The organism is Acinetobacter lactucae, assembly GCF_001605885.1.
In the GTDB taxonomy this organism is placed as follows: Bacteria; Pseudomonadota; Gammaproteobacteria; order Pseudomonadales; family Moraxellaceae; genus Acinetobacter; species Acinetobacter lactucae.
Map to the genome: position 1 here is coordinate 1 of NZ_LRPE01000021.1, position 57,671 is coordinate 57,671.

Below are 57,671 nucleotides of genomic sequence, written 5' to 3' on the forward strand. Positions count from 1 at the left end.
TCAACTTTAGATTTATACGTCAACCAGCAAAAGATTTATTCAGGGCTAGTGCCTTCAGGTCCTTTTGATATTACGCAACTGCCGTTTATTTCCGGAAATGAAGTTACGCTGGTGACCACCGATGCAACAGGCCAGCAGAGCATTACCAAAAAGCCTTACTATTTTTCTTCCAAGATTCTGGCAAAAGGCATTAATGAGTTTTCAGTAGACGTGGGGGTGCCACGCTATAACTATGGACTCTATTCCAACGATTATGACGATGCCACCTTTGCATCAGGTGCGATCCGATACGGCTACAGCAACTCACTGACTTTAAGCGGTGGAGCAGAAGCATCAACAGATGGCCTGTCGAATCTCGGCACAGGCTTTGCCAAGAATCTGTTTGGTATTGGAGTGATTAATGCCGATATTGCAGCAAGCCAGTATAAAGATGAAAACGGCTATTCTGCCTTGCTGGGTTTAGAAGGACGCATCAGTAAGAATATTTCATTCAACACCAGTTACCGCAAAGTCTTTGATAACTATTTTGACCTTGCCCGGGTATCTCAAGTCAGATATTTAAAAGATAACCAGACCGATGCCGAGCCACACAACTATCTGAGCTACAGTGCACTGGCAGATGAGATTTTTAGGGCAGGGATTAACTACAACTTTTACGCAGGCTACGGGGCTTATCTGGGCTATAACCAAATCAAATATAGCGATAACTCCTATAAATTACTGTCTGCTAACTTAAGTGGAAGTCTTAACAAGAATTGGGGATTTTATACCTCAGCCTATAAAGATTATGAAAATAACAAGGATTATGGTCTTTACTTTGCCCTGCGTTACACACCGTCCAGCAAGCTTAATGCCATTACGAGTGTTTCTAGTGACAGTGGCAGGCTGAGTTACCGTGAGGAAATCTTCGGCTTATCAGAACCAAAAATCGGATCATTTGGCTGGGGTGGTTATGTTGAGCGAGATCAGGATGCGAATGAAAACAATGCTTCGATTTATGCTTCTTATCGAGCGCGAGCTGCTTACCTGACAGGACGCTATAACCGATTTGGAGACAACGATCAGGTTGCACTATCAGCGACGGGTTCCTTGGTTGCAGCCGCAGGGCGAATCTTTGCGGCCAATGAAATTGGAGAGGGTTATGCGGTTGTCACCAATGCTGGACCGAAAAGCCAAATTATAAATGGCGGGGTAAATCTAGGAGAAACTGATAAGTCTGGAAGATTTTTAATTCCAAGCCTCATGCCATATCAAGAGAACCATATTTATTTGGATCCGTCTTATCTGCCCCTTAACTGGAGCGTTAAAGCGACTGAACAAAAAACAGTGGTCGGTTATCGCCAAGGAACCTTAATTGATTTTGGTGCCCATCAAGTCATTTCAGGATTAGTAAAAGTTGTTGATGCGAACAACTCACCGTTATTGCCGGGTTATACGGTTCGGATTAATGGACAGCAAGAGGGTGTAGTTGGTTATGACGGCGAAGTATTTATTCAAAACTTATTAAAGCAAAACAAACTTGAAGTCGATCTTACGGATCGTGGTTCCTGCCAAGTTAACTTCAGCTATAACAGTAATCAGTACTCAACTAAAAAATTGGGACCTTATATATGTCATTAAATATTATGAATAAGGCTCAAATACAGAGCTATAAATTTTTCTCTTTGTCTTTAAAATACTTTATAGGCATTTGCTTATTTTATCTTGTTTATGCATTTTTTAGTCCAGCACAAGCTGCTTGTACCGTAAGCGGTACCACAAATAATACTTTTACATATACGGCAGCAAATATTAATAGTGATGCAACTGTAAACCTTTCAGGAACCATTACTTGCACGACTTTAGGAATTCCCCAGATTTCTGCTTATATGTGTATGAAAACCGTCTTTACGGGAACTACAAATGCAATTAACAGTGTTTCATTGCCTTATACGGTCACTGGAACTGTAGGTGGAGCAGGGTCTTCTACCACAAACCATACCTCGAATGTCTGGTACGGCCCAGTAAGAACCGTTGCCTCAAATAATATTATTAACTACTCGGTAAATGTAAAAGTACCTGCCCGAACGGGATCACTTATTGCTTATCCTAAAGGGACGTATACGGCTTCGGTTCGGTTATATTGGGACATGGATACGTTGGGTTTAGCATGCGGTGATTTAATTGGTGGTTGGGATTCGGGTGATACATTACTAACAGCAAACTTTGTGGTACCAAGTCTGTGCCAACTAAACTCAACATCAAATGTTGATTTTGGAAACATTAATGATATCAGTATTACAAAACGAGACTACACAACTCAAGGCGCTGTGAATACGACTTGTAACTTTGGAACACCCTACAGTATTTATTTAGGAGACGGTAATAACCGTATAAGTGGTGGATTCAGGCGTATGGTGAATAGTAATAATGAATTTATTCCCTATCAACTCTATAAAGACTCTAACTATAGTACGGTATGGGATGCTACAGGTGGCGTAACCAGTGTCGGGGGAACAGGAGGAGTCTCAAAAACAGGCACAGGTAGCGCGCAAAGTACACCTGTGTATGGAAAAATTCCGCAAGGCACTTCCATCGCAAGTAGACCGGGGACTTATTCTGATAGTGTTGTTGTGACAGTGACCTATTAATTTTTAAAATTTACGCGCGGATCTTTTTTAGCTGAATGGTTCCGCGTATTCCCCATGATTTTGTCTAAAATGGTTCAGATATAAAAAATAAAATTTAAATATTTTTAATCCTTGAAACTTGATCGTCATTAAAAACAGTTTGACTTGGAAATACATACTGTATATTTATTGATTGGTTCCAAAAAAGAACTAGATAGTAAAATAGGCAACTAAAATAAAGGTGAACAAATGTCGGATATCATTTTACATCAATGGGAAATTTCTCCCTTTTGTCAAAAAATTTCAAGGGCACTGAAATTTAAAGGAATTGCATTTGAAACAATCAATTATAACGGCCTTCTAGGGGCCAAAGTTCCTTTACTGAGTAAAGTAGGTAAGGTGCCTGTCATTGACCATAACGGTCAGCGGATTCAAGACAGTACTCGAATTGCTCGCTATCTAGACGACACCTATCCAGATACACCTCGACTTTATCCAGAAGACCCCAACCAAAGAGCTCTTGCCGAGCTTTGGGAAGATTGGGCAGATGAATCTCTTTATTTTTTTGAAGTTTATTTACGAGTCAATGACCCTGAAGCTTTAAAAGAAGCCATCCGTATTAGTAGCGTTGGCCGCCCAGCCTATGAAAAGCCTATGGTAAAAGGTTTTATTTTGGCCGAATTGAAGACACAGCTTTTCTTTCAAGGACTTGGTCGAATGAAAGCTGAACATGTTGAAGAAGAGTTTATAAGGCATCTAGATCGTGTTGAGCAGGTTTTATCACAAAATGAATGGTTGGTTGGAGACAGCCAAACCATTGCAGACATTGCTGTAGTTGCTCAACTCGGCGAAGTGGTCCGTACCAGTAAAAAATTTAGTAAAGAAATTTTGAATCGTCCGTTTATTGCATTATGGTATAAAAAACAAACAGGGTGAAATGTCTATGACATCAGCAACACTAGATAAAACACAAGATTGTGCAGTTGTTATTGGGGTCGGGGCATCACAGGGGATTGGTGCAGCTGTGTGCCGTCTTTTCGCCAAAGAAGGCTTAAAAGTTTATGTTGCTGGACGTACTTTCCAAAAAATTGAAGCAGTCGCTTCTGAAATCCATGCCAATGGTGGCAATGCTGTAGCGTTCCGTTTGGATGCAGAAGATATAAAACAAGTACAGGCCTTGTTTGACACTATTACTAGTCAAAATGAGCGGATTACTGCTGTTATTCATAATGTTGGAGGGAATATTCCTTCCATCTTTTTACGTAGTCCATTGTCGTTTTTTACTCAAATGTGGCAATCCACTTTTTTATCGGCTTATTTGGTTTCTCAAAACTGTCTAAAAATCTTTAAAGACCAAAACCACGGTACGCTTATTTTTACGGGGGCGAGTGCTTCTTTGCGCGGCAAACCTTTTTTTGCAGCTTTTACCATGGGTAAATCCGCTTTAAGAGCGTATGCCTTAAATTTAGCTCAAATTTATAAATCACAAGGCATCCATATTGCTCATGTGATTATTGATGGAATGGTCGATGGCGATAGAGTGAATAAAGCATTATTTGGTTTGGGGCGTTTAGCTCGTCTTACGCGGGGTACAGGGGGACTTAATATTGATGCAATTGCAGAAAACTATTGGATGCTTTATCAACAAACTCCTCAGCTTTGGACACATGAGCTGGATTTACGCCCTTATCAAGAAAAATTTTGAGAGACTAAAATGCTAAAAAAAATATTTCAAAGGTTTAAAAAGAAGCAGGGCTGTGTTGTGGTCGCAGGTCATGACCTACAATTGATCGAGCGTGATTTTGTCATTCTAGATAAAAATGCGCACTTTCCATTACATCTTTATCAAGTTGTACATGATTCAGCCGCACAAAAAATGAAAACTCATTCTATAAATGATGGCGTGACAGCAGTTTATTTAAATTTAGTGAATGCAAATCATTTAAAATGTTTGGTTCGTTATATTTCTAGCCATGGACACACGATTGAGCTCTGTGTATTTCAGCCAAGTTTCTCATCTTCACCAAATATCCAAGCTTTATCTCTAGAAGAAATTGAACACAATTGGCAGGCCACAGGTTTAAGTGCTGTGAGTGTAGCGCAAGCTGTGATTAAACCGATGTTGAAACAGCAGCGGGGCACCGTTATTTTTCTTGGCGCGTCTTCTAATCATTCGACTCAGTACGATGTGTTAAGCCAAAGCATGTTTGCGGGTGTTCGTGCTTTATCTCAGTCATTAGCAAGAGAGTTCCAACCTAAAGGCATTCATGTCGCCTATTGCATGGTTGAAAAATGGGAAGGGCATAACCAGCACTTTACCTCATCTCTTAAGCAAGTCTGCCAGCATATCTATCACCAGCCTGATTCGGCATGGAGCCAAGAACTTAGCCTATCTTAAAATTTTACTTTCGTATGTTCTTGAAATACAGTACTGATCTGGAATGAGGATAGAACAATAATTTCGATAGGTTTTAAATGAAAAAAATTAAAAGTGCTCAGCCAGCAGTTAAAGTGGTTTGTACGTTAGCAGCTATTGTATGTGTTTCTTCAATAGCGCAAGCTGCACAATACACTCAAACTGCCCGTTTAGTTAACGAGCGTTTATCTTATATGAAAGATGTCGCGGGTTATAAAGCAGAACAGCATTTACCGATTGAAGATTTAACTCAAGAAAAGAAAGTTCTGGATCAATCACTTTTGGAAGCCGAATCTTTTGGCTTAAATAGTGAAACAGTGAAGCCATTTATTGTGACGCAAATGAATGTTGCCAAAGCCATTCAGTATCGCTATCGTGCAGATTGGCTGTCGAGTCCGGAAACCAATTGGAAACCGCAAGATTTAACCAAAATACGTTTAAAAATTAGTACGCTAAATACGGAACTTCTAAAAAATATTGCCTATGAACTCAAGAAAAATAATAACAAAGCACCTTATGGCTGTAGCTATATGCGAACAGTTCAACACCCTCAACTTAAAGAACCCGATAAAAAAGCCTTATGTATGACATTAAATAAAATTAAGTTAAGAGAATGAAAAACAATAATTATTTAACTGTTTTCTAGCCAATATCACATTGACACCCAAAACCGCTCCGATTATCCTTTGCCTGCTGGCCACATTGCCAGTCGGTTTTAGCAGACCGTTTTCATCTAGGACATCAAAGAAGCAATTTTTTGGTGTCGAACTCGTTCGTCTCCCTTCGTAGCGGTAGGACGGAGGAGGGACGCCCTCGGGCGTGCCGGTTCCTAGATGACTGGTCTGCTAACCCTTCTTCGTTCTGCCACCATAATCATTTAGCAGTGATTTGGCAGAACTTCTATTTCATCTAGGAGTTCGTTTATGCGCACTAATTCTTTTTCTTTATTGGCCTTTGCCAAAGTCTCTTTAGTCATACCATCCAACAGAACTTTAAAAAGGTTTAATCGACTATAGGTTTTAATCTCTAGATCAATTACGACTAAAAATCATAGCGACAATAAACTTGAGATAGGCGAGCACACCTTTTTCGTGCGGCTTTTGCATGCCTGTTTTTAGCACTCATGTTAAGAGTGATGGCATTTTTATCTCTTTTTATAAACAACAAAAAATTATTTTAAACGGTATATATATGCCAAATTTAGAATCTTCATTTAGAGCATTACGCGTGCTCCACGCGGCAAAAGATTTATTTAATCAACATGGGTTTTACATCGGGGTTGACCGAATTGTTGAGGAAGCCAAAATTCCTAAAGCCACTTTTTATAACTATTTTCACTCCAAGGAAAGGCTCATTCAGATGAGCTTAACTTTTCAAACAGATGCATTAAAACATGAGGTGTTTTCGATTATTCATTCATACCGTGAACTCATGGCTTTCGATAAACTCAAGAAAATTTACTTTTTACATGCAAACTTAGAGGGCTTTTATCGGCTACCATTTAAAGCCATTTTTGAAATTGAAAAGCTTTATCCAACGGCCTATAAACTCGTGATTGACTATCGGAACTGGTTTATTAAAGAAATTTATAAGCTGCTTTTAACCGTAAAAGCGACCGCTACAGTTGAAGATGCTTACATGTTTTTGTTTGTGATTGATGGGGCGATGGTTCAACTTTTAAGTGCAAATAAGATCGATGAAAGAGATAAGTTGTTAGAATATTTTATGTCGACGCTTGTATAGATCGATCAATATTCTAGTGTTGAATGCCTATAGAAAAGCCCTCCGAAGAGGGCTTCTTTAACTTAATTGAGCTTTAAAAGTCAAAAGAGGTTTGTAGATAGAAAGTACGTGGCAGTCCTACATATTTACCGCCAGTAGAGTCTGTTGAGCGAGTAAAGTATTGCTTATCAAAGACGTTTTTGATTCCGCCAGCAATTTTTAAACCTTTAACTTGTGAACTTAAGTCATAAGACGTACGTAGTGCAAAAGTGGTGTAACCCGGAATATCTCCGTATTTACCATCAGCAGTTTCTTCTGTTTGATAAACATTACTATCAGGAAGGTCCGGTGAATGCTGCTTAGACTGCGCAAACATATCGGCATTTAAAGACCATTTGTCCACGGTATAACCTAACCCAACATTACCGACATGACGTGAGTAAAACGGTAGGTCTTTATCTTTAAATTGACCAGCTTCTGCGACTGCTTTGGTGAAAGTATAGTTTCCATATACTTTTAAGCCTTCTAACGCATCTGTTAATTGACCGAAATCATAGCTAATACCCGTTTCGATACCTTTATGACTGGTTGCCCCTAAGTCTGTCCAGATTCCGTTATTACCTGCATCACGTACCAATGAAAGCTCTTTATCAAAGTCTAGGTAGAACACCGTAAATTCGGCATTCAGGCCATTACCTAGATATTTGGTTCCAATTTCATAGTTATTCGATTTTTCAGGATGTAAGCCGTCGGTTGTAGCCGTCGCGGTGGTTCCTTCAAGACGTGCCAATTGGCTGTATTGCTGTGGACCAAACGATACACCAGCATTTGCAAATATATTCCAGTTTTCATTTGCCGAGTACATCACAGATAAACTTGGCAAAAATTCGTCTGAATCAATTTTTGGATAAACTGTATTAGCTTGTCCTTTGTTATAACCCGTGAAGTTATTATGGGTTTCAATTGATTCGAAACGAACACCCGGTGTGATGGTCCAACGGCCGAGTTCCATACGGTTATCAATATATACCGCATGTGCTTTTGTACCGCCTTCGCTGCTACTACGTGGCGCAAAATCTGGCACTGATGAACCAGCTGCATAAGATGCTGTACGTCCAGCAAATTCAGAACTTTCTTCTTTTAAGTAGCGATAGCCCACGGTTACTTCATTTTGAGTATTACCAAGTTGATAAATACGAGAGTAACGCGGTTCAATTGCATAGACTTTATAATCGCGTGGCGCAGAATCGAGGCGTTTTTGCCCATTCGCTAGTGTAGTTTCAAGATTACTTGTACGGAAAGAGTCGATGTAGTAACTTAAAACTTCGAAGTTATTTTTTTCATCTTTATGGTTATAACGTAAAGAGACATCTGTACGTCGACCTGCAAAATAGTTTTTTTCACCAGAAGATTGATAAGGGTTTTCAGCATATTGTGCTTGAGTTAAACCCTCTGGCATTTCACCTCGACCTTCATAGTGATGCAGATTTAAAGCGACCGAGTCTTTATCATTAAATTGATAAGCAGACTTTAACATTACATCATCGATGTCAATCTTGTTATTTGCTTCACGATAACCATTCCCTTTAGTCCCTGAATACAAGAGGGCAAGGCCTAAGCCATTATCTAAAGTTCCACCTACAAATAGATTAGGGCTGAGCTTTACTTGGTCAGTACCAGATGCATATTCTGAAGTTAGGCTAACAGTTCCACTAAAATCTTGAGGAATTGATAGAGTGGCAAAGTTAATAATTCCGCCTACGTTTTGAGGTCCAAAACGAACGGATCCAGCACCACGTACAACGTCAACTGATTCAATATTACCAATTGAAACAGGAGCTAAAGATAGCTGTGGCTGACCATAAGGTGCAAATGAAAGCGGAACACCGTCTACTAAAACTGTTGAACGAGGTGACAGGCGAGAGGCTAACCCACGGACCCCAATATTGAGTGAAACATCACTACCACCCGTGCCGCTACTATCTTGAGCTTGAACTCCGGGAATTTGTTTTAATGCTTCTCGAATTGAAGTTGCAGCTGTTTCATCCAAACGTTTGCGGTCAACAATAGTTCGAGCACCAGCATGTTGGTGAACAGTTTCAGCATTTGCTTCTTCTAACCAGTTACCTTGTGCCTTAATAGTAATGGTTGGTAATGCACTAGCAGCTGTATCTTCGGCATGTGCAGGAACTGCTAAATAAGTACAAGCGAGTCCAATTGCATAGCTAAGTGTAGAAACTTTGAACTTAAAATTTGGGAGTGAAAGAGAAGATAAGCGGTCCATGTTGATGTATCGAAGTCCTAAACGATAATTATAATCATTATAGCGAAAAAGTAACAAAATTTTATAAATGTAATTTAATTTTTTTTTAGAAAAACTAAACATAGCTTTTATTTAATCATTTTCCCAGAACAGCCCTCTAGAGAGGGCTTTAAATCTATTTAAAAGTAGGTTGATTTAAGATTTTATAGACCTTTTCTTTATATACATCATTAGAAATAACACCTTTATCCCGCTGTTGTTTGAGCGATCTAAACTGCTGGCCGCGAATCTCTCTTTGAATCCCCATATGATCCTGATGTCTAATGTAGTAAAGACTACGTTCATGATCACTCATATTTACTGTCTCATCGGTAAACGAAGAAGGCTTTGCTTCGTTTCCTTGATATTGTTTTGCAATTTCAAAAAAATCTACATTTTGATGAGTAGAACTAAAAGAATCTTGTTGTTCATTAAATTTAAGGTCTTGAGAGTTTGCGCTTAATTCAAGCATACTTTTATGCTGATTAGATTTAGGGTGGTTATATTCTTGTTTCGTTTGAAATGTGTTTGCCTCAGCAAATGTGGAAGAAGAAAAAAGCCCAATATTTAAAAATAAAAAAGTTAATAAAAATCTATTCATTTCTTTTGAGGTCCAATTGAAATTGAGTAAATCACTGTATTATAACACTAAAGTTAATTTTTTTGGAGGTTTGGATTTAACAGTACTTAATCAACTGGTAAATAATAAGGTAACGTATAGAGCTGTGCGTGAAGGTCTATTGATAGCTTCAGATAATTATTAAAATTAAAACTAAAACTTTTAATTCAAAGTATCTGATTATTATTTAATTTAATATTTATCTATCAATAATTTATTGTTTTTTAAAACTTCTAAGTAGTTAATTGTTAAGTAAGTCTAAACTATTCTGGTGTGACAAAGGTTTTCTAATTTGTTAGATTGTTTGGTTTTTATAAAAGCGGGCGGAATTTATGAAGACATTTTTAATTATTTCTTTAATAGGTTTTGGGCTAATTGGTTGTGCCTCATCTACATATAATTCTCAAGAAAATTATTTAAATAAACCTCCAATTGTACCAGTGAATAAAGCTTTCAATAGTTTTAAAACACCAGAGCATGGACTTTTTACCGATCAAGACACCTATAATATGCCAGAAAATTCTAATATGAATTTCCGTTATGAAATCCCTTTTTAAAGAAAATAGATTATTAAGTTAAGAAAAGGATCAGTAAAGGTGGCTTAACAGCTTTGCTGATTCAAGATAATAAATAATGGACATCACCTTTAGGTAGTTTTTTGAATTTTAAACTGTTAAATTTTAATGATTGAAAAAAGGTACTTTATATGAAAAATTTTACTATTATTGCTTCTTTATTTTTATTAGCAGGGTGTGCTACTAGCCATAAACAGACTACTTCTGTTCAAGTGTCTGATAATAAAATTATCTCAGAGGCTGAGAAATATAAAAAACAATATCAAAAGAAAATTTATAAAATATGGGATATCCCTAAATCTTCTACAGGCATGAGTGCAAGTGTAAAAGTTTTTTTAACGGATAGTGGCGAAATTGAACAAATTATCTTTTTAGATAAAGAAGAGCAGAAATTTAAAACCAGTATAGAAAAAGCGATATGGCGTGCGAGTCCATTTGTTTTACCTTCTCATCCTGAAGCAAGAAAGCAAGCTAGAAGATTCAATATGAAATTTCAAGTAAAGTAAATTAGTTCTCCTTAAACATGAAGAGCAGATTTATAATTATTGATAGAAATTAAATTTGCTCTTTAAGTCCTTATAGTCTTGATGTGGTAGGTTTCAGCTGAATATAAAATATCTTTATTAAATAAATTTAGCTTTAAAAGAAATGAGCTAACATTTCAGTTTAAATAGAAAATAAGACATTTTATTTATAAATTAAAAAAATATAAAAATTAGCTACATTACTATCAAAAGGCAACATAAACAAAACTTTAAAAAAAGTAAGAAATTGTTATAAAAAATAAATACATCTACAAGAGTGTAAAGAACAAATATGAGTGAATTAATGAAGCCTCATAATGAAAGTAAGTCTACAAAAGTTGTAGCTTGGTGTGTAATTTTATTTGGAATTGTTTTGGGAATAGCCTTTATTTTGTCATATGGGCAAGTCGAAACAAGAAATGATAATTTAGACATTATTCAAGTATGGTCTACAGAAATGATTACAATTGGTCTGTTTATTATATTTAATGGGCTGTTGTTTGGTTATTTGCTTTTAAAAATTAGTAGTATTTTAAGTCATTTAGAAAATAATAAAAATTCTAGTGAATAAAATTTAAAAGATTAGCCTTTACTTATTAGAATGAGAATCGTAACTCTTATTTAGGCTATAACGAAATTGTTAAAATAGATTGAAAGCAAATTTTTCAAAAATCTCATTTTACAAGTAAATTAATGTGAGATGGTTTGCATTTTCATATGTTTTTGTGATGAGTTTTGATGGTGGCTTTCAGATGACTTATACTTTTTACATTTGGTTTATGAGTTTTACCCTATATTACATAAAAAAATAATATTTTAAAAAGTGTATGAATATATTCATTCATAAGAAAATAGGAGGCTATGATGCCAAAATATCTAGCTATAGCAGAGAAGGTTTATAAAAAAATTAAAAATGACAACTTGTTTTCTGATGATGTGATTGAAAATCTAAATTGTTTGATTGGCCTTATTCGTAATGCGATAAAAGGTACTGAATTTAAATTAAAGTATAACTTTATCAATTTTGAAGATTGTCTAACCAAACCTAGTGAACAATGCTCGGTAAAAATTGATTTTAGCCTTATACCTAAGTTTGAAAATGAAGGTGAATTTATTTTATGGCTTGCTGGATTTGTTGAAAGAGTTACCGAAGGCGGAAAACCTAAATTCCCTCCAATTTCACAATTGATTCCTCAAGGTTTTAGTATGGGGAATGAAAGTATCCCAGTAACTACTTTACCTGTAAAAGAAGAAAATGCAGAAATGATTGTTAATTATTTTAAATCAGATGATTACCTTAAAAATAATAAATTACCTACTTAAAATATTTAAAAAGAAATAATATTGTTTGATTTCTCCATAACAAGATTTTATTAACCGCCTTTTGGGGCGGTTTTTTATATAAATGTATCTTAAAGTGTCTGTTACACAAATGATGATTGTTTAGGGTTGAATGTATCTCGTAATTAATTAAGCATGGAATAACACAAGTTAAGTCAAGGATAACTCTCATGATAGATGAAGAAAAACCCTTAAATTTTGACGATGATGAAGAACCTCTTGATTTTGCAGATGAAGAATTTATCGATGATAAAAAAGAGGATGAGTTATATAACAGCATTACCAAAGATGGCTCTAGTGTCGACCCAGCTGACGATGGTGAGCGTCATATTCGTCCTGAAGATGGTGATCCGATTGAAGTCGAAGAATAAAGCATAGCCCAATTCAACATTGGGCATTTTAAATTTTTGAGTGATATTTTTAGGTTTAACTAGCCCGAATGGTGGTTAAATCATTCTCCCTCAATGACTTAGAAATAAACAATTAGTCTTGATATATATGGTTATATATTTATACAAGAAGTAAGACAACAGGGCTTTAAATGCAAAAAATATTGGATTATTTCCTTAAGATTTTTACTGCTAGGTCTAGACCAAATGATGTTTCAAATCGCCATATTGCTACAGCAACTGATAATGGTACTGCGGAAATTGGTTTTGCAGTTGATGAGATGATTCTTAGTTTGGAGGGAATAAATCAGATTTGTAATTTTGAAGGATTACGTTTAAAGGCCTATGATGATGGTACAGGCATCTGGAGTATTGGTTATGGTACAACTCGATATCCAAATGGTTCGAGCGTTCAAAAAGGTGATACATGTACCCTTGAGCAGGCCAAAGCATATATGCAGCATGATTTGAAAATATTTGAACGTGCCGTAAATAGCGCTGTAAAAGTTCCTCTAAAACAAACTCAATTTGATGCATTAGTATCTCTAACTTATAACATTGGTGTAGGCGCCTTTAAAAAATCGACATTACTAAAAAAGTTAAACTCAGGTGATTACAAAGAGGCTGCAAATCAGTTTGATGTATGGGTAAACGCAGGAGGTAAGCGTTTGGCTGGATTAGTTAAACGTCGTGCAGTTGAAAAACAATTATTTTTAGCTTCTTAGCTTTTTTTAATTCTTTAGTGATTCCTATTAGAAAAGCCATTCCGATCAATATTTATAAAATTTTAAGCATAAAAAAAGCCTGATGCTACGAATCAGGCTTCAGTATTCATCGACAATAGGAGTTGATGAACAAGACCAATCTAACAGACCTGATGAGTAAAGGCAAACTGAGGCGTGAATCGGCGAGTCAGCTAAAATTAATTTTTTCAAAAATATGCACTAAAAAAGCCCTTGCTCGAAAGCGAAGGGCTTAGTCATTCATTGATCTACCAATGAACTATATAAGGCTCATCTCATACTAAGGCCAGTATAACTGAAATTGGAGTAACTGAGAAGAAAACCTTCTAAATAGTTCTTATTCTACTTAACCTTTATTTATTTACGCATATAACAAGTTACATCATTGGTAAATCAATATACAAAACTTGCACTTTGCTTTTTTAAGGGTGTGGTATTTGTGTGTAGGCCAGACTGGCTTGGGAAATAGAACCATAGCCGTCTTTAAATTATTCAAGATAAAGTTTGGATGAATATTTTGAAGAGTCAGTTGGCAGGTGTAAGCAAGGAAGTAAATATGAATTTAATTAGATTAGAAGAACTTTCATTAATGAGTAACGCTGTTTTGACACCTCACTTAAACAATTGGCCATGTCCGCATTCTGGAAATAAGAGTTGTGCTTATAGCAATAATCATAGAGATATTTTTTCGGAACAATCTGATAAAAAATTTCATAAAGAATGGAGAAAACAACAAAAGAAAATACTTAAAAGTATTCCGAGTAATGCTGTTTTACTCAGCATTAAAGAGATTGTGTAGTTTAGACACAAGACAAGTTTATAAAGATATAAATTACAAGGATAAGCTGTTAGCTAAATAACTTTACGTAGGTACACTTGTTAGTCATAACTTATTCTAGAGATATTAATAATAAGCAAATTACATAAGGTGATGCAAACAAATAGAAAATAACAAAAAGGGCAATTCTGTAGAGGTAATTTTTATGATTAATCTTCATCAGAAATCACTTTTTGATGTTCTGACTCAACATCAAGCTTATCTATATCGAGCATCTTCAAGATCGGTCAACGAACTTCTTAATTTATTTAATTCCGAAACAGTTAACATGCTGACTAAACTAAGTAACCTGTTAGATGAGCTAAATGAAAAGGAAAAAACCGCATTGGCGGGTGGGCTTTACTCAACAGCCCCATTAAAAGAGATACGTGCACTAATTTCTCAGTGGTTTGATACCACCAATGATGTGCTCATTGAAACTTTTACAATCTCTGCTGTGGCATTGGCTATTTATGAAGCCAAATATATATCAAAAGTTTTTGGTGGCAAACATAAAGAATTAAAAGGTGAACAGCTCTATAAAGCTGCTAAACGTGTTCCTTTAGCAGGTGGAGCATTGGTGGACGAATTACTTTCTACAATTGCCGAGGTCGCCCGTCAAAGAGTTGAGTATGCAATTCGGGATGGCCTCAATATTGGAGCAACAAATCAGCAAATTATTCAAAGGATCCGAGGGACTAAACGCCTTAAATATGAAGATGGACTATTAAATAGTTCTAAGATTGATATTGAACGGACTGTGCGTACGATTCGAAGTCATATATCCAATCAGGCCTATTTAAACAGCTATAAACAGTTAAAGTTTGAATATGTCAGATTTGTAAGTGTTCTTGATGGCAGAACCTCAAAAGTATGTGCAGCCCTGGACAGTAGTGTGTGGAATATCAATGATCCTACAAAAAAAGTTCCGCCTTTGCATCCTCATTGCCGCAGTATTCTAGTTCCAACTCATGAGGATGGTCAGCTAGTTGGCAGTCGAGCCTTCATTATGGATGAGAGAAAATTTAAGGATATTCCTAAAAATGAACGTGAACAGTTAATTGGCCAATTAGATGCAAATATGTCATTTAAAGAGTTTTTTAAACTAACAGATGATTTCTTTCAAAAAGAGTGGTTAGGGCCTAAAAGATATCAACTATATAAAGAAGGACAATTCGACTTTGATAAGTTTTTTGATCCAGAAGGACGGTTGTATACACTTGAGGAGCTTAAAGAACTTGATGAGCGAGCTTTTAAAGGATTGGGATTGTGACTTTGAGAAGAAGCATTTGAAATAGAATTTTATCTTGAATAACCATTTTGAGTTTTAACTAAATATACACACTTAAACAATTAGTTGAAAAAAGTTTCCATAATCTGGTCAGATAGCATGTTAAGTTTTTCTCAATCATAAAAATTTACAAAAGGATGAAAACATGAAATTTTCCTACCAAGATCTTGCTGGAAATAATGTTGAAGTGGAATGTGAAAGTTATATCCATATCCCCTCAGGAGCTGCTGTAAAGTCTACAGAAGCCGGCAATTATCATATTACTGAAAACTTCAGTTTCTATAAAAAAACTGAAGCTGATTCTGTGCCCATTTATCGATTTGCTATTGATCGTAATTCTAATGTTTTTAATAGTGATGAACTTCCAGCATTAGCTCAAATCGGTAAAGACTGGAAAAATTTAGACTAGTCTTTGACTCGATATAAAGCCCTCAATCGAGGGTTTTATACTAAATTCTAAATAAGTTATTTCTTTTTAAATACAATGATTAAACCGAGTATGATGGCGATCATTCCTAATAAACCTGCGATGGGTAACCTGTTTCCTAGAATGAGATAGTCTAGAAGTGCGGTAACAACAGGAACTAAATAGAACAGGCTTGTCACATTTACAATATTGCCCTGATTTAAAAGTCGATAAAGCAAAAGCTGAGCAATCACAGAAATTAAAATGCCAAGAAATAGAATTGAAATGATTAACTGTGAATTCCACTCTATTTCAAAATTCTCAAACGGAACAAACAATATGCACACCATAAGGGTGACTAAATATTGAAGTGGGAGCACATCTGTAGGTGGCTGTTGAATATTTTTTTGCATGATTGCTCCAAATGTCATACATAACAGGGCAGCTAAGGCAAATAACATTCCAATTGGAGCAATAAAAGATGTCGTTAAACTCTTCCACACTAAAAGTACAAGTCCAGCTAAAGCGATACATAGACCTAAAAGCCTTTCTTTTTTCAAATTTTTTTCAATAAGGCAAAGTGTTAAAATGGGTTGTATGCCCATAATTGTTGCAATCAAGCCCGGCGTAACGCCATGAGCCATAGCTTTAAAATAGAAGATTGAATAACCAGCAATAATAAGGAGTCCAGTAATAAGAACTTGTTTTCTCGTACCCCGTTTCGGTAACAGTCTTTGTCTAAAAGCAGCAAGAACAATTAGAATAATTAAAGCGATTGAAAAACGGAGAATTAAGAATGCGATTGGAGAAGCACTATCGAGTCCCCATCGAGTAAAAATTGCAGCACTTCCCCAGAGTAGGACAAAAGCTGAAGTTGCACTTTGTGAAGCGAGCAACTCTTTATTTAGGTGCATACGAATCCCTCCTAGTTATAATTTCTAAGAAATATAAAGTGATAAAGTTGTTAAAAAAGGCTGCTATTTAAGCTCTTATTTTATTAAGTTAATAAGAACACAATCTCATGACTTAAAATGATAATAAAAACTGGTTAAATCGCTGTTAATTCCGAATTAAGAGCATATCTATAAAGATCACTATTCAATTTCAGATATTCTCCCTTTAAAAATGTATCGTTTAGCTTGTCTAATTTTTAGTATGGGAGAGATAACAAATAAAGAAAAGCGCATAATTCTTTTATATACTATTTGAAAATCGAATAGATAAATCGTGATGAATTTAAAAAATTTACAGATTGATTGGCTAAAGTGTTTTGTCACGGTGGTAGATACAGGATCACTGTCTAATGCAGCACCTGAGTTGTATCGATCTCAATCTGCTGTGAGTATGCAACTTAAAAAATTAGAAGAAGCTTTGCAATGCCAACTTCTAATACGAACACACCGGCAAATTGAGTTAACGTCGCAAGGACAACTACTTTTAGGTTATGCACGCCGTATTCTCGACTTACATGCTGAAGCTCAAATGGCATTTCATGGAGATGAACTGAAGGGGCGTATACGCCTTGGTGTACCCGATGATTATGCAGCAAAATATTTAACACCCGTGCTTAAGCGCTTTGCGCCACGTTACGGAGGCGTTGAAATCGAATTGATCTGTGAGCAGTCTACTTCCTTAATACCACGGGTAGAAAGCGGTGATATAGACTTAGCATTAATTTCAAGAGATAACGCTCGTCAAGGAACACTTTTATTTCATGAACCCATGGTGTGGGTAGGTTCTCCGCAGTTTGAACTCTGGCGAGAAGATCCACTCCCAATTGCAGTTTATGAAAGTACCAGCCAAGCCAAAAAGAGTGCTATTAATTCCTTAGCATTACAAGGACGCCGTTATCGTGTGGTATACAACAGTTCAAGTTTAGCAGGTCAAATTGCTGCAGTTGAAAGTGGTTTAGCAATTGCCGTGTTTACTCAATGTAGTGCACCCGAACATTTAACAATATTAGGTGCTGATCATGGTCTTGGGCCTTTAGAACCTATGGAGACTGCTGTTTATCGCAGTAGAGTATCTCTAGAATCGAAAGCTGTAGATCATTTATATGATTTACTTATCAAAACCTTGAGGCACTCGGTTAATGTTTAATTTTTACTTTAATTTAACTCAGCAATATTAGTATTAAATTGCATAGTTTTGAGTTGAAATATAACTAAAGAGCTTTACATTTTTGCGTTAAATCTACAAAAAAGCCTAAAAACCTATGCTGATCGTAAAACTAATTAAAAGTATTTATTAACTCATCAATCTGAACAATTCATGAGGTGAAACATGACAAAAATTATAGCAACTTTGGGTTTAGCCGCCTTTATTTCTTTAAGTGTGAGTGCCTGCCAAGGTGAAAATGATACAGAACAGCAAGATAAAACCACAACTCCTCATTCAATAGATAAAGATTCATAATCTAGTTAAATATCCAGAACCCATCGTAAGATGGGTTTTTTCTATCCTTTTATTTCTATCTTAAAATGTGATTTGTAACTCAGAATATTTATTTTTAATGGCTCTGTTCAAAATATGTTGACTATTATGCTAGGTTTTCAATATATTTAAATTCACAACCATTTACTTTAAATATAACTCTATATTTAAATTAATTTGGTTCAAATACCATCAGATCAGAAATTTAACCTTTAATTTTGATTATAAAAAAATACAAATTAATCAAGGAGGTGGGTATGGATGCTAAATTTCACTCTGAAAATGAATATGGATTTATCTTAAATATATTGAACACTTACGTCGTGATAAAGAAGACATTAAAAGATGATCATTATCCTTATGACTCATTTGGTTATTTGCTTGCGCTTTATCAACCTTTAAAAGTCTATATTCCCCAGCTTCCACATCCAAAAATTTATATTGAAATTGGTGGAATTTCATACGATAGATTGATTGTTATGCAAACTGAAGATGAAGTGGAAGCAGTAAAGAGTCTACAGTGCTTAGCTCATATTATTGCCTAAGAATAGTTATATTCAGTCATATTTCATTATATGTAAGCACTTTTTTCTTTGTAAGTTTCGTGTATATATACGTTTATATTCTCAATTTTATAACAATTGCTGTTTATAATAGAGTTTCAGTCAAACAATAATAATGAACAGTTGAGTCAGTTAAAATGCTGAAAATTGATAAATTTCCTAAAAAAAAGCCTACTGATTATCGAGACATACGTGGCAGTTTGCAAAATGGCGATATCTTACTTTGTTCGGGTAATGGAATATTTTCTACAATGATTCAACAGGCAACACAGAGTGTCTGGAGTCATGTGGCATTTATACTGCGGTTAGATGCTATTGATCGTATAATGTTGCTAGAAAGTGTCGAACCTATTGGCGTGCGTACTGTAAGGTTATCCAAATATTTAGAAGATTACACAAATGATGGACAACCTTATCCCGGTGGAATGATTGTAATTCGCCATAAACAGTTTGCAAAATTGGTAAACAAAGATTCATTGGTTGCTCTTACACAATATGCGATCAATTTCTTTGGCTATCCCTATGATAATGACGAAATTGCAAAAATTGCAGCAAGAATTCTTTCATCAAAAATACCTTTTACACCCAAACAGCTAAAAAGAATTGAGGCTGACCGTGAATTTATATGTTCTGAATATGTGGCTCAATGCTATGAAAAGGTGGGTCTAACTATAAAGTGGAATCAATTGGGTTTTATTGCTCCTTCTGATTTTGCTGCCGATGCTAACTTTGAGTTAGTTACAGTTCTTAAGCAAATATAAAAAAAGCCCTGTTTTATAGGGCTTTTAAATTATTAAAAATCAAATGTTAGGCCCACCTTATAGGTTCTTGCTCCTCCAATAACAGCATAGTTGTCATTGAATACACCTTCCCAATATTTTTTATTCGCGACATTATCCACATTTGCTAAAAATGTTGTACTTACTCCGCCTAATACCGTTTTATAACGGGCACCAATATCTACAACAGTATAGCTAGGGAGCTCTAATGTATTAGTACTATTTAAATATTGTTCACCTACTTATGTTGCTCTCGTCGTTAAATTCAAACCTTCAATTTGTGGAACTTGATAATCTAAACCTAATGACCCTGTTAATTTAGGCACTCCATAAATATCATTGCCAACATTTACCTGAGCTTTGGTAATTTCAGCTTTGATATAAGCCAAGTTACCTAATAAATTTAAGCCGTCCAATACTTCACCTGAGAAACCCCATTCAATGCCACGCGAACGTGTTTCCGCTCCATCAACCGTAATTTGAGTAATATTCTTATCTTGAGGATCAGAGAAAGGGAGAGCCATCGTGTTTGGTTTTTCAATTTGGTATATTGCTAAAGTATTTAACCAAGTCCCCACCTGATATTTTGCCCCAACTTCATATTGTTTGGTCTGGAATGGCGCAAAAGTTCGTCTATTATTTGCATCTTTATTATTATCAACAGTAGTACCTTCTGATAATCCTTCTACATAACTTGCATAAAAAGAAAGACTCTCACCAAACGGTTTAATCACAATACCTAAACTCGGAGATACTTTATCTTTGCTATAAGAGGTATTTTTAACTAAATTTTTAGTATCGATATTTTGATAACGTGCCCCTAAAATTAACTGTAATTTATCATCTAGCATCGATAACTGATCGGTTACGGTATAACTGATATATTCATTATCACCAAAAGGAACGATGTCTGGAAGGGTAGTAGGCATACCACCATTTGCAGAGGGCTGATAAAGATTTGTATTGAAGGCCGCGGTAGTAGCAGCTTTATGTTGAGTATATTTCCGTTTTAGATAGTCTGCTCTTAAACTGACCGTATGTTTAACCGAACCCGTATTAAACTTATTTTCAAATCCTACATTTGCTGCTGTGTTATGTTCTTTTGAACCCACTTGATAGTATTGTGAGGTTGCTGCACCATTCGTATGGGTAATAATCATTCGTGTACCGAATAAATGGCCCTGATATTCTTTTTCTATATAGCCAATTCCAGCAAAAGCTTTGAAATCTGGTGTAAATTTATATTCACTAGATAAGCCTACAAATTTACTTTCCGTGTTTCCCCTAAGATGTGGAAAGAAGTTACTATTTCCTTTAGGTGGTGCAATAACTTGATTGATTGAATTATTCCCACCCATAGCCACCATGGCTGGAGATCCTCCTTTACGATTTTCTTTAATCGCATAAGAGTTGAAATTAATTTTTAGCTTATCTGTTGTGTAGTCAGCTGCTAATGCACCTGAGATATGGCGGTCATTCATTTCTTCAATAATATGCTCGCCGTCTCCATAGACCCCATTTAATCGAATACCAAATTCTTTTTGTTGACCAAATCGGCGTGAAATATCAAAACCAGATTGATAATAATTTTGATCCTCAAATGAGCTAAAGAGTCGGGTAAGTTCCTTATCTGCACGCTTTGAATGGGCAATAATTACACCACCGACACTTCCTGTTGGTGCTACACCTGAAACTAAGGCATTTGGCCCTTTTAATAAAGTAATAGATTCTAAAAATTCAGTCGGAACCCGGCCATAAGGAGCCACACCATATAATCCGTTATAAGCCATATCCTCATGGTTTAAATCAAAGCCGCGTACTTTAAAGTTTTCATTTAAATGTCCTTGATTTGTTGTAATACGAATTGCTGGGTCGTTTTTGAGAACATCTCCTACAGTAGAGGCTTGTTGCTCTTCAATAATTCCTGAGGTGTATTCAGTAATACTAAATGGTGTATCTATAATTTTTTTATTACCTAAAACGCCTAAATTCGCTTGTGAAGCAAGATTTCCTTTAGCAAAACTTTCAGGCTGTTGTTCGGCCTGTACCTTAATAGTAGGCAACATGGATACTTCAGCAGCAAATAAACTTTGATTTGCACTTAATTCCAAAAATGCTAAAGAAATTGAATTTACTAATCTTTTTTTTGAAAAATGTTTCATTGTGTTATAAGTTTAAAGATAATGATAATCGTTATTATATGTGTTTATGAATCGTTAACAAGTGTAATTGTTAATAAATAATTAAATATCTATTTATATATCCAATAAAGATTTAAAAAATAATTTTTTTAGACAAGAGAAATCTCAAGAAGATTAAAAACGCGACCATGGGCAAAGAAAGTGTAAAGAAAAATACTCATAAGATACAAAAACTCACTAAACCTAACTCTATAACTTTAAAAGAATTTGTTTATATAACTATGAATATTAAAAACAGGTAATCGTCATGAAAAAAATACTTTTAACAGCGTTGGCTGGATTTGCCTTATTAGGTAGTAATGCTGTGATGGCTAAACCAGATGCTGCTTTATTAAAAGAAGCGACAAAAAATGTAGTCACAGTATCTAAAGTACAAACTTTGGCTGATGAAGCTGGGGTAACTCTAACCGGTACCATCGTAAAGCATATTGCTGGTGATCATTTTGAACTAAAAGATGCAACAGGTACCATAGTAATTGATATTGATGATGACTTATGGAAGCCTTTACAGTTAAAAGCAGGAGATAAAGTACGTGTTGTTGGAGAGGTAGATAAGCATAGAATTAAACCTACCGATATTGAAGTTTTTCAGATTGAGCGTGTTAAGTAAGAGCAGATGATTTAAGTAAATATTGTTCAAAACTAATGAAAAAGAAAACTCCTATTTTTAGGAGTTTTCTTTTAAAGATAATAAGTTTTTATTATTGCGTCGCATTAAATGCTTCATGGTATTTGACATTAGCTTTTGGAATATTGCCCGAGAAAGTTACAGCCTGAAAATATTCACTCGGTACATTCGGCAAAACTAGCTCAGGATAATTTTTAAAACCAAATCGGCTGTAATAGCTTGGTTCGCCCAATAAAACACATCCTTGGGCTCCGAGTTGTTTCAATTTTTGTAGTGATTTATTCATGAGGAGTGAGCCAATACCACAGCCTTGTTTATCTGGATGAACTGAAATAGGACCTAAACCATACCAACCTATTTCACCTGAGCTCATTTCAACTGGAGAAATAGCAACATGTCCAATAATAGAGCCATCTTCAATTGCCACTAGCGAAATAGTGAGTTGACCTTGAGTCCTCAAACTATTAACAATGAAATGCTCGGTATGGCTACTGTGTTCAGCATTTTGAAAAGCTGCTTTTGTTAATTTTTCAATTGCTTCAATGTCTGTGATTTCTTCATCACGAACAATAATATTCATTAAAATACTTCCAGATATATTGATTAGCTATTACGCTTTAACTTTGTAATTAAATATAAAAAAGTAAAAGTAATTTATGTTTATAATATATCTTATTTGTTACTAATTATAAAAAGCAACTAATACTCATTAAACTCGTACATAAAGTAAAATTTTATAAAATTATTTTTTAATATAATAATTTGAAATTAATTTTGAGGCTAGGAAATTGAAAAAAGTTATTAAAACTTTATTATTGTCTACATTGATTTCAACTACTTCATTCACTATCTACTCGAAAAATATTGAGCAAAAAGTTAATTTTTTACAAGGTTCACCGTATACCACTTTAACTGGAAAATTTCAGGGCTACGATGATGTGCGGTATAGAGTTTATGCAAAAAAGGGTCAAATATTAAAATTTAATATTAATAGCCTTGGTAATTTAGCATACGTTAATATTTTTGCACCTGGTACAAAGCCCGGTAAAGATAACGCATTATTGATTGGCTCAACCGTAGGTTTTAAAGGAGAGCTTATTTTACCAGCCGATGGTGATTATATTATTCAGGTTTATCAAATGCGTAATAGTGCTCGTAAAAATAAAACTGTGAAATATAATTTAGACCTAGAACTCTTAAATAACGTAAAAAAATAAAAATTGATAAAATTTACTAGCTCTCAAATGAGAACTAGTAAATTTGAAGAAATAGTCTGAATAAACCTATTCAGCTAACGAAAATGACTCATTTATACCGCAATTTTCTACAAACTGTGGGTCGTGTGAAATGAGTAATACAGCACCTTCATAACTCTGAATTGCATGAGCGAGTAGCTTTCTAGATTCAATATCTAAATGATTTTCTGGTTCATCTAATAACAGAAGTTCAGGGGAAGGGCTTATCTGGCTAAGGGTTAATAAAGCTACTTTTAGTTTTTCACCCCCACTGAGCTGAGACAGTAGTTGTGTACCTTTATCACCGCGGATTCGGAGTTGACCTAATAAATTCCGCCATTCTACTTCTGAAAGCTCATGATTCAGTTGGGTGAGATTGTCAATAACAGTCATCTCATCACATAAAAAGCTAAAGTTCTGGTCGAGATAGAAACACCCTACAGATAAGTGAATACTGTCACATAACTGCTTGTCCTGTTCATAAATTGCTTTAAGCAAAGTTGACTTTCCAATGCCATTTTGTCCAGTTATGTGAATTTTTTGTGCAGCTTGTACAGCGAGATCAATGGGTCTTTGAGTTCCATATTTCAGTTTAAGTTTTTTAATACGAAGAATTTCACCTGATTTCTTCTGAAAAGTTGGGAACACAAACTGTTGAGGTTTGACACTTTCAAGAAGCATTTTCTTGTCTTTCAAATCATTTTGACTGTTCGAAATTTGTCGTTGATGTTGAGTTTGTATAGCGGCAATACTTTGGCTTGCTTGTTCCTTTTTAAAGTCGAGCAAAATTTTGGCTTGAGAATTTGATTCTCTCAACTTATTGCCCGCACGCTCACGTTTTTGAGCTTTCATTAATACATCATGTTGCTTTTGCTTCATGTGTTTAACTTCGCGTTGCTTTTGTTGAATAGATTGCTCTAGAGCTGTGATATTGGTTTGATATTGCCCATAAAATTTTTCATAGTTTCCGGTTGTATGATGTAGGCCATGTTCATTTAAATGATAAATATGATCTACTTCATTTAATAAAGTCCGATCATGGCTAATAATAAGACTACCTGCTGGGTGCTTTTTCAAATGACTAATTAGCCATTGTCTAGATTCTTGATCTAGATGATTGCTAGGCTCATCAAGTAATAGATAGTGATCTGATTTTAGAAATAAACAGCTTAAAGCCAACTTGGTTTTTTGACCTTCGCTTAAATTTTTAACTGGAAAATCTAAATCTGTTGGTAAGCCAGCAGATTCTAAGATGTTATTCCATAAGGTGGGTAACTCCCATTTACCTTCTAATAAATCATAATCGTCAAAGCTTGCATCACCTTGTTCAACTCTTTTAAAAGCTCGATAAATATTTAAGATATCTAAAGCTTCGGCAATGGTCTGCGCCGTCAAACGATGTAATTGAGGTAAATACGCATGTTTTACATGCCAAGATATTTGCCCTGATATATAAGTTGAATCTGCTGCAAACATCTCATTTAACATTTGCATAAGCAAAGATTTGCCTTGGCCATTACGACCAATTAAGGCAGATACCTGATTCGATTCAAGACTAAAATTTAGGTGCTTAAACATTACCTTTGAAGGAAACTCTAGGGTAAGTTGCGATATTACACATGCCTGCTGAGTCATAAAAAACCTCATAAATACAGGATGTACAAAATAGGATAATGATAATTTTTAATAGAGACGGTAAATCACACAAATAGTCTATTTTGCACATCAAAAAAGAAAAAATTGATGAGAAAAAAGACTTACTTCATTGGCGTGACTCACGAAATTGATGGAAGAATGAACTATTCTATAGCGATTTTAGGTAAGTGTAAAATTTCTAGAAGCTATTCTGTTAAAAAACCCAATCATTAGATTGGGCTTTTGTCTTTGTAGAGCTTTACTCTTTTACTACTAAAACTTGAATTTTAGTGCTATTTAAAACATCTTGAGCAAAACTACCTAAAATTAGTTTTTGGAAGCCTTTACGACCATGGGAACCAATCACAATTAAATCAGAACCTAAGTCTTCTACCGCTTTCAAAATACCATCTGAAGAAATTTCACCTTGAATAATTTGAGTCTCTGCATCGATACCTTCCTCTGCGCATAAAGCTTTTACAGTTGCGAGTGTCTTTTCTGCATTGGCTCGTGCTTCAACAAAATAATCTTTTACAACAGGTGAGATGTAATAAAAATCTACGCCACTAAAAGGGTCTACCGCAACTAAACTAATGGCGGTCAATTTACTACCAAATGCTTTTGCAATGTGAGCGGCTTGTCTAGCTGCTGCTAAAGAAATTTCAGAACCATCTACAGGTACAATAATATGTTGGTAATTCATAATGTTATTCCTCTTATTTACAGTTGTTATATATATGAAGCATTTATTAATTAAAGATTAACATATTTCATTCTTTGGAGACATCCATTCAGTTAAAGTAATTGAAATTAAATAAAATAATTATAAATCAGTAACTTGATTTGTTTTTTTTGAGTTAATATGCTAGAGATGAGAGTCACTAATATTTACATAGAAATTACAAAAAATTACGGTTCATATTTCTGTCATATATAGGCCGTATAACAAAATAGTAAATTAAGGGGGAGCAGAGGAATATGGCAGATTTAACAGCAAAGAAGGTCAATAAACTCATTGAAGAGTTTAGTCAAACAGGTAAAGAACCCCAAAAGTTAATCATTGGCTATAAAACTTATGCAAGACTCATGACTGAAGATAAATTTGCAGAAAAAGTAGTTCCTTCACTTGAAGATGCAAAAGAGCGTTTATATAAAAATTTAAAAATTAAACTTGTGACTGAAAAGCATTATTTTGAAATTAAATAAAATTATGTAAAGTACATCACTATTAATTAAACTAAATTAACATTAAATAAGTTTAATAACATTATTATTGTATGATGATACAAATTAATAGTGTAGTCAACATTTGAAAACAGCAATCGTTTATAAACTCGATAGAATAAATTGCTTTTATTTTAAGTAGTGGAATAAATTGAAATGCCAACATTCAGCGTAATTATATTTTATATTTTAGCTATATTGGGAACGGTAGCTGTTATTTATGGAGTAATCAGTTTAAGTATTTTTTTAATTGTCATTGGGTTAGGTCTATTATTTGCAGCATTGCTATTAAAAAAAGAGTTTAAAATAGATATTTTATTTTGGAGATAAATATAATATTTATTTTTAATTTATTTGGGCAAGTATTTCAATATAACTGACATAAAAGTGTCAGTTTTAAAATATTTTATTTTTTAGGCAGCTAAGGATGTTTTTTGATCGAAATAATTACAATAAAATATAAAAGTAGAAAATTTAAAGTTTATTTAAGTATTTAAAACTAAAAAAGTTTCCTTTAGGATAAAAGTAAAATTGTAAGAACGTTTTAGCTATTAAACAATAACAAAGTGAGGTGAGCATGACTTATAAGTATGAGTATGCAGGATTCTGGTTAAGATTTGGCGCAATGATTATTGATAGTCTTATTCTTTTTTTAGCAATTATTCCAGCAGCATGGATTTTTTATCGGGGAGATTACGACCTAGTGTTTGCTACTGGATTAAGCAGTAAACCACAAAATTACTTGTTCGATCTCATTGTGAACTATGCATTTCCTTTCTTGTATTCAGTTTTATGTTGGTTGTATTTTGCAGGTACACCAGGCAAACGTTTGATGCGACTAAAAGTTTTAGATGAAAAAACTGGCAATAAGCTTACAGTCATGCAAAGCATTATTCGCTATATTGGTTATATTCCATCAATTCTAGTGTTTGGTATTGGTCTTTTTTGGGTGGCATTTGACGCTAAAAAACAAGGTTGGCATGACAAAATGGCAAAATCAGTTGTAGTTAGAGAGCTATAAGAATTATGGCAACAAAGCGTTCATAGCATTGAAAATAGGGGACTATGAACGCTTTTTTATTAATTTCTTTTGGTTTTAAATTTAAGTATTACAAATACAATAATACCGACAATCAAACCCCAAAATGCTGAACCAATACCGAAAAATTGAATACCCGAAGCACTACATAAAAAGGTAAATAGTGCAGCTTCACGTTCTTCAACTTGAGCAAAGGCGATCGCAATGTTGTGGCTGATTGTACCAAGTAAAGCTATGCCCGCCAAAGCTACAATAAAAATGTGAGGAAATGACATCAATAAACTTGTGAGTGTTGCAGCAAACAAGCCCATTAAGATGTAGAAAAATCCGCAGCTCATGCCCGCAATATAGCGTTTGTTAGGGTCAGGATGTACTTGGTCGTCTAAGCTTACCGCAGCACTAATCGCAGCAATATTTACTGTGTAACAACCAAAAGGGGAAAGCAAAGCTTGGGTTAAACCTGTCCAGCCAATGAGTTGGTTAACGTGTGGTTTATAGCCATAACTTTTGATCATGGCAATTCCCGGTAAATATTGCGAGGCCATATTAATCACAAACAGTGGTAAAGCTAAGCCCAACAGTGCCGACCAACTAAACTCTGGACTAATCCAAACAGGTTTTGCTAAAGACCACTGAAGTATAGGCATATGAAATTCTAAAAAAACGGGGCAGAGGGCAATCCCTGCAACTGCGGTAAATACAATGCTGTAACGCGGCCACAATCTTTTTGTAATGACATAAATGCTAAGTAAGGACAAAATAAATGCCCAATCATTTTGTAAACTTGCGAAAAGTGATATACCAAATTTGAGTAAAACGCCTGCAAGCATGGCACTGGTTAGACTTTGAGGAATATATGAAAGTGCTTTTTGAAAAATACCTGAAAATCCTAAAATAGCAGTCAGCAAACCACCAACTAAAAAAGCACCAATCGCTTCATTTAAGCTATATCCACTGCCTGTTGCCATAATTAAAGCAAGACCAGCGGTTGACCATGAAGTCGCTACGGGATATTTAAATTTCCAAGAAAGAATGAGTCCCGATAAGCCAATTCCTAGACCTAAAGCCCAAAACCAAGAGGTAATTTGTTCAGGTGAAGCACCTAAAATTTGTGCTGCCTGAATCACTAAAACGGCCGAAACACTAATACCGATTAAAAAAGTAATAAAGCCAGCAAATACTGCCGGGATTGAAAAATCTTGAAGAATCTTTTGCATAATACGTGTTCTAAATCCAAGAAAAGTTTATAGGCTTCTGCCATTGCTTCCAGTTGGGGTGAATTTAACAATTTTTTTTAAGAAGGTGCTCCCTATTTTGAACCTAAAAAGGAAATAATATTTTTAAAATATTGAATAATGCTATTATTTATTTCAGAACGAATAATTAATTTGGGATATTATTTTATGGAAGAACAAGCTGAAAATTTGACACCACTTGAACTGAAAATTATGCGTGCTTTACAAGAAAATGGACGTTTAAGTAATGCTGAGTTGGCAAAACTTGTAGGCATTAGTACATCATCTTGTTGGAATCATACTCAGCGCCTTTTTAAGATTGGGGCCATCTTGGATGTTCGTGCTCGAATTAATCCCAATGCGGTTCACCGTGGTACTGTGGTATTAGTCGGTGTAGTTTTGGATCGTTCAACTCCTGATAGCTTTCAAGCATTTGAACAAGCATCGGGTGATTTGGAAAATGTTTTAGAATGTTATCTGGTAGCAGGAGAAGTCGATTATTTTCTCAAAATCCGTGTTAAAGATTTAGCTGCGTTTAACCGATTTCATAGTGAAAAGATTATTGCTTTACCCGGAGTAAGACAAGTAAGAACATTTTTTGTGCTTAATGAAGTTAAAACAGATGGCATGCTGGACTTTTAGCAGTTCATTATGTTTTAACTTTTTAATGCAAAAACTTAATTAGATTAAAAATAATTAAATTGTTGAAGTTGCTAGTTTTAAACCAAACCCAAAAAATAGAATTCCTACTAGAAAGATTCCGCTCGCTGCAATTTTATGGTTCTCTTTAAAAAACGCTGAGAGTTTAATTCCAGAGAAGATTAATGCAGTTAAATAACTAAAACTAATGATCTGTAAAATAATCGCTAAAATTAAAAAGCTCAGAGCAGGATAAGCGTAATCTGGTTCAACAAATTGAACAAAGAAAGATAAGAAAAATAAAATCGCTTTAGGATTGAGTAAACTGATACTAAGTGCTGTTTTATAAGGATGAATTTTATCTAAAGCGGGTAAATCGGCCATTTCTGGTTGACGTTGATTACGTTGTTTCCAGCGTTGAATACTGCCTTGTAACAGTTTAAAGCCTAAGTAAGAAAGATAAAGTGCACCTGTTAATTTAAGAATAACAAATACCCATGGAAAGGCTTTAAGTAAAGAAGCAGCACCAAGCACTGTACACAGCATTAAAATAAGGTCACCGGTGAAAATACCGAATGCACCCATATATCCAGTTTTAACGCCGTAACGTGAAGCAATTGACATCACATAAAGAGAATTGGGGCCGGGCAATAACACAATTAGGAATGTACCAATAATATATGTTGTTAAATCTGTTATGCCGAACACGAGAAACCCAATAAAAAACCGATTTTTGTCATGATAACAAAAATCGGCAATTTTGTATGAAAAGTGCAGTTTTTTAAGATTTTATTTCCGCATCAATTCCAAATGACTGACGCAACAAAAGGCTTAATTGGTCACGTGCTTTAATAAAGCCATCAACACCGCCTTGTAAAAGCTGGAATGCCATTAAGTCATGATTAAGTTCATCTTTAAAACTTTGTTCATCTTGCGCTGGTCGAACAATCGCTTCTGCTTGTTTTGCTTGAGAGCCATCAAGTGCCGCATCAACTGTACGTGTATCTTGCTCAAGTTGGGTAAGTAAATTTGGTGAGATCGTAAGTAAATCGCATCCAGCAAGACCCAGTACTTGGTCGATGCTACGGAAGCTTGCACCCATCACTTGAGTTGGAATGTTTTGCTGTTTGTAATAGGTATAGATTTTCTTAACTGAAACGACACCTGGGTCTTTTTCGATTGGGTAAGCATCTACACCTTCAGCTTTTTTGTACCAGTCTAAGATACGGCCTACAAACGGCGAAATTAAAGTTACTTTCGCATCTGCGCATGCTTGAGCTTGATGTAAACCGAAAAGGAGGGTGAGGTTACAAGCAATACCTTCAGCTTCTAATACTTTAGCAGCCTGAATACCTTCCCAAGTCGAAGCAATTTTAATCAGAATGCGTGACCGTTCAATACCATAACCTTTGTAAAGTTCACATAATTCATGTGCTTTTTGAATGGTTGCTTCAGTGTCATATGAAAGTGCAGCATCCACTTCTGTTGAAACTCGGCCTTCAATCAGTTTTAAAATTTCTACACCAAATTTTACGGTTAAAATATCAATGGTTCTTTCGATTAACTCATCGTTGCTATAGCCTTCTTCTTTGGCTTGATAATAAGCATCTTCAATGAGCTCTTTACTTTCTGGTTGTTCTGCTGCTGCCGTAATCAATGAAGGATTAGTCGTTGCATCTAATGGACGGAATTTACGAATTGCATCAAGGTCACTACTGTCGGCAACAACGGTTGTTAATGTTTTTAATTGGTCAAGTGCTGTATGAGTCATTGATATTCAACATCTTCGGTAATAAATCTTATCTTTTCTTTATAGCACAAAGTCTATTCATGCTGTCGATATATCAATTGTTATATTTCAAAGAAAAACGTTTAGATTCTGCATCTAATTTGAAATATTTTTAAGGCAGTGGTTGCATTCGTTGCTTACGGATATGTTCAATCAAAAATCTAGCAGCGGCACCGAGTTCACTTTCTCGACTCCAAACTAAGTCAACGTAGTATTCAAATCGGGGAGTGAAATCTAATAAATCCAATACTTTAAGCTTATTTTTTAATTCAGGGTTTTCTTTGAACATTTCTTGAGGAAGAACTCCCCAACCTAGATTACGTAAAATCATTAAACAAGCAGAGTGGTGGTTATCTGTACGCCAGTAATGTTTCGAAAATAACAATTCAGGCTTTAAAGTCTCATCACGACTTGCAACTACAATTTGTCGTGTAGTGAGGATCTGCTCATAAGAAACCTGATTTTGGCTTGCTAGAGGATGGTTGTTTGAAATAACCGGAATTAAAGCCTCACGTTTAAGTTCTACAAATTGTTCTCTGTTATCTAGGTGCTCGCGTTCAAACATGAGGGCAAGTTGAGCAGACCCATCTAATAACATTTGGAGCGCATCTTCTTGAGGGGCAGACACAATATTAATTTGTAAGTCTGGAAAACGACTTTCTAAAAGACAAATATAGTCGGTCCAATTGGTGTGTAAAAGTTCAGAGACAATCACAAGAGTTAAATTGGCTTCTAACCCTGTACTTAACGCGTGTGCATGTTGTTTCCATTGATTCATCTCAATTAAAAGTTGAGATGTCTTTTCGTATAACACCCGTGCTTCGTCAGTAGGGATGGGTTCACGGCCTTTACGATCAAATAAAGTCAAGTTCAGATCAATTTCTAAGTTGGCAATAGACATGCTTACAGCCGAAGGAACTTTTCCAAGTTTACGTGCTGCTGCTGAAAAAGAGCCGGTTTCAATCACGGCCTGAAACATGAGTAGTTGTTCTTGATTAATATTCATCTGTCAAAAAAACTGAAAGAACCTGATTGGATTAATCAATATTATAAAAATAAAATGCACATTATCCAAGTTATTATTGAGTATTTAAAAATGTTGATTTCCAAGAGAAGGCTCATTCATGCAATCAGTTATGAAGGAATTTTATTGGTCATCATTGCGATTGCATTAAGTTTTATTTTTGATATGCCAATGGACGTAACCGGTACACTCGGTGTGTTTATGGCAGTCGTTTCGGTTTTCTGGAATATGATTTTTAACCACTATTTCGAAAAAGTAGAGCATAAATATAATTGGGAAAGAACAATCCCTGTGCGGATTTTACATGCGATTGGCTTTGAAGGTGGCTTGTTGATTGCAACAGTACCGATGATTGCATATATGCTTCAGATGAGTGTCATTGATGCACTTATTTTGGATATTGGTTTAACCTTATGTATTTTGGTTTATACCTTTATTTTTCAGTGGTGTTATGACCATATCGAAGATAAGTTTTTCCCAGATGCTAAAGCAGCATCACTTCATTAAAAATTAAGTTGTTAAACTAAAAAAGCACCCATCAGGGTGCTTTTTTTAAAGGTGAACCGTAGAATTATTTCTCTACGATTGCTACAACACCTTCACCACCTGCTGTACAGATTGAGATTAATGCACGGCCTGAACCTTTTTGATTAATCAATTTAGCAGCTGTAGCTAAGATACGACCACCAGTTGCAGCAAATGGATGGCCTGCACCTAAAGATGAACCATTTACGTTCAGTTTAGAGCGATCGATTGAACCCAAAGGTGCATCTAAACCAAGACGTTCTTTACAGAATTTTTCATCTTCCCAAGCTTTCAAAGTAGATAACACTTGAGATGCGAATGCTTCATGGATTTCGTAGAAATCAAAATCTTGAAGTTTAAGATTTGCACGTTTAAGCATACGAGGTACTGCATAAGCAGGAGCCATCAATAAGCCTTCTTTAGGACCGTTCTTGCCAATGAAGTCAACAGCTGCTGTTTCAGAGAAAGAAAGATAAGCTAAAACTTCATGACCGTTTTCTTTTGCCCATTCTTCAGAAGCAAGCAAGACAACAGAAGCACCGTCAGTTAACGGAGTTGAGTTACCTGCTGTCATTGTTGCAGTTTCGCCTTTACCGAAAACTGGTTTTAATTTAGCTAGTTTTTCAACTGTGCTGTCTGCACGTAAGTTGTTGTCACGGTTAAGACCTAAGAATGGAGTCATTAAGTCATCAAAGAAACCACGCTCATACGCAGCAGCAAGTTTTTGATGGCTGCTAGCAGCTAACTCATCTTGTGCTTCGCGAGTAATACCCCATTCTAAAGCAGTGATCGCTTGGTGCTCACCCATTGAAAGGCCAGTACGTGGTTCACCGTTACTTGGTGCATCAAGAAGCTTTTTAAAATCAATTTTTGTTAAAGCTTTAAGGCGGTCTTTACCAGTTTTAGCTACATTGAGTTCAAGTAAAACTTTACGTAAACCATCACCTACAGCAATTGGTGCATCAGAAGTAGTATCAACGCCACCTGCAATACCTACGTCAATTTGACCAAGTGCAATTTTGTTTGCAACAACAAAAGCAGCTTGTAAACCTGTACCACAAGCAATTTGAATGTCATAAGCAGGAGTTTCAGGAGCAAGATCTGTACTTAATACAACTTCACGAGTCATATTAAAGTCACGGCTGTGTTTTAAAACAGCACCAGCAACGACTTCACCAATACGCTTACCTTGTAAGTTAAAGCGTTCAACCAAACCGTTTAATGCTGCTGTCAGCATGTCAGAATTTGACGCTTTGAAATAAGCAGTATTTGAACGTGCAAATGGAATACGGTTGCCACCAATAATTGCAACGCGGCGAACAGTGTTTTGGCTCATGGTTTTATCCTGTTGAACAGAAGTTTTGGTTTTTGTTGCTTTTGGTTCGGCAGCTACATTTGAAGATGTAGAAGTAGTTGCTGTAGTGGCGCTCTTAGTACGAGGGCTACGTGCAGGTGCAGTCGTTGAACGAGTACGTGTCGTTTTTGGAGTATTAGTTGCTGCTTTAGGAGTGGTGCTGTTACGCTTAGCCGTGTTAGAAGCCGACTTTGATGTATTTGACACTTTTTCCTGAGCAGAATTTTCGACTGCTGGATTTTCTTGAGTTGGTTTGCTCATAAGGCTTTTCCAAGCATATTAACGATATTCTTATAAGCTACCTTAACACAATTCAAATAGACCTGTATTGACTAGAATGACATTGTAGATAGCATTCAGGTCAAGACATCCAAAGATGAAGTCAAGTATGATTTGGAGTAACTCTAATGAACGACTGCTTTCATATTGTTTCTATCCATCTCATAACATAATGAAGCCTGTCGTAGAAAATTCATTTCTTTGAGAGATAATAATCATGACTGATCAATACCAAGCATTTACACAATCTCCTATTGGTAAATTCGTTGTTAAAAATCTGGGTTTACCATCACCAGTTGCATTAGAGCGTTTTGAAAGTGCTCAGCCAGTAGTGAATGGTGCAGTATTGGTTGGCGCGGCGCCGTCAAGTGTATTGTCTGGTGCGATTGCACAAGTACTTAGCAATATTCATGCTGATAGTTATGTAGGCAATAACGTTGCTTTACAACAAGAAGCTGCAAAAGTTGGCTTAAATTTACGTCCATTCAATGCAGGCGATAAAGAATCAAAATTCAAAGCAGTGGTATTTGATGCGTCTGGTATCCAAAACTCAGAACAGTTAAACGAACTTTATAAATTCTTTAACCCGATTGCACGTCAAGTTGCGACTTCTGGTCGTGTGATTGTGATTGCTACAACACCTGAAACGGCAAGAACTGTAAAACAAGCGATTGCTCAGCGTGCACTTGAAGGCTTTATTAAATCTGTAGGTAAAGAATTTAAAAAGGGTATTACTGCTCAAGTTGTTTATGTAGATGAAGGTGCTGCTGCAAACCTTGAATCAACTTTACGTTTCTTACTTTCTCCACGTTCAGCGTATGTATCTGGTCAAGTAATCCGTGTTTCTAAAGCAGGTGTAGTTGATGTTGATTGGGCAAAACCGCTTGCTGGAAAAACTGCATTGGTAACTGGTGCAAGCCGTGGTATTGGTGAGGCAATTGCACATGTGTTGGCGCGTGACGGTGCCCATGTTATTTGTTTAGATGTACCTCAACAACAAGCTGATCTTGATCGTGTAGCTGCTGATATTGGTGGCTCTACATTGGCGATTGATATTACAGCTGCTGATGCAGGTGAAAAAATTAAAGCTGCTGCGGCAAAACAAGGCGGTTTAGATATTATTGTTCATAACGCAGGTATTACGCGTGACAAAACTTTGGCAAACATGAAGCCAGAGCTTTGGGACTTGGTCATTAACATTAACTTGTCTGCTGCTGAACGCGTAAATGACTACTTGTTAGAAAACGATGGTCTAAATGCAAATGGCCGTATTGTTTGTGTATCATCAATTAGTGGTATTGCTGGTAACCTTGGTCAAACAAACTATGCTGCATCAAAAGCTGGTGTGATTGGTCTAGTTAAATTTACTGCACCTATCTTAAAAGATGGTATTACCATTAACGCAGTAGCACCTGGCTTTATCGAAACTCAAATGACTGCTGCTATTCCATTTGCAATTCGTGAAGCTGGTCGCCGTATGAACTCAATGCAACAAGGTGGTTTACCTGTTGATGTAGCAGAAACAATTGCATGGTTTGCATCAACTGCTTCTACAGGCGTAAATGGCAACGTTGTGCGTGTATGTGGTCAAAGTTTGTTGGGCGCTTAAGCACTTTTAGCTAAATAGGGGTGCTTGTGCATCCCTTTTTTATTAAAGAATCAATAAATTATAAAAGGTTAGGTATGAATACTCGTCATTTTAGCCAGCTACCAAAAGCGGCATTGGCTTACCCAAAAGTAGTACAAGGTTTAATTTTTAAAAAGCCTAAAGGTCCAAAAATATTACCGCACGTTGAATATGTGGTAGATACTTTAGAAATTGACCAGAACCACCTCAAAGCTTATAACGAAGTATGTGGCTTTCAAAATAATGGCTTCGTACCAGCAATTTATTTGGCGGTGCTTTCTCAAAGTTTGCAAATGCACATGATGACGGCAGAAGCATTCCCATTTCCAATTTTAGGTTTAGTTCATATCCGTAACCAGATTAAACAAACTAGACCAATTGGTGTAACTGAAAAACTAACGTTGTCATGCAAATTTGGGGAACTAAAACCGCATGATAAAGGTGTTCAGTTTGACTTTATTACCACGGCAAAAGTTGGCAATGAAGTGGTTATGGAAGGCTTAACGACTTATCTATCTCGCCAAAAAGTTGAAAAAAGATTGGGTGAGAAAGCCAAAGAAGAACAAGCGCCAGCTTATATTCCAAAGGCAGAGTGGAATATTTTAGAGAATACAGGCCGCCGTTATGCGAAAGTGTCGGGTGATTTTAACTTAATTCATATCCATGCTATTACAGCAAAAGCATTTGGCTTTAAGCAAGCAATTGCGCATGGTATGTGGAGCAAAGCGAAAGCATTAGCGAATCTTGAATTACCAAATGCTTATGAAGCAGATGTGTGGTTTAAGCTACCAATGTTCTTACCATCAAAAGTTGAGTTTTTAACTGCCAATGCAGATAAAAAAACTGATTTCTTGATTCGTAATGCTAAATCCCAAAAACCGCATGTTGCAGGAACAGTAAAAGCATTATAAAAATATCAGCAGCCTGAACAGAGGTTTGGGCTGTTTTTGAGCAAAATAACAAAAAATGCAAGGAACTTCATGTGATTAAAGAGATTTTACTGGCCGATACCCATAACTATCACGGTATTTTGGATGAACGTTTTATTGATTTAGCTCACCAGTTTAGCCGTCTTCAAGATGCTAGAACCGGACAAGGTGGAGCTGCATTAGCGGTTTATTTTAGAGGCCAGAAAGTTGTAGATATCTACACGGGTCTAAAATCACAAACTGAAACTTGGCAACCTGACACATTGGCAGTTTGCTACTCTACAGGTAAAGGTGTACTTGCAACCTTAGCGCATATTTTAGTAAGTGAAGGTTTTCTAGAATACGACAAACCGATTGCGACCTATTGGCCTGAGTTTGCTCAAAATGGAAAAGAGCAAATGACATTGCGTCATATGCTAAGCCATCAAAGCGGCATGTTTGATGTTCGAAATATTATTGAAAGTGCGAGAGAAATGCTCGACTGGTCACATATGTTAGATGTGGTTGCGGCGACTAAGCCTAGATTCCTTGCAGGAGAGGGCAATGCTTATCAAGCTTTAACATTTGGTTGGCTGGTGGGTGGTGTACTTGAAAAAGCAACGGGTCAATCTTTAGATCAGCTCATGCAAAAATATCTAGTTGAACCGTTGCAGTTAGACGGCGCTTATTTTGGAACGCCTGCAAGTGAGTTAGATCGTGTAGCACGTTTAATTATTCACCCGAAACCAGAAAAGTCAGCGTCCACTCGAGCTGAAAAACCCAAAAAGCCTCAGCCGCGTAAAAGTTCACTTTCTGAAAAAATGATTACGTGGACTGGACAAGACCCGCAAGATTTTCAGGATGCCATGATTCCAAAAGGGATGAAGCACTTTAGTTTCTTTAGTGATGAAGGATTGCAAGCCATTGTTCCAGCAGCGAATGGCACATTTACAGCAAATAGTCTTGCCAAAATTTATGCGATGCTGGCGAATCATGGTGAATGGGATGGGCGGCAACTCATTCGTCCGGAAATATTTGAAGAACTTATTACCATTCAAAGTTATGCACGTGATCGTGTCATGCCTATACCTATGAATTGGCGCCTAGGATATCACCGTATTATTACCATGGGTAAACGCGCTAAAAATGGCTTCGGACATATTGGTTACAATGGTTCAGGGGCGTGGTGCGATCCTGAGCGTGATCTTAGTTTTGCCTATACTCACAACTTCCAGATTGGTTCAATAACGGGTGATTACCGTTTATGGGGACTGACTCAAGAAGCCTTACGGTGTACCGACCAAATTTTAAAAGGCCGTAAAGGCTGGTTCTAATTTTAATATTTTAAAGCTGGTATTTTTAAGCAATGCCAGCTCAACACTTATAATAATTCTAGGCGAATAATCGCTTCGGTATGGCGCTTGAAGTCTTCTTCAGCTAAACCTTGTAATCCAAGTTGATAAATACCTTCTAATCCGCAGACAAAGGCAATGAGTCGCCACGCAATGTCTGTTGAGTTGGATATGTTTTTAAATTCACCTTCTTGCTTGCCATATTCAATGGCCTGCAAAATCGTTTCATGCCAACTCTGCATAGCAAGGTTATAAGCTTTTCGTATTTCAATATCTTGTTCAATTAAGAGTTCAGCTTCATTCCATAATCGTAAATAAGGCTGAAGTCTATCGATGTTTTCTGCACCCAATAAAATGAAGATTCTTTGAAATTGGCTGGTTGTTTGGAGAGTTTGTTCAATTTCATCAAGCTGTTCCATTAGCTTTAAAAAGGCTTCAGCTTTTAAATGAGATGCTGAAGAAAAGTGGTGGTGAACTTGTCCGGTAGAGGTTTGTGCTTCTGTTGCGATTCGACGTACTGTCATGGCTGCAAAACCTTCAGCCAAAGCAACTTGCATGGCGGCTTGCAGAATCATTTCTCTGCGTTGATCGCGATTAAGATAGGCCATGTTTGTTTCACCTGACTGAATTCGACACAAATTACATTAAATTTAAAAGTTGGACAAGTGTCCAATTGTGTATATAATAACCATAATTTGAACACGTGTCCAAGTTTTGGATATTGAAGAGCGTTATGCAAAAAAAATGGTTAATCCTGACAATTATCGTCCTTATATATTTACCGGTTACGATTGATGCAACGGTGATGCATGTTGCAACACCATCTTTAAGTGCCGCATTGAATTTAACTGCCAATCAGCTTTTATGGATCATTGATATTTATTCGCTGATTATGGCAGGTTTGATTTTGCCAATGGGGGCACTCGGCGATCGTATTGGCTTTAAAAAATTACTATTTATTGGAACCGCAGTTTTTGGCGTGGGTTCGCTAGCTGCTGCTTTTTCTCCAACCGCTTATGCCTTAATTGCTTCACGTGCTGTTTTGGGGTTAGGTGCAGCGATGCTTATTCCTGCCACTTTATCCGGCATTCGTAATGCCTTTACCGAAGAAAAGCAGAGGAATTTTGCACTTGGTCTTTGGTCTACAGTGGGTGGTGGCGGAGCCGCTTTTGGTCCATTAGTGGGTGGATTTGTACTAGAACATTTTCATTGGGGAGCAGTATTCCTCATTAACATCCCGATTATTTTAGTGGTTCTGGTCATGATCGTGATGATCATTCCTAAACAACAAGAGAAAACCGATCAGCCAATTAACTTAGGGCAAGCTTTAATCTTGGTTGTAGCTATTTTAAGTCTTATCTATTCAATCAAATCGGCTATGTATAACTTCTCGGTACTCACGGTTGTGATGTTTGTAATTGGTATAAGTACTTTAATTCACTTCATACGAAGCCAAAAAAGAGCTACGACGCCAATGATTGATCTGGAATTGTTTAAACATCCAGTGATTTCTACCAGTATTGTTATGGCCATTGTTTCCATGATTGCTTTGGTTGGCTTTGAATTACTCTTGTCTCAAGAGTTGCAGTTTGTACATGGGTTTTCTCCCTTACAGGCAGCTATGTTTATTATTCCATTTATGATTGCGATTAGTTTAGGTGGTCCATTAGCCGGAATTTGTTTAAATAAATGGGGACTTAGACTTGTATCTACTGTTGGTATTTTAATAAGTGGATTTAGTCTATGGGGGCTTGCCCAGCTTAACTTTTCAACCGACCACTTTTTAGCGTGGACGTGTATGGTCTTTTTAGGCTTTAGCATTGAGATTGCCTTACTAGCTTCAACTGCTGCGATTATGTCATCTGTACCTCCGCAAAAGGCGAGTGCAGCAGGTGCCATAGAAGGGATGGCTTACGAGCTTGGGGCTGGTTTGGGCGTTGCTATATTTGGGTTAATGTTATCTTGGTTTTATAGTCGTTCAATTATTTTGCCAGAACAGCTCCCAACGGACTTAATTGAAAAAGCGAGTATCTCGATTGGAGAAACCATGCAATTAGCGTCTAACCTTGAAAATCCTTTGGGAGGACAATTAATTGCAGTTGCACAGCAAGCTTTTAGCTATGCACATAGTTGGGTGCTTACCATTTCAGCTATTTGTTTCTTCCTTTTAACTGTATTTGTCTGGTTTAGTTTTCCAAAGAAAGTAAATTAAAAAACTAAAATAAAGATAAAAAGAGAGAGTCGATCTCTCTTTTTATCCTTCAATATCTTTTTAATTTTTTCTTCATATTAAAATTGGTTATTTAATTCTCATAAATAAACTATTCTTTAAGAAAGTTCATATTTTTATTTCAAAATGATTCAGTGGTCATGTAATTGAAATTTAATGAAAAATTAATTGTTGTGAAATTGACTGTGTAAAAATGGTTTGCTAACCTGCTATTCGAAAAATCTAAAAACAAATAAAAGAGGCTGCTGTGAATTTTAAATTAAAAACATCACTCATAATTGGAGCAATTGTTGCATCTTCACTTGTATATGCTGCAACTGTACTTTCACCAAATCAGAATAATAATAGTGGATCAATTCCATCCGGTTATTCAGATTTAGAATTTAATCTAGCAAATGGGAATTGGGTCAAAAACCTCACTTTACCCACAAGCGCTAATAATTTGGACAAAATTACAATTCGTTCTAGTGCTGCCTATAGTAGTTATTTAGATACTTCTAATACCAATATTCCGTTAGAGGTTTTAAAGATAAATAGTGGTGATGTTTACCAATTCATCTTTAATAGTAGTCAAAATAAATGGATTGCTCAGTTAGCGACAGTGAGTCCTACTAATGGTGCGACCTATGAAGTCGTTCCATTAACAACTGCATCAATGCAAAAAGTACTTATCCAAAATGACAAATGGGCACAAACCATTGCATTATCGAGTGATGTGCGTGACGGAACAACCGTACAAGTTGTTTCTACAGCAAGTGCAAGTTCGGACATTGATAAAACAAATTTACTATTCCCGAGCAGTTTTACATTAAAAAATGGCTCTGAATATTGGTTTAAATATTATTCTGCTTTAGGAAAATGGGTTCCAGAGTATATAAAACCTCAGAAGCTAAATGTTCAGCAAATCGGAACAACTTTAGCCGCTGTAAATAGCCCACTGACCGAAATTGCATTTGGAGACGGGAACTGGGTTTCCAATTTCACTTTGCCTACCACTGCAAGTGATCGAGATAGAATTATTATTAAGTCTACAGCGACTTGGTCTGCAAAAATTAATAATACTAATATTAATAGCCAAGCGACTTTAACGCTTAAAACAGGCGATCAATATGAGTTTATGTATGTAAGCGACAAAGGTTATTGGCAGCTGATCTCTTCACCAACAAAGGTGATTGATTCAGCCGCAACAATCCCTGCAACTTTACCGAATATGACTCAGCCCACTTTAAAGGTGAAATTGTCTACATCAAATTGGCAGCCAACCTTGCAACTACCCGCTAAAGCTCAAGTCGGGGATAAAGTGGTTATTGTGTCAAATGCATCGGCCGACACCTATATTAATGCCGCTAATGGCTTGTCTACTGCAATTAAAAATGGTGAAAATCGCCGTTTTATTTACACTGCTCAAGGCTGGATAGTAGATAGTTATACAATTGATATGTTGTTGGTTTCTAGCCCAGAAGTAAATTCAATTTTAGGAGAGAGCGCTGCAAAACTTAGAATGATAGAAGGCGTAAATTTAACGAATTTAACCGCTGAAAATTCAAATGCACGCTTTTACTTAAGAGAGGTAGGTTACCTAACTTATAAGATTCCTGCTGCCACTTTAAAAGAAGCGATTTCTTTTGGACGAGATGACACCACGGTACAAAATGAGCGTAAACGTGTATTGGCAGACGGTGTCTATTATCAAGGTAATGAACCAGGTGATGGCGGTTGTGGTTGGGCTTGGATTAATGCTTCTGCATATAACATGATTGGCGCAAATGATATTGCAGGTTGTTCTTTCGCCGCTATGCGTCATGAAGTTGGGCATAATCTCGGTCTGTACCATAATGGCTCAACTAATATTGGCTCAGGCTTTGCTCATCCGTTAGGAAGTACTGCAATGGGGGGCAATAATATTAATTTTTATTCGAGTCCATACCTATACAATCCTAAATATGGTGTGCGTTTAGGCTTAGAAGGTAAAATTGATGCGGTCAGTGTCATTAATCTGAATGCACAGAAAATTTCTCTATATAACTAATCTCTATTTTTAGCTGTAAATAATGAAGAAAAATAAATTGTTAATAGGAACTGCTATCGCTTGTGTGGCGTTAGCAGTTTTAATCTGGTTTGCCTTTTCACAACAAAGCTCTTCTGCTTTAACGTCGTCTGCAGGAAATGGGCAAGGTGTTGGGCAAAAAATGGCAGAGAATCAGAATGAATTTGCTCGTCAAAATATACTGAATTTAAGTCCGTCCGAAAAAGAAAGATTGTCTCAGCAACAGATTGTTTTTAGTGAGATAGAAAAGGATCAACTGCCTTCTAATGTTAATTTTCCACTAATTAAAAATGCAGAAGGTATGGTCATTAAATATGATCCAAATGTGATTGAACTTAAAAAAGTGGGTGACACTGTTAAGTTTCAAATGTTGGAATATGGCATTAATCGTACAGGCAAAATTGTAGAGATCGAACCTGTTGACCAAGATATTGTTCGATGGACGGGTAAATTTGATCAGGGCGATCCGAATCAGAATTTCTTTACCATTACTCAAAGTCAAAAAGACCATTATACGATCATGCAAATTTTTACCGAGAAAGGAAATTATTCGGCTGAAATTAAAGATGGTGTGGGACTGGTGCAAACGATGGATGAGGGTGTAACTGATCAAGAGCTTCACCATGATCATCCTTAGACAAATAAATAGTTCTGGTAGAGAAAAGAAGCCAGTTCGCAGTTTATCTGTACGGATATGAGCTTTATGCGTTCACACTCTTTTAAAAACAAAGTATGCTTATGCCTGTAACAAGGAGCATACATGTATCAAGTACTTGCTAGAAAATACCGTCCACGTAATTTCAATGAGTTAGTGGGACAAAACCACGTCTCTCGTGCATTAAGTAGTGCATTGGAACGCGGTCGTCTACACCATGCTTATTTATTTACAGGAACGCGTGGTGTAGGTAAAACTACAATTGCACGTATTTTAGCCAAGTGTTTGAACTGCGAAACGGGTGTGACTTCTACACCATGTGAAGTCTGCGCAACGTGTAAAGCGGTAAACGAAGGCCGTTTTATCGACCTGATTGAAATTGATGCTGCTTCAAGAACAAAAGTAGAAGATACGCGTGAACTTTTAGACAACGTTCCTTATGCGCCAACGCAAGGTCGTTTTAAAGTTTACCTGATTGACGAAGTACATATGCTTTCTACGCATTCTTTTAATGCGTTATTAAAAACACTAGAAGAACCACCAGAACACGTTAAGTTTCTGTTTGCAACGACGGATCCACAAAAGCTACCAATTACAGTCATTTCACGTTGTTTGCAATTTACTCTACGACCTTTAGCTGTTGATGAAATTACCAAGCATCTTGGCGCTATTCTCGAAAAAGAGCAAATTACTGCTGATCAAGATGCAATTTGGCAAATTGCTGAATCTGCTCAAGGTTCATTACGTGATGCATTATCTTTAACAGACCAAGCCATTGCTTATGGTCAGGGTGCGGTACACCACCAAGATGTTAAAGAAATGCTTGGCTTGATTGACCGTACAATTATTTATGATTTGATTTTAGCAATTCATCAGAACCAACGTGAGAAAGTTAGTCAGCTTTTATTGCAATTTAGACATCAAGCGTTAGATGTTTCACTGGTGCTGGATCAGTTGATTTCGACATTGCATGAATTGGCAATTTTACAATATCTACCTGATTTAAGTTTGAAATATAGCGATGAAATCAATCGCAAAATCATGCAACTGTCTAAGCTGATTTCTGCTCAAGATTTGCAGCTTTATTACCAAATCGCATGTAAAGGTCGTTCAGACCTGCAACTTGCCGTGACGCAAGAGCAAGGTTTTGAAATGTGTGTTTTACGTTTATTGGCATTCCGTCCTTTAGCGCCTAATGAAATTTTAGTGTCAGAGCCAGTTCAGCAAAATGGGCAAACGGTGGTAGCTTTGAGTCAACAGACTCAGCCCACAGCTCAGGAGATTACTCCAGTAAATACTGTTCAGCCTGTTGAAGTTATTAGCCAACCCGCTATGGTTGAACCTGAACCTGAACCTGAACCTGAACCTGAACCTGAACCTGAACCTCAGTCTAATCAGGATTTAATGGTATTCGACCCAAATCATCATGAGCTGATTGGTCTTGAGTCAGCATCTGTTCAAGAAACAATTAGTGTGCTGGAAGAAGATTTCATTCCGGTACCAGAGCAAAAGTTAGTACAAGTTCAGGCAGAAACCCAAGCTAAAAATATTGAACCTGAACCAGCTTTTACTGCTGAGCCTCAAGGTTTATTTGAAACATCTAGCGCTGAATTTTCCCTTGGCCAAGATACACCTATAAATCATGATTTGCCTTCTGAATCAGTTATTGAGCAGCAGTCATTTGTGCAAGCTGAAGTAATGGTTGAAACAGTTGCCGTTGTAAAAGAGTCTAGTGCACCTGATAACGGGCAGCTTATGCCTCAAGATATCTTGAAGCTTTCTCCTCAAGTTTTGGAAGGTGAGTGGACACTCGAAAAGTGGGAATATTGGTTTAGAAACAGTCAGCTTTCTCCAGCCGTTCAAGAACTTGCTCAGCATGGTGTGATGACGGGTGAAATTGGTGGTAATACTGTTTTCCATATTCCTCAAGAATATGAAAATATGCTGACCCAATTACAACAAGGGCTTATTGATGCATTAAACGAACAATGGCCGAATACTCAATTTACAGTTGAATATGGTGCTTTAAATACATCTACACCCTATACCATTCAAAGTGCACGTAAAGAAAAAGCCTTTCACAGAGCAGCTGAGCTATTACAGCAACAGCCAGTCATTAAAAGTCTCATAGAAACTTTTGATGGCGAACTGCAAAATATTCAATTAAAACCTTAAATTCATCTAAGTTTTGATCTGGTGCAGAATATGAAAATAATAGAATTTTCATATTCTTCATTGGATTGAAATATTCAGGTCATGTCACTGTCATTGTACTTTTCTATGTTAGCCATTTTAGATTTTAAATGGATTGTACATAGCAATGAAAAGGCAATGCACTGGAATAAATTGTTTTAAATATTCTTATCTTTTATTAATCGGCGCGATTCTACTGAGTGGTTGTAACGACTCATCAAATGATAATTCGAATGCACCAGAAACAGGTAAAAAGCCTGTAATGCGCTGTGCTCCATAAACTTAAATAATAAAAAGAACCTGATCATGATTACACGTCGTAAATTTTTAAATTACTCTTTAAATATGGGTTTTGGTGCTGCGGCATTGGCAACTTTCCCATCTAGTATTCAAAAAGCTTTAGCAATTCCTGCAAATAATAAAACTGGCACCATTCAGGATGTCGAACACGTTATTATTTTAATGCAGGAAAACCGATCTTTTGACCACTACTTTGGAACATTAAAAGGTGTTCGGGGTTTTGCCGATCGTTTTACGATTCCTCTACCAAGTGGCCGCCGTGTCTGGGAGCAACTTAGAAGTAATGGGCAAGTTCTAACACCTTTTCACTTAGATGGTACAGCCAATAATGCACAGCGTGCGGATGGGACGCCACATACTTGGAATGATAGTCAGTTGGCTTGGGACAATGGGCGTATGGCGAACTGGCCAACCCACAAAACTGATATATCCATGGGTTATTTTAAAGAAAAAGAAATTCCATATCAGTTTGCACTTGCCAATGCCTTTACGATCTGTGATGCCTACCATTGCTCTATGCACACTGGAACAGATGCAAACCGTTCTTATCACTTAACGGGTACGAATGGAGCAACACCGACCAAGCGTTCATTTGTAAACAATGAGTGGGACTGGATTGATGGTAATCCTGCTACAGCAGATCGTGGTTATACATGGAAAACCTATGCGGAGCGTTTAGAAGAAGCAGGGGTAAGCTGGATTTGTTATCAAAATATGCCTGATGAATGGGGCGATAATATGCTTGGTGCTTTTCGTACGTTTAGAAAGGCGAACATTGCATCTGGTTATCCCGTTTCAAGTGGCGGCGAACCGAATAAACCGTATGCCGATACGGGTCAAAAACTACCGTATAAAGCCTATGATGCTGCGACTGATAATGCCAAAAATCCACTTTATAAGGGCATTGCAAATACATTGCCGGGCAATAAACCAGAAGAATATCTTGACGCTTTTAAACGAGACATTCGTGAAGGTAAATTACCACAAGTCTCTTGGATTAATGCGCCATCAATTTATTGTGAACATCCGGATCCTTCAAGCCCAGTTCAAGGGGCATGGTTTATTCAAGAAATTATTGATGCTTTAACTGCTGTACCAGAAGTTTGGAGTAAAACCGCGCTACTTATCAACTTTGATGAAAATGATGGTTACTTTGACCATGTGCCATCGCCATCAGCACCATCTCGACTTAAAAACGGTCAATACGCGGGTAAATCGACATTAAGCAGTACTGATATGCAGGACGAATATTTTGATCATGCTGCACCTGAGGGAAGCCATTCTCAGCCTACACCTGATGGACGAGTTTATGGTCCGGGTCCTCGTGTTCCATTATATGTGATTTCCCCATGGAGCCGTGGTGGTTGGGTCAACTCGCAAGTGTTTGATCATACTTCTGTGCTCATGTTTTTAGAAAAACGTTTTGGGGTTAAAGAGCCGAATATCAGTCCATACCGCCGTGCGGTGTGTGGCGATTTAACCAGTGCATTTAACTTTAAAACACCAAATGCAGATGTTTTACCGCAGTTGAACGGGAAACAAACTCGTGTGCAGGCCGATGAGTTAAGAGAAAAACAAGAAGCTCTGCCAGCTGTACCTGTACCAATGGATATTAAGTTACCGATTCAGCAAAGTGGCATACGTCTGTCACGTGCGCTACCTTACGAGCTGCACACCAGCGCGCGCTGTAAAGCGGATGGTAAGGTGCAATTGATATTCTCTAATACAGGTCAGCAAGCAGCGGTTTTCCATGTTTATGATAAGCTCAACCTAGACCGTATTCCAAAGCGTTATATTGTCGAGCCGAATAAAAATTTAGATGATGAGTGGGATGCTTTAAAAGATAATTTAGGTCGTTATGATTTATGGGTACTTGGTCCAAATGGCTATCATCGTCATTTCAAAGGGGATACTCAACGTATTGTCGATAGTAGCGTTAAACCTGAAATTCGCGTGTGCTATGACATTGCCAATGGCGATGTATATGTAGAACTCATGAATGAAGGAACTAAGGATACAATATTGACGGTAAAACCTTGTGCATACCGCCAAGATGCACCGTTACAACTGACCGTAAAAGCGGGTCAAGTCGTTAAACAACATTGGGCTTTGGCTGACGTAGGGCATTGGTATGATTTTGAAATCACCAGTCAGAGTGATCCATATTATTACCGACGTTTTGCTGGTCGAGTTGAAACGGGTGAAGACTCTTTTAGTGATCCTGCAATGATGTAAGTTTAGGTGGGCAAAAAGAAAAGATCATTTTCTTTTTGCCTCATTTTTTATAATAAATAACTCTCTAAAACCTCACAGACTGACTCGGAAATTGGCACAGTCTTACGCGTTTCACGATCAACAAACACATGCACAAAATGTCCTTGAGCTGACGCTTGCTCTTGACCTTGTTTAAAGATTGCCAATTCATAGCGTAAAGATGTCGTGCCGATTTTCCCAATCGCAACACCTACTTGAATAATTTCTGGAAATGACAATTCCTGATTAAAGCTACAAGCTGAATCGACGACTAACCCAATTGATTTTGCTTCATGAATATCAAAACCTGTTTTTTGAATCAGTAATGCATTGGCTGCCGTATCAAAATAGCTATAGTAAGTCACATTATTCACATGACCATAGATATCGTTATCTGCCCAACGAGTTTGAATGTCTAAAAAGAACTTAAATTGATCACGAGTTTTTAAAATGGGTTTAGTCATCAATGAATCGCCTGATAAATTGCCAAAGCAGCGGCTTCTGTCATGTCACGTGGGTTATTTTGTAGTAAGCGGGTTTGCAACATGGCATCTTGAGCAAGTCTAGGTAAGCTAGACTCATCAATACCCAGATCTCTAAGTTTTAAAGTCAAACCACTACGGTCTAAATGGTTTTGCATATGATCAATAAACAGATCACATAGACCATCGGTGCTGCCATTACTATATGGATCTAACCATTGCATAAGTTCTGCATAATATTGTTTAGCATGTGGTGCATTAAATTTTAATACTTCAACCAATACTAAGGCATTGGTATGACCATGCGAAAGATGAAAATGTCCACCCAGTGGATAAGCTAAAGCATGTACCGCAGCAACGGGCGAGTTTGCAAATGCCTGACCTGCAAGCATTGAGCCGAACAGCATATTTTGCCTTGCTTCCAAATCATTGCCGTTCTTAAGAACTTTCGGTAAGTTATGGTTGAGTAGCTTGAGTGCATGTTTGGCTAAAATATCGGTATATATATTTTTTTTGTGCTTAGAGGTATATGCCTCAATGGCATGCACCATCGCATCAATACCTGTCGCAGCAGTAATATGGGCTGGAAGGTTTTGAGTAAAGGTTGCATCAAGAATTGCTGTGTCGGCATACAGTACTGGAGAAACAATCCCCATTTTTGTCGTTTCACCCGTAGTCACAATTGAGATTGGCGTTACTTCTGAGCCTGTACCGGCTGTAGTAGGAATTAAAATAAGCGGAAGGCGAGCTGTAGTGACTTGATTTACGCCGTACATTTCTTGCAAACTTTGGGTCTGGTTAGGGTGGGCGAGTAAAGCAATAACTTTTGCCACATCCAAAGAACTCCCACCACCAAAACCAATAATGACATCTACATTCTGCTGTTTTGCATAGTTGGCTGCATCTAAAACGACTTGTTCAGGCGGATCAGCTTGCACATCAGCATAGATGACATATTCAATATTGAGCGTATCTAAAATTTGCAGGATGGGACGGTGTAATTGATTTTTAATCATGCCTGCATCTGTTACTAGCAATAACTTGCGGTAAGCTTTTGACGACAATATATTCTGTAATTCTTGTATAGAGCCTAAGCCAGAGATGATATTTGGAACGGTTTGAAATTGAAAATGGCTCATATACATTATTTCCTTATTTTTGAACATTATTGTTGAATGGTTCTATAAGATTCTATCTCCGAATAAGTTAGCATAAGAAACTTTAAAATAAAGTAGTTCTGAAGTGACTATGCTTTTCTTAAGCCTTGTGCCACCCATAGATAAATACTTTTTTGCAATGTAGGGTCCGAAATGTAAGGGAGGATTACCAAAATATTTAAACCCTCGTCGAAAGGTGGGCTTTTTGTTATTTATAGGTTTTGTAGATTTTCTGGCAAGCTGCTAATTTATATAATGCCTTAACAATTTATAATTTTATCGGTTCTAAAAAGTGAAAATTTCTAAAACTTTACTCAGTATTATGGGATGTACGTGTTTGATGCTTAGCTCGGCTGCAATCGCGAAAACCAGCTCTAGCGTATATTCGCCTACAGAAGGTGTAATTTGTGACAAATATATTTGTGCTGACAAAAAAGGTGTTTCTAAAAAGCTTACAGCTAAATACTTAGGCACTTATAAAGCGAATAAAGCCTTCTCTCAAGGTGATTTTGATACATCAGCATTTACGCTCTCAAATGGTGTGTTCTGTGATACTAAAACAAAACTATGCCATGTTGATCGATACTTTGAGAATGGGCATCGCAGTAAAATTGATAGAACTATGACAGATAAGCTTTTTAAAAATAAATAATTTTTCTATTGCAGAAATGAGGTAAATATCATCTGATAAATAAGTCTATAAAAGTAAAATTACATTGCAAAAGACCCCGCTAACTATCGACTAATGGCGGGGTTTTTTATTATTAAGTATTTCTGTAATATCAATTTAATACTATAGGGTCAAAAAATACTAAATGATCAGGGTTAATAATTAATAAGGGAGGGTTTAGTTTTCGGTAGGATCTTTTCTGATTGGGAAAGGAAAAAGAATCTTTTTATTATTAAGAAAAAACATAATTTTTAGGTGGAATTTAAATAGTGATGTACACAATTAGATATGTTCATCGGAACAATACTTACTATATCGCTTCGAACAACGAAGGAAATTTTATTATTCTTGAGTCACTTGATTCAGAGTTTCGTATGGGCCACCAAATTTCATATGATGGTGAAAAAGTATTTAACCTGACACTAAACGATGAAACAGATGCAGTCATTAAACTGGAGAGTAACGAAAAAGGAGCCTATGAGTACTTACATTCAGTTAAGTAAATAAGCTTTTTTATTCTTAAGTATTTCTGTAAGATCCTTCCGTTGCTTTAAACAACAATAAACCTTAATGATCAGCGCAAAAGTCATAAGGGGAAAGCCTACTTGAAAGAGTAGGCTTTTTTTATTTCTTTATAAAAATATACTGAGAATTTTATGATCGGGGTAGCTAAGTTATAAAAATTTATTTTTTGCAATGAATGAGCTTAAGTTCCAAATTCTTGAAATCTATAACTTGATTAGAAGAATCAACAAGTTTTAATTTAAGTTCATCATCAGTACTCTTATTAAAAACTTTAACCACATCTTTACCAGCTTCAATGAAATTACCGCCAGATTCAAGCATGGCGAGTAAAACAATATTTAGACTCTTACCTTTTTTTGTGAGTAAGTATTCTTTACGTTCTCGCTCACCAACTTCTTTATAAATTGACAGTTCAAATATTTCTAATTGGATGAGGTGCTTTAGACGATTGGATAAAATTTGCTTTGATATACCTGTATTTTCTAAAAAATCATTAAATTTTGTTACTCCATAGAAAGCTTCTCTTAACAAGAGGATCGTCCATCTGTCATTCAGTATTTCTGTAATTTTGAAGATCCCACATACATCTACTGGAAACTTATGATCTGGAATAATTTGATTTGACATCAGAGGGAGCTCCAATTAGTATGAGTCTATATTTTAGACCCAGCATTAATTCAGGTAGCATTATGCCATTTATAAATATACAAACTATAGAAGGTTTACTAGATAAAGATAGTAAGGCTGAGCTTTTCAAGCGAATAACAGATTTATTTGTAGAAATAGAAGGAAAGGGAAATCCTGCTTTTCGAGAGCATGTTTGGATAAGAATTGATGAATATCCACCTGAACAGTGGCAATTAGGTAACTTAAGGCCAACAAAACAAATGATTGAGTTAATGACTTCAGCAAAATGATTTGTTAAAGCCCTTTAAGTAGGGCTTTTATAATTGAGCGGGGTTTGCTCAGAATATTTTTTGATACCACCATTTAAAATAAAAAGACAAAATTAGCTAATTTATTGCCTGATTTATCAACTTTTAATCTATTGATAAACATTATTTTCCTTTTCAACCCAAGTGAGTTTTGACAAAATGCAACAAGTCACAATGGTCAATTCGGTTCTTACAAACTTATAGTCTGTTAAGATTGTGCATGACCCTGTTTATTTTTATGTAATTCAAATGTTTGGACGTAATTTCTAATGGAAACACAATATAAGGTGTTATGTGTCTGTTTAGGAAATATTTGCCGTTCTCCCACGGCTGAGGTGGTTTTCAGACATTATTGTGAAGCGCATAAACTCAAAGTGATTGTCGATTCAGCTGGAACGAGTAATTATCATCCAAATAAAGCACCTGATCAGCGCAGTCAGTTGCATGCCAAGAAAAGGGGCTATGACTTATCGTCTTTACGTGCAAGGCAACTTTCAACCCAAGACTTTTTAGAGTTTGATTTGATTTTGGCAATGGATCATCAAAATTTTGAAGATATTCATGAAGTACTGCAAAGAGCCGTTTCCCAATTTGGCGCACATCAAATTCGTGCAAAGGTAGCTTTAATGAGTGAGCATGATCCTGAATACCCACAACAAGCGTTGCCAGATCCTTATTATGGCGGTGCGGATGGCTTTGAACGTGTACTTAATCAATGCGAGTCTAGTAGTTTGGCGTGGATTAATATTTTAAAAAAACAATTGAATGTTTAAGAATAGGTTTTTCAACACAATGCAAATTCAGAATCAAGTACAGCTTAAGCCATTCAATACCTTAAGTTTAGATGCAACTGTTTCTCACTATACTAAAGTTGGCAATATTCAAGATATTGAAGCAGCTTTAGAGTTTGCTGAGCAGCATCAGTTAAATGTACTTGTATTATCGGGCGGTAGTAATATGTTATTGCCGCAGCAGATCAATGCTTTAGTGATTCATCTTGATATTCAGGGAATTGAAGTTTTATCAAACGCTCATGATTTTGTTCTGGTTAAAGTAGGTGCAGGCCAAGTCTGGCATGATTTTGTTTTATACAGCACTGAACAGAACTGGTTTGGTTTGCAAAATTTAGCCCTTATTCCGGGATTGGTTGGTGCTTCACCTGTACAAAACATTGGGGCGTATGGGGTAGAGGTAGGCGAGTTTATTGAGTCAGTACAAGTGTATGACCGTAAATTAAAGCAAACTCAGACAATTTTAGCGGCTGACTGCCATTTTGCCTATCGCCATAGTATTTTTAAAGATGATCCAAACCGTTACATTATTACGCATGTCACTTTTAAATTGCTTAAACAGCCGCATTTAAAACTTAACTACGGCGATTTGAAACAAGCAGTTGGAGACAATCAGACAGCTGAGAACTTACAAAACCAAGTGATCCATATTCGCCAAAGTAAACTCCCTGATCCAAAAGAGTATCCAAATGTAGGTAGTTTCTTTAAAAATCCGATTGTTAGCCCTCAAGAATTTGAACGCTTAGTCACACAATTCTCAACAATTCCTCATTACCCTCAAGCTAATGGAAACGTTAAAATTGCAGCAGGATGGTTAATTGATCAGGCAGGTTGGAAAGGGAAACAACTCGATATGGTCGGGATGTTCCATAAACAAGCATTAGTTTTGGTGAATTATGCCAATGCATCTCTTACTGATGTAAAGAAAACTTATCAGGCTGTACAACATGATGTTGATCAGCGTTTCCATATTATGTTAGAACCAGAGCCTGTGCTTTATAACAGTTTAGGTTTAATTGAAAATCATACGGAATAGTTTTATGCCAAAAGTACACTTAATGGTACGTTTAGTACAAGTAGTCACCGTGCTATTTGTACTATTAGGCTGTTTCGCGGTTTTTTTATATTCGCCATTTTATTCAAAACTTATTGTAGCTGGGCTTAATTATTTTGTTCCAGTTGACGTTAACCAAGTCGCTGCTGAGAGCCAGAGACAGGCTGCATTAAGTGAACATGATAATTTAGAGCCGGGTTCAAATTTATGGATTGCTCGTCAGGCATATTTAAAACTGACAGAGCAAGCGTTACGTGAAAAAAAGACATCTGATCTGACCTATATTCAAGAAAATTATAAAGCCTTACAACAAATTATTCTTTTAGAAGAAAAGGAACAAGATTCAGAAGAACAAGCAGCCGCTGTAACGGTTCCTTTAGTCGCTAAGAACTCTGAAATTGATGCTGCAGATGAGGCGAGTAGTCCTGTTGACGAAGCACTTTTTATTAATAGTTCTGAAAACAAAGCACTTACTGAGCAATATACAGAGTTTTTAGCAAGAAAACCTGTGATACCAGAGCCTCAAAAAGCTGTTAGTGAGCCTGAACAAAAAGTCGAATATGTGCGTAAAAATCCATTACCTGTACAACCTAAAAAGTTATCAGAACCTTATGCAATTGTTGTGTTGGGCGGAGGGTTAACTTTAGATAAAAATGGTAAAGATATTGTAGTGAATGGCTATACGCGTTTGCGATTAGAAAAAACTTTAGAAGCTGAAAAACAAAATCATCTACCGATTGTGCTGAGTGGTGTAGAAGCACCTTATATGCAAGCTTGGCTAAAAGAGCGCGGTGTTGATGCAAAGCTATTAGAAAAGCGTAGTATGAATACATGTGAAAATACTCGGTTTAGTTCTTTATTGCTTCAGAAAAAAGGCGGAGCACCAACAGTCATGTTGGTTACAGATGAATATCATATGCCGCGTACACGTCGACTGTTTGCTTTAAATGGCATTGAAACTATTCCTGTTGTAGCTCCAATGCCAACCCCACTGACACGCTGGCAACCAAGTGTGCAAAATTACGATCATAGCCGCCGTGCAAACTATGAATTACTTGCGACAATTCGCGACATGTTGTTTGGCTCAAGTGATTGTCGAGAGGTTCCTTAATGTCAGATATTCCATTTCTCAATCCTGCCGTATTAAAACAATTAGATTTACCAGTGCCTAACCGTGACCTTACACCCCAGGTTTTGAGTCCACTCAATTTAAATACCTTAGAAGAACCTTCTCGTGATTTGTTAGCTTACCGCAAATTATATGGTTTACATTTACTTGAATGTGACCATTGGCAAGGCTATGTTCAAATGCCTTTATTCCGTTTGCATGTACAAGTTTTCAAACCTAAAGTAGAAAAAATACAAGGTACTGTCTGTTTATTGCATGGTTACCTTGAGCATAGCGGTATTTATCAGCCGATTATTCGTGAGATTCTTGAGCAGGGTTTTAGTATTATCACTTATGATTTGCCAGGACATGGATTAAGTGATGGTTCACCAGCCAGTATTAAAAATTTTGATCATTATCAGCAAGTCTTGATGGCTGTTTATCAATATGTGAAACATGCAAATCAGCTGCCAAAACCATGGGTTGGTATTGGTCAAAGTACGGGTGGAGCAATTTGGATGCACCACTTATTAGAATATGCTGAAAAACGCCAAGATCCGATTGTAGACCGAGTACTTTTACTTTCTCCGTTAATTCGCCCAGCGAAAACAGCATGGTGGCATAACCCTGTTGGATTGGGCATTATTCGCCGTATTAAACGTCAAGTACCAAGACACTTTAGACGGAACAATCATAATCCTGAATTTTTGCGTTTTATTCGTTTAAAAGATCCTTTGCAACCACGCATGATGGGCATGGACTGGATTTTGGCAATGTCAAAATGGATGCAAGAAATGGAGGAGCGGCCTGCTTGCCGTATCCCTGTCTGGCTTGCACAAGGTGCTCTCGATCAGACAGTTGATTGGCGTTATAACATTGAATTTATTCGTCGTAAATTTAGACTCCAAACGTTGTTAATGCTTGAAGAAGGTTCTCATCAATTAATTAATGAACGTGCGGATATACGTGCCGCATTAACAGGATTGATTCCGGCCTTTTTACATGCGAAGCCAAAACATTTTTATTATTAAAAATAATGCATCTATCCAAAATTCTAGATAGATGCATAAATTAATGTATGGGGCTTTATTTTGAATTTTGATAAAGCTGCATAAAGTTTTTATAAACCGAAGACTGCTTTTGTGGACTATACATATTACGCTCGATTGTCCCTTTATCCGTTTTGATCAAAACATTTACATTTTGAGCATTTTTAAACTCTTGTAAGAATTGGCTTGGAATAACAAAGTAAGTTGTTGAATGTTTTGGAACTAATCTGCTCACATTTGTTTTTTCAGTGGCTTGAGCTGGTTCATAATTGAATCGTTTGCCATCAATATCAAAGGTCAAAGCGTTAATATCATAAAAGTTATAACTACTACTTAAATGAACATCTACTCGAAGCTGATTTTTTTGACTTTCGTTCCATTTAACCAATAAGCTTGGGCATAGTTCTGTTGGCGAGCAGTTTAGCTGACCAGCTGTCTTTACCTCTTTAGGAGCTGTTGTACTAACCTGTGTGGTGCTACAAGCCGCTGTAAGTAGACATGAACCCAATAAGAGTAGAGATTTTTTCATCATATAAATTCCAAGATCGTATGTTTAATATTATTTATGTTAAGAGTAATAAATTTTGACATAAATTAGCGCGTAGTTGGACCTAAAAATACAAATGGTTTTGCAATTTTAAAGGAAGAGGTCGCATCGCCTGCATAGATATGGCTTTGATCGGGTCCTAAATCAAGTCTACGTGTTTTGCCATCTTTAAAGTTAATCTTTTTCAAGTCGACCCAAAATACATTTGGTGAGAGAGCGGATTCAAAAAAGTAGAGCATCTGTTTGTGGTCGGCAACAGTTCGCCAGCGAGTTGAAGAGATATTAGGTTCTTCTTGAGTATTTAGCCCATAAGGAACAGATGCATTTCGAATGACACTGAATACAGAGGCTTGAGCTTGCTTTGCATTATCATTTTTAGGAATTGCATTAATGTAGAATGATGCACGTGCAAAGCGGTCAGATGCTCGGTTTGTGCCGGGAAGCATAACTGTTCCACCAATTTGCTTCCAATATTCGGCAAGTGCCAGTTGTTTGTCGAAAGTAGGTGAGTTAGTCATAACCTGATAGCTCCGGCTATGGTGAATCACTTGTTTTCCACCAATATATTCGATAATCGCGCTATCACCTGTTTTATCAGAAATAGATAAATGCAATGTGGTTAATCTGGTTTCACCAGGAACACTATCTGTAACTATTGTGTAAGGTTCTTTCTCTAGCGCTTTGACAGCCTCATCAACGGTTGCGAAATTATCGAGTACATATTGTGCCCAAGCAGCAATGCTGAGTAGTGGTTTATTAGATTTTTTTACATCGGGGTATTCAGATTCGACTAACCATAAGACATTAGCAACTAAACCTGCTTCATTCATTCCATCAGTTGTGGAAACTTCATAACCTGTAGCAATGACACTTCCATATTTAGAGGTCCATTTTATTGAGTTAGGACCTGCATTACCTTCACGGCTAACTCCGCTTGGTATAATCCATAAATTTGTACCTGTATCAACTTTCCAATCCATTGAACGAGCTGTAATAACGTGTTGATTATTGCCTAAATATACGGCACGTGTACAAGCAGTAGCGTAGCTACTTAAACCTATAGCGATTGCGACAAAAGAAGAGATGAATGTTTTTTTCAACATGATGAGCTACCTTCTTGTTATAAACATTAAAAAATTTTTATTAAATAAAATTAAAAAGTGTACGTTATTTATACTTTGATATTAGGTGAAAAATCTATTAAATACAAATTAAAAGCAAAAGGAGATTTAATTGAAAATCACATATTCGTTTGAAATATGGAAGAGCATCACACTATAGATGTAATGCTCAAATCATAAAAATTAATATAAATTAAAAATGATTGGCATCTGCCATATTCCACATTCGATAATAGAAATTATCATCGTCGTTATTAAGTTCAGATTGCAAAAGTTCACCTTCTTTTAAGAAAAAATGTAATTGAGCATAGTTCTTAATTTCACGGTCATT

Annotated in this window: 60 protein-coding genes and 2 pseudogenes (1 of these 62 running past the window's edge); 43 read left to right on the top strand and 19 right to left on the bottom strand. The window is 36.5% G+C overall.

The features are described from left to right. The 7 genes from AWW73_RS09220 to AWW73_RS09250 all read left to right on the top strand — a co-directional run. Positions 1-1,620: fimbria/pilus outer membrane usher protein (locus AWW73_RS09220; protein WP_062849476.1), on the top strand; the 1,620-nt coding region annotated here is incomplete at its 5' end. Further along, positions 1,611-2,630, top strand: coding sequence for a Csu type fimbrial protein (locus AWW73_RS09225; protein ID WP_062849477.1), 1,020 nt, complete (start codon positions 1,611-1,613; stop codon positions 2,628-2,630). The genes AWW73_RS09220 and AWW73_RS09225, both read left to right, overlap by 10 nt. Positions 2,631-2,858: 228 nt before the next feature. After that, a complete protein-coding gene (locus tag AWW73_RS09230; protein WP_057106297.1) occupies positions 2,859-3,545 on the top strand; it encodes a glutathione S-transferase in 687 nt (228 codons plus the stop codon). A 7-nt stretch (positions 3,546-3,552) separates the two neighbouring features. Next, positions 3,553-4,314, top strand: coding sequence for an SDR family NAD(P)-dependent oxidoreductase (locus AWW73_RS09235; protein ID WP_062849478.1), 762 nt, complete (start codon positions 3,553-3,555; stop codon positions 4,312-4,314). Positions 4,315-4,323: 9 nt separating this feature from the next. Next, positions 4,324-5,007: an SDR family NAD(P)-dependent oxidoreductase gene (locus AWW73_RS09240; RefSeq protein WP_062849479.1), complete on the top strand. Its 684-nt coding sequence runs from the start codon at positions 4,324-4,326 to the stop codon at positions 5,005-5,007. A gap of 77 nt (positions 5,008-5,084) precedes the next feature. Continuing rightward, a complete protein-coding gene (locus AWW73_RS09245) occupies positions 5,085-5,642 on the top strand; it encodes a chorismate mutase (protein ID WP_062849480.1) in 558 nt (185 codons plus the stop codon). Positions 5,643-6,216: 574 nt separating this feature from the next. After that, complete coding sequence (locus AWW73_RS09250) at positions 6,217-6,768, top strand: TetR/AcrR family transcriptional regulator (RefSeq protein ID WP_062849512.1); 552 nt, start codon at positions 6,217-6,219, stop codon at positions 6,766-6,768. A 73-nt stretch (positions 6,769-6,841) separates the two neighbouring features. Here the strand turns inward: AWW73_RS09250 and AWW73_RS09255 are convergent, their stop codons facing one another. Further along, positions 6,842-9,031, bottom strand: a complete 2,190-nt coding sequence (locus tag AWW73_RS09255) for a TonB-dependent receptor family protein (protein WP_062849513.1) — start codon at positions 9,029-9,031, stop codon at positions 6,842-6,844. Between the two features lie 154 nt (positions 9,032-9,185). Then, positions 9,186-9,650 (bottom strand): hypothetical protein, encoded by a 465-nt coding sequence (locus AWW73_RS09260; protein WP_062849481.1) that lies wholly within the window; start codon positions 9,648-9,650, stop codon positions 9,186-9,188. 350 nt (positions 9,651-10,000) lie between these two features. Between AWW73_RS09260 and AWW73_RS09265 the strand changes: the two genes are divergently transcribed. The 9 genes from AWW73_RS09265 to AWW73_RS09305 all read left to right on the top strand — a co-directional run bounded on the left by AWW73_RS09265 (position 10,001) and on the right by AWW73_RS09305 (position 15,757). Then, a complete protein-coding gene (locus AWW73_RS09265; RefSeq protein WP_062849482.1) occupies positions 10,001-10,225 on the top strand; it encodes a hypothetical protein in 225 nt (74 codons plus the stop codon). A gap of 149 nt (positions 10,226-10,374) precedes the next feature. Further along, positions 10,375-10,749: a TonB C-terminal domain-containing protein gene (locus AWW73_RS09270; RefSeq protein WP_061874046.1), complete on the top strand. Its 375-nt coding sequence runs from the start codon at positions 10,375-10,377 to the stop codon at positions 10,747-10,749. A gap of 310 nt (positions 10,750-11,059) precedes the next feature. Then, positions 11,060-11,338: a hypothetical protein gene (locus tag AWW73_RS09275; RefSeq protein ID WP_062849483.1), complete on the top strand. Its 279-nt coding sequence runs from the start codon at positions 11,060-11,062 to the stop codon at positions 11,336-11,338. 293 nt (positions 11,339-11,631) lie between these two features. Next, on the top strand, positions 11,632-12,090 hold the full coding sequence (locus AWW73_RS09280; RefSeq protein WP_062849484.1) for a hypothetical protein: 459 nt from the start codon (positions 11,632-11,634) through the stop codon (positions 12,088-12,090). Positions 12,091-12,278: 188 nt separating this feature from the next. Further along, positions 12,279-12,479 (top strand): hypothetical protein, encoded by a 201-nt coding sequence (locus tag AWW73_RS09285; RefSeq protein ID WP_002114613.1) that lies wholly within the window; start codon positions 12,279-12,281, stop codon positions 12,477-12,479. A 170-nt stretch (positions 12,480-12,649) separates the two neighbouring features. After that, a complete protein-coding gene (locus AWW73_RS09290) occupies positions 12,650-13,222 on the top strand; it encodes a lysozyme (RefSeq protein ID WP_062849485.1) in 573 nt (190 codons plus the stop codon). 574 nt (positions 13,223-13,796) lie between these two features. Then, on the top strand, positions 13,797-14,039 hold the full coding sequence (locus AWW73_RS09295) for a hypothetical protein (protein ID WP_016145738.1): 243 nt from the start codon (positions 13,797-13,799) through the stop codon (positions 14,037-14,039). A gap of 184 nt (positions 14,040-14,223) precedes the next feature. Next, the gene (locus tag AWW73_RS09300) at positions 14,224-15,330 is read left to right on the top strand and encodes a minor capsid protein (RefSeq protein WP_062849486.1); all 1,107 of its coding nucleotides are present in this window, start codon (positions 14,224-14,226) and stop codon (positions 15,328-15,330) included. Positions 15,331-15,493: 163 nt separating this feature from the next. Continuing rightward, positions 15,494-15,757: a hypothetical protein gene (locus tag AWW73_RS09305; RefSeq protein WP_016145736.1), complete on the top strand. Its 264-nt coding sequence runs from the start codon at positions 15,494-15,496 to the stop codon at positions 15,755-15,757. Between the two features lie 56 nt (positions 15,758-15,813). Here AWW73_RS09305 and AWW73_RS09310 read toward each other — a convergent pair whose 3' ends face one another. Next, positions 15,814-16,668 (bottom strand): DMT family transporter, encoded by an 855-nt coding sequence (locus tag AWW73_RS09310; protein WP_062849487.1) that lies wholly within the window; start codon positions 16,666-16,668, stop codon positions 15,814-15,816. Between the two features lie 316 nt (positions 16,669-16,984). Here AWW73_RS09310 and AWW73_RS09315 point away from each other — a divergent pair, with 316 nt between their 5' ends. The 4 genes from AWW73_RS09315 (at position 16,985) to AWW73_RS09325 (ending at position 19,511) form a co-directional block, all read left to right on the top strand. Next, the gene (locus tag AWW73_RS09315; protein WP_031948725.1) at positions 16,985-17,854 is read left to right on the top strand and encodes a LysR family transcriptional regulator; all 870 of its coding nucleotides are present in this window, start codon (positions 16,985-16,987) and stop codon (positions 17,852-17,854) included. Positions 17,855-18,037: 183 nt separating this feature from the next. Further along, positions 18,038-18,169 carry a hypothetical protein gene (locus AWW73_RS18580; RefSeq protein WP_016145733.1) on the top strand — a complete coding sequence of 44 codons (132 nt, stop codon included), beginning with the start codon at positions 18,038-18,040 and terminating at the stop codon, positions 18,167-18,169. 275 nt (positions 18,170-18,444) lie between these two features. Then, positions 18,445-18,732 (top strand): hypothetical protein, encoded by a 288-nt coding sequence (locus tag AWW73_RS09320; RefSeq protein ID WP_016145732.1) that lies wholly within the window; start codon positions 18,445-18,447, stop codon positions 18,730-18,732. Positions 18,733-18,887: 155 nt separating this feature from the next. Then, positions 18,888-19,511 carry a C40 family peptidase gene (locus AWW73_RS09325; RefSeq protein WP_062849488.1) on the top strand — a complete coding sequence of 208 codons (624 nt, stop codon included), beginning with the start codon at positions 18,888-18,890 and terminating at the stop codon, positions 19,509-19,511. Between the two features lie 32 nt (positions 19,512-19,543). Here AWW73_RS09325 and AWW73_RS09330 read toward each other — a convergent pair. Continuing rightward, positions 19,544-21,691 (bottom strand): annotated as a pseudogene (locus AWW73_RS09330) (TonB-dependent receptor). A gap of 286 nt (positions 21,692-21,977) precedes the next feature. Here AWW73_RS09330 and AWW73_RS09335 point away from each other — a divergent pair. Further along, positions 21,978-22,340: a NirD/YgiW/YdeI family stress tolerance protein gene (locus AWW73_RS09335; protein WP_016145729.1), complete on the top strand. Its 363-nt coding sequence runs from the start codon at positions 21,978-21,980 to the stop codon at positions 22,338-22,340. A gap of 91 nt (positions 22,341-22,431) precedes the next feature. On the opposite strand, the gene AWW73_RS09340 is transcribed toward AWW73_RS09335, so the two are convergent. Then, positions 22,432-22,938: a GNAT family N-acetyltransferase gene (locus tag AWW73_RS09340; RefSeq protein ID WP_062849489.1), complete on the bottom strand. Its 507-nt coding sequence runs from the start codon at positions 22,936-22,938 to the stop codon at positions 22,432-22,434. Positions 22,939-23,030: 92 nt separating this feature from the next. Here AWW73_RS09340 and AWW73_RS18940 point away from each other — a divergent pair. After that, a pseudogene (locus AWW73_RS18940) lies at positions 23,031-23,111 on the top strand (hypothetical protein); the annotation flags it as partial. Between the two features lie 35 nt (positions 23,112-23,146). Then, a complete protein-coding gene (locus tag AWW73_RS09345) occupies positions 23,147-23,575 on the top strand; it encodes a hypothetical protein (RefSeq protein WP_062849490.1) in 429 nt (142 codons plus the stop codon). 66 nt (positions 23,576-23,641) lie between these two features. Here AWW73_RS09345 and AWW73_RS09350 read toward each other — a convergent pair whose 3' ends face one another. Both AWW73_RS09350 and AWW73_RS09355 read right to left on the bottom strand, forming a co-directional pair. Then, positions 23,642-25,228 (bottom strand): ATP-binding cassette domain-containing protein, encoded by a 1,587-nt coding sequence (locus tag AWW73_RS09350; protein ID WP_062849491.1) that lies wholly within the window; start codon positions 25,226-25,228, stop codon positions 23,642-23,644. Positions 25,229-25,487: 259 nt separating this feature from the next. Then, complete coding sequence (locus AWW73_RS09355) at positions 25,488-25,931, bottom strand: universal stress protein (protein WP_005306472.1); 444 nt, start codon at positions 25,929-25,931, stop codon at positions 25,488-25,490. A 275-nt stretch (positions 25,932-26,206) separates the two neighbouring features. On the opposite strand from AWW73_RS09355, the gene AWW73_RS09360 reads away from it, so the two are divergent. The 3 genes from AWW73_RS09360 (at position 26,207) to AWW73_RS09365 (ending at position 27,473) form a co-directional block, all read left to right on the top strand. Beyond that, entirely contained in the window at positions 26,207-26,434 is a 228-nt protein-coding gene (locus AWW73_RS09360) for a hypothetical protein (RefSeq protein WP_016145725.1), read from the top strand. A gap of 174 nt (positions 26,435-26,608) precedes the next feature. After that, complete coding sequence (locus AWW73_RS18585; protein ID WP_031948716.1) at positions 26,609-26,782, top strand: hypothetical protein; 174 nt, start codon at positions 26,609-26,611, stop codon at positions 26,780-26,782. 247 nt (positions 26,783-27,029) lie between these two features. Further along, positions 27,030-27,473: an RDD family protein gene (locus AWW73_RS09365; RefSeq protein ID WP_016145723.1), complete on the top strand. Its 444-nt coding sequence runs from the start codon at positions 27,030-27,032 to the stop codon at positions 27,471-27,473. Between the two features lie 59 nt (positions 27,474-27,532). Here the strand turns inward: AWW73_RS09365 and AWW73_RS09370 are convergent, their stop codons facing one another. After that, positions 27,533-28,708, bottom strand: coding sequence for a benzoate/H(+) symporter BenE family transporter (locus AWW73_RS09370; protein ID WP_062849492.1), 1,176 nt, complete (start codon positions 28,706-28,708; stop codon positions 27,533-27,535). 186 nt (positions 28,709-28,894) lie between these two features. On the opposite strand from AWW73_RS09370, the gene AWW73_RS09375 reads away from it, so the two are divergent. Further along, the gene (locus AWW73_RS09375; protein WP_062849493.1) at positions 28,895-29,368 is read left to right on the top strand and encodes an Lrp/AsnC family transcriptional regulator; all 474 of its coding nucleotides are present in this window, start codon (positions 28,895-28,897) and stop codon (positions 29,366-29,368) included. 54 nt (positions 29,369-29,422) lie between these two features. On the opposite strand, the gene leuE is transcribed toward AWW73_RS09375, so the two are convergent. The 3 genes from leuE to aceR form a co-directional block, all read right to left on the bottom strand. Next, positions 29,423-30,073, bottom strand: a complete 651-nt coding sequence (gene leuE / locus AWW73_RS09380; protein WP_016145720.1) for a leucine efflux protein LeuE — start codon at positions 30,071-30,073, stop codon at positions 29,423-29,425. A gap of 73 nt (positions 30,074-30,146) precedes the next feature. Beyond that, a complete protein-coding gene (gene tal, locus AWW73_RS09385; RefSeq protein WP_062849494.1) occupies positions 30,147-31,136 on the bottom strand; it encodes a transaldolase in 990 nt (329 codons plus the stop codon). 130 nt (positions 31,137-31,266) lie between these two features. Then, positions 31,267-32,160 (bottom strand): HTH-type transcriptional regulator AceR, encoded by an 894-nt coding sequence (aceR, locus tag AWW73_RS09390; RefSeq protein WP_061874821.1) that lies wholly within the window; start codon positions 32,158-32,160, stop codon positions 31,267-31,269. A gap of 90 nt (positions 32,161-32,250) precedes the next feature. Here aceR and aceI point away from each other — a divergent pair, with 90 nt between their 5' ends. Then, positions 32,251-32,685 carry a chlorhexidine efflux PACE transporter AceI gene (gene aceI, locus AWW73_RS09395; protein WP_005073799.1) on the top strand — a complete coding sequence of 145 codons (435 nt, stop codon included), beginning with the start codon at positions 32,251-32,253 and terminating at the stop codon, positions 32,683-32,685. A gap of 64 nt (positions 32,686-32,749) precedes the next feature. Here the strand turns inward: aceI and AWW73_RS09400 are convergent, their stop codons facing one another. Beyond that, positions 32,750-34,318, bottom strand: coding sequence for an acetyl-CoA C-acetyltransferase (locus AWW73_RS09400; protein WP_062849495.1), 1,569 nt, complete (start codon positions 34,316-34,318; stop codon positions 32,750-32,752). A 235-nt stretch (positions 34,319-34,553) separates the two neighbouring features. On the opposite strand from AWW73_RS09400, the gene AWW73_RS09405 reads away from it, so the two are divergent. The 3 genes from AWW73_RS09405 to AWW73_RS09415 all read left to right on the top strand — a co-directional run bounded on the left by AWW73_RS09405 (position 34,554) and on the right by AWW73_RS09415 (position 38,205). Then, positions 34,554-35,945, top strand: coding sequence for a 3-oxoacyl-ACP reductase (locus AWW73_RS09405; protein ID WP_062849496.1), 1,392 nt, complete (start codon positions 34,554-34,556; stop codon positions 35,943-35,945). A 74-nt stretch (positions 35,946-36,019) separates the two neighbouring features. Continuing rightward, positions 36,020-36,874, top strand: a complete 855-nt coding sequence (locus tag AWW73_RS09410) for a MaoC family dehydratase (RefSeq protein WP_062849497.1) — start codon at positions 36,020-36,022, stop codon at positions 36,872-36,874. 71 nt (positions 36,875-36,945) lie between these two features. Continuing rightward, the gene (locus AWW73_RS09415; protein ID WP_062849498.1) at positions 36,946-38,205 is read left to right on the top strand and encodes a serine hydrolase domain-containing protein; all 1,260 of its coding nucleotides are present in this window, start codon (positions 36,946-36,948) and stop codon (positions 38,203-38,205) included. Positions 38,206-38,252: 47 nt separating this feature from the next. On the opposite strand, the gene AWW73_RS09420 is transcribed toward AWW73_RS09415, so the two are convergent. Continuing rightward, positions 38,253-38,831: a TetR family transcriptional regulator gene (locus AWW73_RS09420; protein WP_062849499.1), complete on the bottom strand. Its 579-nt coding sequence runs from the start codon at positions 38,829-38,831 to the stop codon at positions 38,253-38,255. A 125-nt stretch (positions 38,832-38,956) separates the two neighbouring features. On the opposite strand from AWW73_RS09420, the gene amvA reads away from it, so the two are divergent. The 5 genes from amvA (at position 38,957) to AWW73_RS09445 (ending at position 47,883) form a co-directional block, all read left to right on the top strand. After that, complete coding sequence (amvA, locus tag AWW73_RS09425; RefSeq protein ID WP_062849500.1) at positions 38,957-40,435, top strand: multidrug efflux MFS transporter AmvA; 1,479 nt, start codon at positions 38,957-38,959, stop codon at positions 40,433-40,435. A gap of 265 nt (positions 40,436-40,700) precedes the next feature. After that, positions 40,701-42,482: a metalloendopeptidase CpaA gene (gene cpaA / locus AWW73_RS09430; protein ID WP_062849501.1), complete on the top strand. Its 1,782-nt coding sequence runs from the start codon at positions 40,701-40,703 to the stop codon at positions 42,480-42,482. 22 nt (positions 42,483-42,504) lie between these two features. Continuing rightward, positions 42,505-43,137 (top strand): metalloprotease secretion chaperone CpaB, encoded by a 633-nt coding sequence (gene cpaB / locus AWW73_RS09435; protein ID WP_062849502.1) that lies wholly within the window; start codon positions 42,505-42,507, stop codon positions 43,135-43,137. Between the two features lie 123 nt (positions 43,138-43,260). Continuing rightward, positions 43,261-45,330 (top strand): DNA polymerase III subunit gamma/tau, encoded by a 2,070-nt coding sequence (locus AWW73_RS09440; RefSeq protein ID WP_062849503.1) that lies wholly within the window; start codon positions 43,261-43,263, stop codon positions 45,328-45,330. Positions 45,331-45,654: 324 nt separating this feature from the next. Beyond that, on the top strand, positions 45,655-47,883 hold the full coding sequence (locus tag AWW73_RS09445; protein ID WP_062849504.1) for a phosphocholine-specific phospholipase C: 2,229 nt from the start codon (positions 45,655-45,657) through the stop codon (positions 47,881-47,883). 47 nt (positions 47,884-47,930) lie between these two features. Here the strand turns inward: AWW73_RS09445 and AWW73_RS09450 are convergent, their stop codons facing one another. Both AWW73_RS09450 and AWW73_RS09455 read right to left on the bottom strand, forming a co-directional pair. Continuing rightward, complete coding sequence (locus AWW73_RS09450) at positions 47,931-48,365, bottom strand: acyl-CoA thioesterase (protein ID WP_062849505.1); 435 nt, start codon at positions 48,363-48,365, stop codon at positions 47,931-47,933. Then, positions 48,365-49,522 carry an iron-containing alcohol dehydrogenase gene (locus AWW73_RS09455; RefSeq protein ID WP_062849506.1) on the bottom strand — a complete coding sequence of 386 codons (1,158 nt, stop codon included), beginning with the start codon at positions 49,520-49,522 and terminating at the stop codon, positions 48,365-48,367. Before AWW73_RS09455 ends, AWW73_RS09450 begins: the two co-directional genes overlap by 1 nt. 340 nt (positions 49,523-49,862) lie before the next feature. On the opposite strand from AWW73_RS09455, the gene AWW73_RS09460 reads away from it, so the two are divergent. Both AWW73_RS09460 and AWW73_RS19075 read left to right on the top strand, forming a co-directional pair. After that, positions 49,863-50,192 carry a YcgJ family protein gene (locus AWW73_RS09460; protein ID WP_205630322.1) on the top strand — a complete coding sequence of 110 codons (330 nt, stop codon included), beginning with the start codon at positions 49,863-49,865 and terminating at the stop codon, positions 50,190-50,192. Between the two features lie 290 nt (positions 50,193-50,482). Further along, on the top strand, positions 50,483-50,713 hold the full coding sequence (locus AWW73_RS19075) for a hypothetical protein (RefSeq protein ID WP_005068773.1): 231 nt from the start codon (positions 50,483-50,485) through the stop codon (positions 50,711-50,713). Positions 50,714-50,894: 181 nt separating this feature from the next. Here AWW73_RS19075 and AWW73_RS09470 read toward each other — a convergent pair whose 3' ends face one another. Then, a complete protein-coding gene (locus AWW73_RS09470) occupies positions 50,895-51,362 on the bottom strand; it encodes a winged helix-turn-helix transcriptional regulator (protein WP_017398914.1) in 468 nt (155 codons plus the stop codon). A 62-nt stretch (positions 51,363-51,424) separates the two neighbouring features. On the opposite strand from AWW73_RS09470, the gene AWW73_RS09475 reads away from it, so the two are divergent. The 5 genes from AWW73_RS09475 to AWW73_RS09495 all read left to right on the top strand — a co-directional run bounded on the left by AWW73_RS09475 (position 51,425) and on the right by AWW73_RS09495 (position 55,654). Then, positions 51,425-51,652: a tautomerase family protein gene (locus tag AWW73_RS09475; RefSeq protein ID WP_061874809.1), complete on the top strand. Its 228-nt coding sequence runs from the start codon at positions 51,425-51,427 to the stop codon at positions 51,650-51,652. 287 nt (positions 51,653-51,939) lie between these two features. Continuing rightward, complete coding sequence (locus tag AWW73_RS09480; protein WP_062849508.1) at positions 51,940-52,443, top strand: low molecular weight protein-tyrosine-phosphatase; 504 nt, start codon at positions 51,940-51,942, stop codon at positions 52,441-52,443. A 19-nt stretch (positions 52,444-52,462) separates the two neighbouring features. Further along, positions 52,463-53,497 (top strand): UDP-N-acetylmuramate dehydrogenase, encoded by a 1,035-nt coding sequence (gene murB / locus AWW73_RS09485; RefSeq protein WP_062849509.1) that lies wholly within the window; start codon positions 52,463-52,465, stop codon positions 53,495-53,497. A gap of 4 nt (positions 53,498-53,501) precedes the next feature. Continuing rightward, the gene (locus tag AWW73_RS09490; protein ID WP_062849510.1) at positions 53,502-54,626 is read left to right on the top strand and encodes a YdcF family protein; all 1,125 of its coding nucleotides are present in this window, start codon (positions 53,502-53,504) and stop codon (positions 54,624-54,626) included. Further along, positions 54,626-55,654: an alpha/beta hydrolase gene (locus AWW73_RS09495; protein WP_016145700.1), complete on the top strand. Its 1,029-nt coding sequence runs from the start codon at positions 54,626-54,628 to the stop codon at positions 55,652-55,654. The genes AWW73_RS09490 and AWW73_RS09495 overlap by 1 nt, the downstream gene beginning before the upstream one ends. A gap of 55 nt (positions 55,655-55,709) precedes the next feature. Here AWW73_RS09495 and AWW73_RS09500 read toward each other — a convergent pair whose 3' ends face one another. The 3 genes from AWW73_RS09500 to AWW73_RS09510 form a co-directional block, all read right to left on the bottom strand. Continuing rightward, positions 55,710-56,204: a hypothetical protein gene (locus tag AWW73_RS09500; RefSeq protein ID WP_057105830.1), complete on the bottom strand. Its 495-nt coding sequence runs from the start codon at positions 56,202-56,204 to the stop codon at positions 55,710-55,712. Positions 56,205-56,266: 62 nt separating this feature from the next. Then, a complete protein-coding gene (locus tag AWW73_RS09505) occupies positions 56,267-57,322 on the bottom strand; it encodes a linear amide C-N hydrolase (protein ID WP_062849511.1) in 1,056 nt (351 codons plus the stop codon). A gap of 211 nt (positions 57,323-57,533) precedes the next feature. Beyond that, on the bottom strand, positions 57,534-57,671 hold the final stretch of the coding sequence (locus AWW73_RS09510; RefSeq protein WP_061874805.1) for an FMN-binding glutamate synthase family protein. Its footprint extends 1,536 nt past the window's final position; the window shows 138 of its 1,674 coding nt (coding positions 1,537-1,674); the start codon falls outside the window, past its right edge; its stop codon occupies positions 57,534-57,536.

Coding starts and splice junctions, on each gene's coding strand:
- AWW73_RS09305 (WP_016145736.1), top strand. CDS start 15,494: ATGAAATTTTCCTACCAAGATCTTGCTGGAAATAATGTTGAAGTGGAA.
- AWW73_RS09475 (WP_061874809.1), top strand. CDS start 51,425: ATGCCATTTATAAATATACAAACTATAGAAGGTTTACTAGATAAAGAT.
- tal (WP_062849494.1), bottom strand. CDS start 31,136: ATGACTCATACAGCACTTGACCAATTAAAAACATTAACAACCGTTGTT.
- AWW73_RS18580 (WP_016145733.1), top strand. CDS start 18,038: ATGACAAAAATTATAGCAACTTTGGGTTTAGCCGCCTTTATTTCTTTA.
- AWW73_RS09265 (WP_062849482.1), top strand. CDS start 10,001: ATGAAGACATTTTTAATTATTTCTTTAATAGGTTTTGGGCTAATTGGT.
- AWW73_RS09360 (WP_016145725.1), top strand. CDS start 26,207: ATGGCAGATTTAACAGCAAAGAAGGTCAATAAACTCATTGAAGAGTTT.
- AWW73_RS09225 (WP_062849477.1), top strand. CDS start 1,611: ATGTCATTAAATATTATGAATAAGGCTCAAATACAGAGCTATAAATTT.
- AWW73_RS09285 (WP_002114613.1), top strand. CDS start 12,279: ATGATAGATGAAGAAAAACCCTTAAATTTTGACGATGATGAAGAACCT.
- AWW73_RS09495 (WP_016145700.1), top strand. CDS start 54,626: ATGTCAGATATTCCATTTCTCAATCCTGCCGTATTAAAACAATTAGAT.
- aceR (WP_061874821.1), bottom strand. CDS start 32,160: ATGAATATTAATCAAGAACAACTACTCATGTTTCAGGCCGTGATTGAA.
- AWW73_RS09470 (WP_017398914.1), bottom strand. CDS start 51,362: ATGTCAAATCAAATTATTCCAGATCATAAGTTTCCAGTAGATGTATGT.
- AWW73_RS09340 (WP_062849489.1), bottom strand. CDS start 22,938: ATGAATATTATTGTTCGTGATGAAGAAATCACAGACATTGAAGCAATT.
- AWW73_RS09255 (WP_062849513.1), bottom strand. CDS start 9,031: ATGGACCGCTTATCTTCTCTTTCACTCCCAAATTTTAAGTTCAAAGTT.
- AWW73_RS09460 (WP_205630322.1), top strand. CDS start 49,863: ATGGGATGTACGTGTTTGATGCTTAGCTCGGCTGCAATCGCGAAAACC.
- AWW73_RS09320 (WP_016145732.1), top strand. CDS start 18,445: ATGGATGCTAAATTTCACTCTGAAAATGAATATGGATTTATCTTAAAT.
- AWW73_RS09335 (WP_016145729.1), top strand. CDS start 21,978: ATGAAAAAAATACTTTTAACAGCGTTGGCTGGATTTGCCTTATTAGGT.
- AWW73_RS09455 (WP_062849506.1), bottom strand. CDS start 49,522: ATGAGCCATTTTCAATTTCAAACCGTTCCAAATATCATCTCTGGCTTA.
- AWW73_RS09290 (WP_062849485.1), top strand. CDS start 12,650: ATGCAAAAAATATTGGATTATTTCCTTAAGATTTTTACTGCTAGGTCT.
- aceI (WP_005073799.1), top strand. CDS start 32,251: ATGTTGATTTCCAAGAGAAGGCTCATTCATGCAATCAGTTATGAAGGA.
- AWW73_RS09250 (WP_062849512.1), top strand. CDS start 6,217: ATGCCAAATTTAGAATCTTCATTTAGAGCATTACGCGTGCTCCACGCG.
- AWW73_RS09375 (WP_062849493.1), top strand. CDS start 28,895: ATGGAAGAACAAGCTGAAAATTTGACACCACTTGAACTGAAAATTATG.
- AWW73_RS09410 (WP_062849497.1), top strand. CDS start 36,020: ATGAATACTCGTCATTTTAGCCAGCTACCAAAAGCGGCATTGGCTTAC.
- AWW73_RS09235 (WP_062849478.1), top strand. CDS start 3,553: ATGACATCAGCAACACTAGATAAAACACAAGATTGTGCAGTTGTTATT.
- AWW73_RS09400 (WP_062849495.1), bottom strand. CDS start 34,318: ATGAGCAAACCAACTCAAGAAAATCCAGCAGTCGAAAATTCTGCTCAG.
- AWW73_RS09270 (WP_061874046.1), top strand. CDS start 10,375: ATGAAAAATTTTACTATTATTGCTTCTTTATTTTTATTAGCAGGGTGT.
- AWW73_RS09370 (WP_062849492.1), bottom strand. CDS start 28,708: ATGCAAAAGATTCTTCAAGATTTTTCAATCCCGGCAGTATTTGCTGGC.
- AWW73_RS09365 (WP_016145723.1), top strand. CDS start 27,030: ATGACTTATAAGTATGAGTATGCAGGATTCTGGTTAAGATTTGGCGCA.
- cpaB (WP_062849502.1), top strand. CDS start 42,505: ATGAAGAAAAATAAATTGTTAATAGGAACTGCTATCGCTTGTGTGGCG.
- AWW73_RS09310 (WP_062849487.1), bottom strand. CDS start 16,668: ATGCACCTAAATAAAGAGTTGCTCGCTTCACAAAGTGCAACTTCAGCT.
- AWW73_RS09280 (WP_062849484.1), top strand. CDS start 11,632: ATGCCAAAATATCTAGCTATAGCAGAGAAGGTTTATAAAAAAATTAAA.
- AWW73_RS09450 (WP_062849505.1), bottom strand. CDS start 48,365: ATGACTAAACCCATTTTAAAAACTCGTGATCAATTTAAGTTCTTTTTA.
- AWW73_RS09275 (WP_062849483.1), top strand. CDS start 11,060: ATGAGTGAATTAATGAAGCCTCATAATGAAAGTAAGTCTACAAAAGTT.
- AWW73_RS09480 (WP_062849508.1), top strand. CDS start 51,940: ATGGAAACACAATATAAGGTGTTATGTGTCTGTTTAGGAAATATTTGC.
- AWW73_RS09325 (WP_062849488.1), top strand. CDS start 18,888: ATGCTGAAAATTGATAAATTTCCTAAAAAAAAGCCTACTGATTATCGA.
- AWW73_RS09405 (WP_062849496.1), top strand. CDS start 34,554: ATGACTGATCAATACCAAGCATTTACACAATCTCCTATTGGTAAATTC.
- AWW73_RS09490 (WP_062849510.1), top strand. CDS start 53,502: ATGCCAAAAGTACACTTAATGGTACGTTTAGTACAAGTAGTCACCGTG.
- AWW73_RS09505 (WP_062849511.1), bottom strand. CDS start 57,322: ATGTTGAAAAAAACATTCATCTCTTCTTTTGTCGCAATCGCTATAGGT.
- amvA (WP_062849500.1), top strand. CDS start 38,957: ATGCAAAAAAAATGGTTAATCCTGACAATTATCGTCCTTATATATTTA.
- AWW73_RS09315 (WP_031948725.1), top strand. CDS start 16,985: ATGAATTTAAAAAATTTACAGATTGATTGGCTAAAGTGTTTTGTCACG.
- AWW73_RS09350 (WP_062849491.1), bottom strand. CDS start 25,228: ATGACTCAGCAGGCATGTGTAATATCGCAACTTACCCTAGAGTTTCCT.
- AWW73_RS09295 (WP_016145738.1), top strand. CDS start 13,797: ATGAATTTAATTAGATTAGAAGAACTTTCATTAATGAGTAACGCTGTT.
- AWW73_RS09240 (WP_062849479.1), top strand. CDS start 4,324: ATGCTAAAAAAAATATTTCAAAGGTTTAAAAAGAAGCAGGGCTGTGTT.
- AWW73_RS09445 (WP_062849504.1), top strand. CDS start 45,655: ATGATTACACGTCGTAAATTTTTAAATTACTCTTTAAATATGGGTTTT.
- AWW73_RS09260 (WP_062849481.1), bottom strand. CDS start 9,650: ATGAATAGATTTTTATTAACTTTTTTATTTTTAAATATTGGGCTTTTT.
- AWW73_RS09245 (WP_062849480.1), top strand. CDS start 5,085: ATGAAAAAAATTAAAAGTGCTCAGCCAGCAGTTAAAGTGGTTTGTACG.
- AWW73_RS09355 (WP_005306472.1), bottom strand. CDS start 25,931: ATGAATTACCAACATATTATTGTACCTGTAGATGGTTCTGAAATTTCT.
- AWW73_RS09420 (WP_062849499.1), bottom strand. CDS start 38,831: ATGGCCTATCTTAATCGCGATCAACGCAGAGAAATGATTCTGCAAGCC.
- AWW73_RS09500 (WP_057105830.1), bottom strand. CDS start 56,204: ATGATGAAAAAATCTCTACTCTTATTGGGTTCATGTCTACTTACAGCG.
- AWW73_RS18585 (WP_031948716.1), top strand. CDS start 26,609: ATGCCAACATTCAGCGTAATTATATTTTATATTTTAGCTATATTGGGA.
- murB (WP_062849509.1), top strand. CDS start 52,463: ATGCAAATTCAGAATCAAGTACAGCTTAAGCCATTCAATACCTTAAGT.
- AWW73_RS09230 (WP_057106297.1), top strand. CDS start 2,859: ATGTCGGATATCATTTTACATCAATGGGAAATTTCTCCCTTTTGTCAA.
- AWW73_RS19075 (WP_005068773.1), top strand. CDS start 50,483: ATGTACACAATTAGATATGTTCATCGGAACAATACTTACTATATCGCT.
- AWW73_RS09440 (WP_062849503.1), top strand. CDS start 43,261: ATGTATCAAGTACTTGCTAGAAAATACCGTCCACGTAATTTCAATGAG.
- AWW73_RS09300 (WP_062849486.1), top strand. CDS start 14,224: ATGATTAATCTTCATCAGAAATCACTTTTTGATGTTCTGACTCAACAT.